Source organism: Streptomyces sp. SID13666, from assembly GCF_010548325.1.
Taxonomy (GTDB): Bacteria; Actinomycetota; Actinomycetes; order Streptomycetales; family Streptomycetaceae; genus Actinacidiphila; species Actinacidiphila fildesensis.
The window spans coordinates 55,146-112,816 of sequence record NZ_JAAGLX010000012.1 but is presented as its reverse complement, the minus strand read 5'-3'; the positions used below and the strand labels follow the sequence as shown (position 1 = coordinate 112,816).

The window sequence follows — 57,671 nt, the reverse complement described above, 5'->3', positions numbered from 1 at the left end:
CTGCTGCGGGACTACCGGCAGATCCGCGGTGAGTACGACGCCGTGGTCAGTGTGGAGATGGTCGAGGCGGTCGGCGAGGAGTTCTGGCCGGTGTACTTCCGTGCGCTGGAGCGGTTCCTGGCGCCCGGCGGACGGATCGCCCTGCAGGCCATCACCATGCCGCACGACCGGCTGCTGGCCTCCCGGCGCACCTTCACCTGGATCCAGAAGTACATCTTCCCCGGCGGCCTGCTGCCGTCGGTGACCGCCGTCGAGCAGGTCCTGGCCCGCCACACGGGGTTGCGGATCGCGGAGGACACCGGGTTCGGGCCGCACTACGCCCGGACGCTGGAGCTGTGGCGCGAGCGCTTCACCGAGCGGGCCGCGGAGGTGGCGGAGCTGGGGTTCGACGAGACCTTCCGCCGGATGTGGACCTTCTACCTGGCCTACTCCGAGGCCGGATTCCGATCCGGTTACCTGGATGTGCGCCAACTGCTGCTGGTGCGCGGCGCGGCGGGCACCCTGTGAACGATTTTCCGTGGGGCGACTTCGCCACCTGTCTCGCGGCCTCGGCCGGCGCGGCCCTGGCGGTGCTCCTCGCAGCCTTCGCCGCCGGCGCGGCGAAGGGCCTGCACCGGGTCGTGGACGTGGCCTGGGGAACGGCCTTCGCCGGGGTGGCGGCGGTGTCGTACGCACTGTCCGCGGGCCACGGCGACGAGGGCCGGCGGCTGTTGGTCCTGATCGCGACGGCGGCATGGGGACTGCGGCTGTCCGTGCACATCGGCCTGCGCGGCTGGGGCCACGGCGAGGATCCGCGCTACGACCGGCTGCTGTCGCGCGCGCCCGGCAGCCGGAACCTCTACGCGCTGCGCATGGTCTACCTGCTGCAGGCGGTCCTGGTGTGGGTGGTGTCGCTTCCCGTCCAGTTCGCCATGTACGTGCCCGGCGCGCTCAACGGGTTCGCGTCGGCCGGGGTGGCGCTGTGGCTGGTGGGGTTCTTCTTCGAGTCCGTCGGCGACTTCCAGCTCGCCCGCTTCAAGCGGGATCCGGCGCACCGCGGCGCGATCATGGACCGCGGGCTGTGGAGCTGGACCCGGCACCCGAACTACTTCGGTGACTTCTGCGTCTGGTGGGGGCTGTTCCTGCTCGCCTGCTCGACCCCGCTGGTGGTCGTCACGCTGGTGTCGCCGCTGGTCATGAGCTTTCTGCTGCTTCGCGGGAGCGGTAAGCCGATGCTGGAGCGGCATATGGAGCGCCGCCCGGGATTCGCCGAGTACACCGCTCGTACCAGCGGTTTCTTCCCCAGGCCGCCACGGCACCGGTCCTGACCGGCGACCGGTTCTCCGGCGCCGACGCGCTGTGACCGGGTCGACGCCCGGCGGTCCCCCGCGCCGCCGGGCGCCGATCCAGGCCCCCGTTCCCCGCATGGCCGCGTAGGCCCGGCGGGGGTGCGTTGAGTATATTGGCTGAGAGCCAGTCAACGCAGGAGTAAAGCATGTCTCCCCGAAGCGCATCGGTCAATGAAGAGATGCGGCGGCGTTCCCGGGAACGGCTCCTCCAGGCGACGGTGGAACTGATCGAGGAACGCGGCTACGAGGCCACCACCCTCGCCGACATCGCCGACCGGGCGGGCACCGCGCGTGGCCTGGTGTCGTACTACTTTCCGGGAAAACGCCAGCTCGTGCAGTCCGCGGTGCACCGCCTGATGCATCTGGAGCTGGCGGCGGCACTCGAACGGGAGCCGCGCACCGAGGACGGCCAGGAGCGGATGGCGCGGGCCATCGACGCGATTCTGGGCCTGACCCAGACGCACACGAAATTGATGCGCACGCATATGGCGTCGATCTTGCAGGCCGAGGGTTTCATCCAGTGTTCCGAGCAGCAGCGGCTCGCCGCACTGCTGCAGGACACGGTCGTGCGGTGGGGCGCGGAGGATCCCGGGACGGAGTACCCGATGATGCGCGCGCTCCTGATGGGCGCGGTGGTCGCGCTCCTGGTGCCCGGCGTCCCGATGCCGCTGCCGCGGCTGCGGGCCGAGCTGTTCACCAGGTACGGCCTGGACTGGGAACTGGGCGTTCCGCCGCCCGCCGACGCCGGACCCTTGGCCGCGGCGGACACCCGCCGCCCGGCGCGCTCACCACTGCCCTGAGGGTCCCCCCCTGCGCGGCGAGCTGCGCGCCACTCCCGCAACGCACGGGGATGGCGCATGCTGGGCTTACGACCTGGCGCGCGATGGAGGGCGGATCAGCGAGCGGCGTCATGCGGCTCCGGATCCAAGGCGGAGGAGGGAGACGACGCGGAGCGTCGTCGACCGACGACAACGCCTGGGGGCCCCTCCCAGCGGTAGCTGGGGGAGGGGCCGTATGACGCCGGGAGCCCGCTCTCCATCGCGCGCCAGGTCGTCCACGGCGGAAGGAGCCAGCTCGTGCTTCGTGTCGCAGTAGTCGGTTCAGGTCCCAGCGGCGTGTACGTGGCCGAGGCGCTGACCCGTCAGACCACCGTGCCGGACGTGGCGGTGGATGTCCTCGACCGGCTGCCGTGCCCGTACGGCCTGGTGCGCTACGGAGTGGCGCCGGACCACGAGAAGATCAAGTCCCTGCAGGGCAATCTGCGGCAGGTGCTGGAGGACCCGCGGGTGCGTTTCCTCGGCAATGTCGAGGTGGGGCCGGCGCTCGGCCCCGAGCAGCTCGGCGAGCTCTACCACGCGGTGGTCTACTGCTTCGGCGCCGCCGCCGACCGGCGGCTGGGCGTACCGGGCGAGGATCTGCCCGGCAGTTACTCCGCCACCCGGTTCGTCTCCTGGTACAGCGCCCACCCGGACGAACCGCCGGAGGAGTTCGCGCTGCTGGCCCGGTCGGCGGTGGTGATCGGGGTCGGCAATGTCGCGGTCGACGTGGCCCGGGTACTGGCGCGCGGTGCGGACGAGTTGCGGCACACCGACATCCCGCAGTCGGCGCTCACCGCGCTGGACGCCAGCCAGGTCACCGATGTGCACATGGTGGGGCGGCGTGGTCCTTCACAGGCGAAGTTCACCACCAAGGAGCTGCGCGAGCTGGGCGGCCTGTCCGGCGCCGATGTCATCGTGCACGCCCACGAGTTGGCGCTCGATCCCGGGTACGCCGACCCTTCCGCGCTGCCCGCCGTGGCCCGTCGCAATGTCGAGGTGCTGCGCGAATGGACCACGCGGGTCCCGGAGGGCCGGCCGCGCCGGATCCATCTGCGGTTCTTCCTGCGTCCGGCCGGACTCCTCGGTGACGGGCGGGTGTCGGGCGTCCGTTTCGAGCGGACGCTGCCCGACGGGCTGGGCGGAGTGCGCGGGACGGGGCAGTCGGAGGAGATCGAAGCGCAGCTCGTGCTGCGCTCGGTGGGATATCAGGGCGTGCCGCTGCCCGGTCTGCCGTTCGACGAACGGCACGCGGTGGTGCCGAACGACGGCGGCCGGGTGCTGCGGGACGGCGTGCCCTCGCCCGGGGAGTACGTCGCCGGCTGGATCAAGCGCGGGCCGACCGGGGTGATCGGCACCAACCGGCCCTGTGCCAAGCAGACGGTGGCGGCGCTGCTCGAGGACGTACCGCGGTTGCTGGCCAGGTCGCTCCCCCGCGATCCGCTGGAGGCGCTGCGGTCGGGCGGCGGCGATCCGGTGGCGTGGCCGGGCTGGCTGTCGATCGAGGCCGCGGAGATGGCGCTGGGCCGGTCGCTCGACCGGGGCACCGTCAAGATCCAGGACTGGGCGGGGCTGCTGGCCGCCGCGCGACTGGCCGCCTGACCCGAACCGGGAGGCGGCCTCAACGGGCGGCGGTCGCTCCTGGGTGGATCCGTTCGCACTGTCCCTCGGCCGCCGCCAGCACCGAGTCCAGGAGGTTGGGGAACAGCGCGTCCAGATCCTCGCGGCGCAGGCCGCTCATCTTGGACGTGCCCCGGTAGTTCTGCTCGATGACCCCGGCCTCGCGCAGCACCCGGAAGTGGTGCGTGGTGGTGGACTTGCTGACCGGCAGTTCGACATCGGAGCAGGCCAGCTCGGTCTCGGCGGCGGCCAGGGTGCGCACCACATGCAGCCGCATGGGGTCGGACAGCGCATGGAGCACGCCTTCGAGGCGGATGGCCGTGCGCTCCGGGTGCGCCAGCGCACGGGCGGCGGGGGCGGTCTGCGGTGTCATGCGTCCATAGTACGAGTTCTCTCGTAGTTTGACATCCGCCGTATTACGATGGCTATCGTAGAAGGCGTCCGGTGAGTCGATCCGGTGAGCCCTATGACGAGGAGAGCGCCATGAGCGCACTGTTCGAGCCCTACACCCTGCGGTCCCTGACGATCCCCAACCGCGTCTGGATGGCACCGATGTGCCAGTACAGCGCGGCGGTCGACGGTCCGGAGCAGGGCGTACCGCAGGACTGGCACTTCGCGCACCTCGCCGCCCGGGCGACCGGTGGCACGGGCCTGATCCTCACCGAGGCGACGGCGGTGAGCCCGGAGGGCCGCATCAGCCCGGCCGACCTCGGGCTGTGGAACGACCGGCAGCAGGCGGCGTTCGGCCGGATCACCAGCTTCCTCAAGGAGCGGGGCACCGTTCCGGGCATCCAGCTCGCCCACGCCGGACGCAAGGCGTCGACGGACCGGCCCTGGCGCGGCGGCGGCCCGGTGGGCGCGGAGAACCACGGCTGGCAGCCCGCGGGCCCGAGCCCGGCGCCGTTCGCCGACGGCCACCCCGTACCGCGGGAGCTGACCGTCGAACAGATCCGGGAGATCACCGAGCGGTTCGCGGACTCGGCCCGGCGGGCGCTCGCGGCCGGCTTCCAGGTCGTCGAGGTGCACGGCGCGCACGGCTACCTGATCCACGAGTTCCTCTCCCCGCACAGCAACCACCGCACCGACGAGTACGGCGGCAGCTTCGAGAACCGGATCCGCCTCGCGCTGGAGGTCGTCGACGCGGTGCGCGCGGTGTGGCCCGCGGAGCTGCCGGTGTTCTTCCGGGTGTCCGCGACCGACTGGCTGACGGAGAACGGCACCGGCGAGGGCTGGACCGCGGACGAGACCGTCCGGCTGGCGAAGGAACTGCGCGCCCACGGCGTCGACCTGCTCGACGTCTCGACCGGCGGCAACGTCCCCAAGGTCCGGATCCCGACCGGCCCCGGCTACCAGGTGTCCTTCGCCGAGCGGGTCAGGACGGAGACCGATCTGCCGGTGGCGGCGGTCGGCATGATCACCGATGTCCGGCAGGCCGAGGAGATCATCGCCTCCGGCCGCGCCGACGCCGTCCTGCTCGGCCGCGAACTGCTGCGTGACCCCCACTGGGCGCTGCGCGCGGCGCGCGAACTGGGCGCGGAATCCCGCGTTCCCGACCAGTACGGATGGGCCATCTGAGACCCGCCCTCCGTCCCCGGTCCGGCCGGTCCGGGGGCGGAGGACAGCGCTACGGGACGATCGAGTCCACGTATCCGCCGTCGACCCGGACCGCGCCGCCGGCGCTGCTCGCGGCCTCCCGGGGCTTCGCGAAGGAGGCGGCCGGCACCGGTGTCACCGTCAACTCCGTGATCGCCGGCCCCACCCACACCAGGGCCCCCAGGAACGCTCCACCATGCCGGGCAGACAGCCGCGGGTCATCCGGACCGCGGTCAGCACGTTGACCTCGAAGTAGCGCCGCCACTCGGCGGCGGTCGAACGGGGCGGAGGACGCGGCACCGACCTGCGGGAACTCCGTGCGGCGAGCCATTGTCAGTGGCGGGGTGGAGACTCTGTGATGTCGGACACATTCCATCCTGGAGGCGACGTGCCATGAACGACGTATTGCTCGCAGTGGGCACCCAGAAGGGTCTCTTCCTCGGCCGCAGGAACAGCGCCGGGGAGTGGGACTTCGGCGGCCCGCACTTCCCGATGCAGGCGGTGTACTCCATCGGGATCGACACGCGCCGCGATACGCCCAGACTGCTGGTGGGGGCGGACAGCTCGCACTGGGGGCCGTCGGTGTTCCGCTCCGACGACCTGGGGGCGAACTGGCACGAACCCGCCCGGCCCGCCGTGAAGTTCCCCGAGGACACCGGCACCTCGCTGGAGCGCGTGTGGCAGCTGCATCCGGCCGGACCCGCCGCCCCGGACGTGGTGTACGCGGGCACCCAGCCGGGCGCGCTGTTCCGGTCGGAGGACGGCGGTGAGAGCTTCGCGTTCGTCCGCAGCCTGTGGGAGCACCCGCAACGGGCGGAGTGGAACGCCGGGTTCGGCGGCCAGGCCGTGCACACCGTGGTGACCGACCCCCGCAACGCCGACGCGGTGACCGTCGCGGTGTCCACCGGCGGGGTCTACCGCTCGCTGGACGGCGGGGCGAGCTGGACACCGTCCAACACCGGGGTGCAGTGCACCTTCCAGCCCGAGCGGTTCCCGGAGTTCGGCCAGTGCGTGCACAAGATCGCGCAGGACGCCGAGGACCCGGACCGGCTGTATCTGCAGAACCACGGCGGGGTCTACCGCAGTGACGACGCGGGGGCGAAATGGTCGGAGATCGGCGCCGGCCTGCCCGCCGACTTCGGCTTCACCATCGCCACCCATCCGCGCCGCGGCGGTGTCGCCTATGTCTTCCCGATCACCGCGGACGCCCACCGGCTGCCGCCGGACCTGCGCTGCCGGGTCTTCAGGACCGAGGACGCCGGGGGGACCTGGGCGCCGCTCTCCCAGGGACTGCCGCAGGAGCCGCACTACGGCGCCGTCCTGCGGGACGCGCTGTGCCTGGACGACGAGGATCCGGCCGGGGTGTACTTCGGCAACCGCAACGGCGAGGTGTACGCGAGCGCGGACGAGGGCGACAGCTGGCAGCTCGCCGTCTCCCATCTCCCCGACGTGCTGTGTGTGCGTGCGGCCGTCATCGACTGAGCCACTAGAGTGACGGATCGTGACAGCGCGACCGTTGAACGAAATCGTCGAGGCCGGCTGGGCGAAGGCCCTGGAGCCGGTCGCCGGGCAGATCGGCGCGATGGGAGATTTCCTGCGCGCCGAGATCGCCCAGGGCCGCACCTACCTTCCGTCCGGGCCGAATGTGCTGCGCGCGTTCCAGCAGCCGTTCGACGAGGTGCGGGTGCTGATCGTGGGTCAGGACCCGTACCCCACGCCCGGCCACGCGGTGGGGCTGAGCTTCTCGGTGGCCCCGGAGGTGCGCCCGCTGCCCGGCAGCCTGGAGAACATCTACCGGGAGCTCGGCACCGACCTCGGCGTTCCCCGGCCGGCCACCGGGGACCTGACGCCGTGGACGCGGCAGGGCGTGCTGCTGCTCAACAGGGCGCTCACCACGGCGCCCCGCAAGCCCGCGGCCCACCGGGGCAAGGGCTGGGAAGAGGTCACCGAACAGGCGATCCGGGCGCTGGTGGCGCGCGGCACCCCGCTGGTGTCGATCCTCTGGGGGCGCGACGCCCGCAATCTGCGTCCGCTGCTCGGCGACCTGCCGGCGCTCGAAGCGGCGCACCCGTCACCCATGTCCGCGGACCGCGGCTTCTTCGGCTCCCGGCCGTTCAGCCGGGCCAACGCCCTGTTGACAGGACTCGGGGCCAATCCCGTGGACTGGCGCCTGCCCTGACGGAGCCGGACTGTACGCTGCCCGGGTGACGACGCATTCGAATACTCCTGCGGGCTGGTACGCGGACCCGCAAGGCACCCCTGACCTGCTCCGCTACTGGGACGGATCCCAGTGGACCGAGCACACGAACACCGGCCGGCCGGGCCAGGTGCCCCAGCAGCAGACGAGCAACGCCTGGGAGCTGAACGTCGACGGCGGCCACGACCCGTCGAAGGTGCAGCGCCAGGTGCAGCACCAGGCAGGTGTCGCGCCGGCCGGCGGTGGCGGCGGCACGCTGTTCAACGAGCCGATCCTGGTGGTGAACCAGAAGGCCAAGCTGATCGAGCTGAACAACGAGTACAGCGTGTTCGACCAGCAGGGCCGCTCGCTCGGTTCGGTGAGCCAGGTCGGCCAGAGCACGGCCCGCAAGGTGCTGCGCTTCGTCTCCAGCGTCGACCAGTTCCTCTCGGTCAAGCTGGAGGTGCGGGACGCCCACGGACAGCCGCAGCTGCTGCTCACCCGCCCGGCGAAGTTCATCAAGTCCAAGGTGATCGTGCAGCGCCCGGACGGCCAGACCCTCGGCGAGATCGTCCAGCAGAACGCCATCGGCAAGATCAACTTCTCGTTCGAGGTCAACGGCCAGAAGATCGGCGCCATCAAGGCCGAGAACTGGCGCGCCTGGAACTTCGCGATCGTCGACCACACCGACACCGAGGTCGCCCGCATCACCAAGACGTGGGAGGGCCTGGCCAAGACCATGTTCACCACGGCGGACAACTACGTGCTGCAGATCCACCGGCAGCTCTCCGAGCCGCTGCTGAGCATGGTGGTCGCCTCCGCACTCACGGTGGACACCGCGCTCAAGCAGGACTCCCGCGGGCTCGGCTGACCCGATGGCCGGTTCCGGCGGCTGGGTCCTCGGTGTGGACTCCGGCGGCTCCGGGGTGCGGGTGTCCCTTGCCCGTGCCGACGGCACCGCCAGGTCCGCGACCGTCTCCTCCAAGCGGCCCGCCGTGGTCGCCGACCGGGGGATCGACGCCGACAGCCTGCTCGACGAAGTGCTCCCCGCCGCGCGGGAACTGATGCGGGCGGCGGGCGCGGAGACGCTGATCGCGGCCGCGGTCGGCGCCGCCGGCATGGCCACCCTCGGCGACGATCTGCGCGCCGTGCTGCCCGGGGCGCTGCGCGAGGCCTTCGGCGTGCGCGCGCTCGCCCTCGCCGCGGCCGCGGTGACCGCGTACGCGGGCGCCCTCGGCATGCGCCCCGGCGTCGTGGTCGCGGCGGGCACCGGCATGATCGCCCTCGGCACCGGACTCGACGACTCCGGCTGGCGCCGTGCCGACGGCTGGGGCCATCTGCTCGGCGACGCCGGCGGCGGCGCCTGGATCGGCCGCGCGGGGCTGGACGCCGCGCTGCGCGCCCACGACGGGCGGGCGGGCGGCTCCGCCGCGCTCCTGGAGCGTGCGGAAGCCCTCTTCGGCCCGGTCGACGGCCTGCCGGGGCAGTTGTACCCGCGGCCCGACCGGCCGGCCGTACTCGCCTCGTTCGCCCCGGCGGTGGGCCGCTGCGCGGCCGCCGATCCGGTGGCGGCGGACATCCTGCGGCAGGCAGCCCGGCACATCCTGGAGACGGCCGCCGCCGTACGTCCGATCACCGCCACCGCCAACGGCTCGTGCCGCACGGCGCTGACCGGCGGTCTGTTCAAGATGGGCGAGCCGCTGCTCGGCCCGCTGCGTGAGCTGGCGCCCGAGGTGTTCCCCGCGGCGGAGTTCGTGCCCGCCGACGGAGATCCGCTGCTCGGCGCCCTGCGCATCGCGGGCGCGCTCGCCTCGGGCACGCTGTCGCTGCCGGAGGACCCCGCCCTGCTGCACGTCCCGATGCACGTGCATCCGCACAGCCAAATGTGACCGAACGTGAAGGAAATTCGGACGGAACGGGACAGGTCCCCCCTAGGACGTACCCACCCGAACACCCGCGCACCACGAGGCATTAGCATGCGACGCCATGAGCACTGCCACTGGCCCCGCACCCGGCCTCCCCGTTCGAATGCCGCGTCCCCGCCAGCCGGGACGCCACCGCCGACCGGAGCCCCTGGCCGCGCCCGAGGGCGCGCCGGTGCTGGTTCTCGCTGTTCCCGGCACCCCGACCCCCGCCGTTCGCAGTCTGGCGGAAGAGGTCATGAGCATCGCCCGTTCCGAGCTGTCGGGCCTGGACCCGCGGATCGGCTACCTCGAAGGGGACGACGCCGAGTTCCCCGCGCTGGAGGCCGTGCTCACGCAGGCCGCCTCCGAGCGCCCTGACGGCTCCCCCGCCGCCGTCGTGGTCCCGCTGCTGGCCGGGCCCGACGCGTCGGTGGTCCGCCGGATCCGCCAGGCGGTGACCGACAGCCGCTGCGGCGCCGAGGTGACCGACGTACTCGGCCCGCACCCGCTGCTCGCCGAGGCGCTGCACGTGCGCCTCTCCGAGGCCGGTCTGGCCCGCGCGGACCGCGCCCGGCTGTTCACCGTCGCGACGGCCGCCGACGGCATCATCCTGGCCACCGTGGGCGGCGAGGAGGCCGTACAGGCGGCCGGTGTCACCGGTCTGCTGCTCGCGGCCCGGCTCGCGGTTCCGGTGCTGGCCGCCGCGCTGGACGTGGACGGGTCGATCGCCCGCGCCGCCGAGCAGCTGCGGTCCTCCGGTTCCACCAACCTCGCCCTCGCACCGTGCCTGATCGGTCCCGAGGTCGCCGCCCAGCTGCTGCACTCCGCCGCCGAGGAGGCGGGCTGCTCCGGCGCCGACGCGCTCGGCCCCTACCCGGCGGTGGGCAAGCTCGTGGTCGCCCAGTACACGACCGCGCTCGGTATCGCCCCGCAGGGCGCCCCGGTGCACTGACGTTCCACCAAGAGTGCGGGCGGCGCGTTCAGCGCCGCCCGCACTGCTGTGTCCGCTGTCCCTGTGCCGGGTTCAGCGCGGCGCCACACCACGCCGTTCAGCGCAGCAGCACGCCGTTTCAAGCGGCACCACGCCGTTCAGCGCAGCAGCACGCAGGAGGCGGCCGGCACGTCGACCGAGCCGGCCTGCTTGGGGATGCCGGTCTCCTGGTCGATGTCGAACCAGGTCACGTCGCCGGACCGCTCGTTGGACGCGTACAGCCGGCGGCCGGACGGGTCGGCGGTGAGGTGGCGCGGCCAGTCCCCGCCGCAGGGCACGGTCTCCAGCAGCTCCATCCGGTCCCCCGACTCGTCGAGGGAGAGCACCGCGATGCTGTTGTGGCCGCGGTTGGCCGCCCAGGCGAACCGGCCGTCGGGCGAGACGACCAGTTCCGACGGGTAGTTGGGGTTCTCCGGGCCCGCCGCGCCCTCGGGCAGTACCGACACCTCGGTCACCGGCCGCAGCGATCCGGCCGCCGCGTCCCACCGGCAGACGGTGACGACGGACCGCAGCTCGTTCATGACGTACGCCCGGTCACCGCGCGGGTGGAAGGTCATATGGCGCGGTCCGGCCCCGGAGCGCAGCCCGAGCTCCCGCTCGATCTCCAGCTCGCCGGTGGCCGTGTCGAGCTCGCACACCCGCACCGAGTCGGTGCCGAGGTCGACGCTGAGCAGCCAGCGACCCGAGGGGTCCGGCAGGACCATATGGGCGTGCGGGCCCCTCTGGCGCTTCTGGTGCGGCCCGTCGCCCTCGTGCTCCAGCACGCTGCGCACCGCGCCGAGCCCGCCGCCGGCCGCGTCGAGGGCCAGCACGCTGACGCTGCCCGACGAGTAGTTGGCGGTGACCAGGTGCCCCCCGTGCAGGCACAGGTGGGTGGGCGCGCTGCCGCGTACGGGCACGGTGCCGCCCAGCTGGCGCGGCGCGGCGGGATCCGCCAGCGAGAAGGCCGCGGCGCCGCCCTCGGACGTCTCGCTGACCGTGTACAGCACCTCACGGTCGGCGGAGAGCGCCAGGAAGGACGGGTCCGCCACCTCCGCCGCCGACCCCAGCACGGTGAGCGCACCGGTCCCGGGGTCGACGGCGGCCGTGGTGAGGCCGCGTCCGCCCGCCGACGTGAATGATCCGATGTATGCGTGCGCGGCCACCACTGCTCCTGTCGCTCCTGCTACGTGTGCTGCGGCGACATTAGTGCGCGGCGCGGCCGGCCGCACGGGCGGGGCTACACGGACACCGATCCCGGACACGTTCCCTGGCCCGTTCGGGGTTCCGTGCGGGGTGCGGCGGAGCGGTGCACATAGGCCGGGGTGCGGTCGCCCGTTTCGTAGTAGCGGTGGAACACCTCGGTGGCCGAGCCGGAGATCGGCGGCACGATCCACGACCAGTCGGCCGGCACGCTGCGCCCCTTGCGCTCCTCACGGTCGACGTGGGTGAGGAAGCGGCGGGACTCGGTGTGGTGGTCGGTCACGGTGGCGCCGGCCCGGTCGAAGGAGTGCAGGACGGCCCGGTTGAGTTCGACGAGCGCGCGGTCCTTCCACAGCGACCGGTCGCTGCTGGTGTCCAGGCCCAACCGCCGGGCGAACCGCGGCAGCAGGTCGTAGCGGTCGGTGTCGGCGAGGTTGCGGGCCCCGATCTCGGTGCCCATGTACCAGCCGTTGAACGGCGCGGCCGGATAGCGGATCCCGCCGATCTCCAGGCTCATGTCGGAGATCGCCGGGACGGCGTGCCAGCGCAGGCCCCATTCGGCGAGCCACTCCAGTTCCGGGTGGACGATCGGCACCTCGAACAGCGCGTCGGCCGGAAGGGTGAACCAGCGCGGCTGTTCGCCGCGTCCCTGGACGATCAGCGGCAGGACGTCGAACGCGGTGCCCGGTCCGCGCGGCCAGCCCAGCCGCTCGGCCGCTTCGGTGATGCCGGTGTTGCGCGGATCCCCCGTCACCCCGCCGTCCGCGCCCCGGTAGCCGGCGTACCTGATCAGCTGTTCGTTGTGGATCCGCGGTCCCGGCAGGCCGGGTGCGTCGGGGGCGAAGACGGTGATGACCGGCCGGATCCGTCCGCCGTTGGCCGCCGCGCGCAGATGGGCGGCCGACTCCTCGGCGATGCCGGCGGCGTCGGAGATCCGGCGGCGGTCGCGGATGTGCAGGGAGTTCCAGTACAGCCGCCCTATGCAGCGGTTGTTGTTGCGCCAGGCGACCCGGGCGCCGAAGACCAGTTCCTGTCTCGTGTGCCGGTAGGTGCCGGTCGCGTCGATCTCGGCCCGCACCCGCGTCAGACGGGCGGCGAGGGCGTCGGGGTCGGCCTCCTCACGGTGCAGCTGCCGCAGGAACTCCCTGGCCAGCGGCCAGACCTCGGCCTGCGCTTCCCGCTGCTCCGGTCCCACCGGGCGGGGCGCCGGACGCCCGACCGGCACTTCCGCCCCCACCGTCCGCTCCTGATGCGCCCTGACGTCGGTCCGTCGCAGAAAGTTCAGCACGCCGCGCACTCCCCAAGATGTTCGGCTCCCGGACCGCATCCCGCTGCGGCCCGCGGAATTCCGATGCGCAAGGTCCTACCCGTGGAGCGGCTGATCCATCCTGTTCGTGGCCGATGCACATGCCTCAGACATGGTCCGCGTGTCCACGTCGCAGCTCAGGCGGCCAAAGGGGCGCGCGGAGTCGCGCGCAGGGGTGCGACCAGTTCGGTGAGCGCCCCCTCCAGTGCGTGCAGGTGCGCCAGCGCGTGCTCCGCGTGCGGGTGTTCGGCGGCCTCCGCGACCACGGTGAGCTGCGCCGGGACGTGCGGCGCACCGGGCGCCACGAGCCGGTGCACGGCCTCCTCGACGCGGCGGCAGGCCGCGAGCAGCCGCTCGTCGTGCCCCGCGTCCGGGTCGGCCACAACGGCGGCGAGGCCGCGTACCCGGTCCGCGCACTCGTCGAGCAGGGCGAGCACCTGGCGCGCCCGCGCCCGGCGGGCCCGCAGCGGGCTGAACGGGTGGACGAGCGGGGCGACGGTGGTCCTGACCCTGCCGAGTACGAGGTCGAGCTCCTTCGCGCGCTGCGCGAGGTCCTCGCCGGGGCCGCCGGCCAGGTGGTGCGCGGCTTGGGTGGTGAAGTCGCGCACGCCGTGCAGCGCGCGCTGGATCCAGGCGTCGGTGGCGGAGTGCGTGCTGATCGGCAGGACCACGACCACGGCCAGTGCCGCGCCGAGCGCCCCGACGGCGGTCTCCTCCAGCCGCAGCCACAGCAGACCCGGGTGGAGGATGCCCAGCAGCCCGTAGAGCGAGCCCGCCATGACGGTCACGAAGAACATCATCCAGCTGTACGACACGGGCGCGGTGTAGAAGATCCCGAAGACGCAGATCCCGACCAGCAGGGCGGTCGGCGCCCCCGCGCCGTGCAGCGGCAGGGCCAGCGCGAGACCGGCGGCGATGCCCGTCACGGTGCCCAGCACCCGGCGGAAGCCGCGGACCAGCGTCTCGCCGCGGTGGGCGGTGTTGACGAAGATCCACCACGCGGTGCCGACCGCCCAGTACCAGCGGTCCTCGGAGAGCGCCTGGCCGAGCGCGAGGGCGCAGCCGGACGCGGCGGCGGCCTGGAAGGCCTGGCGGGTGGTGATCCTGCGCAGTCCGCGCGCCTGCGGCAGCGCGACGACGGGCGGCGGGGTGGCCCGGCGCTCGTAGCACCAGAGGCCGAAGCGGACGAGCGCGGCGGAGCCGAGGCCCAGGCCGACGGCGCCGCACAGTTCGGGGAGCGCGGCCGGGACGGCGTGCAGGAACTGGGAGATGAAGAACATCATGAACGCGAACACGCCGAGCGCGTGGCCGCGCGGCCCCCAGCGGCGGGCGTAGACGCCGGCGAAGACCACGGCCAGGAAGACCGCGTCACGGGCGTACGGGACCGTGTGCAGGCACGCGGCGACCGCGAGGACCGGGAGCCCGACGACGGGCATCAGGGCGGTGGTGACCGCCTGCTGGCCGACCCGGGCGTCCCCGACGACGAAGAGCGCCAGCAGCGCGGCGAGCCCGCCGCCCGCCACGGCGGGCATCGGCAGCCCCGCCAGCAGGGCGGAGGTGACCGCCAGCGCGATGCCCAGGACCGCGCGGGACGCGGTGCGCAGCCGCGCGAGTCCCGGATCCGGAGCGATGAACATCCTCTTCACGTCGGTGGTCCCCGCCCCTTGTTCAGCTTGTTCGGCATCGTTCGATCTGCGGACATGGCAAAGGCGTTGCGGAGGACCGCAACGCCATCGTCACGCCAAGGAAAGCATCACCAGGGGCAATGGCTCAAACGAGCCAGCCGAAGGTGAGCCATTGGTACAGTGATGAGTCCCAATGATCGACCAGAAGGAGACCAGTGGCCCATGGCCGTCGACGCGCTGGACGCCCGCATCCTGCGGCTGATGCTGGAACAGCCGCGCACCAGCGTGCGTGAGTACGCCCGCGTCCTGGGCGTGGCCCGCGGCACGCTCCAGGCCCGGATCGACCGGCTGGAGCGCGACGGCGTGATCACCGGCTTCGGCCCGCGGCTGTCGCCCGCCGCGCTCGGCCACCCGGTGCTCGCCTTCGTGCACATCGAGGTGACCCAGGGGCACCTGGACGATGTCGGTGACGCGCTGGCCGCGGTGCCCGAGATCATCGAGGCGGTCTCGGTCACCGGCGGCGGCGATCTGCTGACCCGCGTCGTCGCCCGCGACAACGCGCATCTCGAGGACGTCGTCCAGCGGCTGATCAGCACCCCGGGCGTGGTCCGCACCCGGACCGAGGTGGCGCTGCGCGAGCGCGTGCCGCACCGGGTGCTGCCGCTGGTCGAGGCGGTGGGGCGGAGCGCCGAGGGGCCGGGGCGGAGCGGAGCGGACCGGGCACCGTGATCGCCCGGTCGGCATGCTGGGGACCATGACCCTCCCCGCGGTGATCTTCGACCTGGACGGCACGCTGGTGGACAGCGAGCCCAACTACGGAGGCGGGCCGCCGGCTGCTGGCCGCGCACGGGGTCACGGACTTCGGCTGGGAGCAGCACGCGCGCTACATCGGCATCGGCACGAAGGAGACGCTGGAGGCGCTGAGCGCCGAGTACGGTCTGTCGGCGCCGGTGGAGGAGCTGCTGGACGGCAAGAACCGGCTCTATCTGCGCCTGGCGGCCACCGCGACCGCGGTCTTCCCGCGGATGCGCGAGTTCGTGGAGCTGCTGCACGCGGCCGGGCATCCGATGGCGGTGGCCTCCGGATCCTCCCGCGCGGCCAGCGAGCCGAGGTCCAGACGTCGCCGTCCCTGACGAAGATCGGGTCGGGGTCGACGGTCACCTCCGGATACCGCTCGGCCAGTTCGGCGCGGCTGTTCCGCGTGACGGCGCGCCGGCCGTCCAGCAGCCCGGCCGCGGCGAGCAGGAAGGCACCGCTGCAGACGGAGGCGACCCGGTCGGAACGCCGGGCGGCCGCGGCGAACCACCCGGCGAACTCCGCGTCCCGGGCCGCCCGCCGGAAACCGGGGCCGCCGACGGCGACCAGGGTGCCGATCGGCCCCTCGCACTCGTCGAACGTCAGCGTCGGGGTGACGGCGAGCCCGCCGCTGGACCCGACCGGCCCGGGGCGGCCGCGACGGCGTCGATCCGGTAGCCGGGCCCGGCCTGGCTGTGCCGTCCGGCCTGCGAGAACACCTCGTGCGGCCCGGTCAGACCGAGGATCTGGAAGTCCGGGGCGACGAAGACGATGCGGTGGTCGGTCACCGGTTCATCGTCACCGCCCCGGATGTGGCGGCAAGGACAGGGTTATGACGATTCCCGTCACCCCGAGCCGCGGGGCTGCGCCGGACGAGCCGGACGGCGGGAGACGGCCGGACTACGCGCCGCTCGCGTCCAGCATGTCCTCACGCTCGACGATCTTCACGCGTTCGCGGCCCTGCGGCTCGCCCAGCGCCCGCTCCGCGGCGTCCAGCCGGTGCCAGCCCTCCCACGTGGTGAAGCGCACGCTCCGCTCGCCGAGGAACGCCTCCACGTCCTCCGGGGCGGGCGAGGCGGGGGTGTGCAGCCGGCCGTTCGCGAAGTCGTCCAGCAGGCTGGCGACCGTCTCGTTGGCGTCGCCCTTGGTGTGGCCGATCAGCCCCACGGGGCCGCGCCGGATCCAGCCGGTGACGTAGGTCGACCGCAGGTGCTCGCCGGTCTCCTCGATCACCCGGCCGCCCTGGTCGGGGACCGTGCCCGACGCGACGTCCCAGGGCAGCTTGGGCAGCTCGTCGGACAGGTACCCCACCGCGCGGTAGACCGCGCTGACGTCCCAGTCCTTGAAGGTGCCGGTGCCCTTGACGTTGCCGGTGCCGTCCAGGGCGGTGCGCTCGGTGCGCAGCCCGACGACCTGGCCGTCCTCGCCGAGGATCTCGGCGGGCGACTCGAAGAAGTGCAGGAACAGCTTGTGCGGGCGGTCACCGACGTCGCGGATGGCCCAGTTCTCCAGGGTCTTGGCGACCATGTCGGCCTGCTTGTTGCCACGCCGGGTCGCGATCGAGCCGTCGTCGTAGTCGATGTCCTCGGGGTCGACGATGACCTCGATGTTCGGGGAGTGGTCCAGCTCCCGCAGCTCCATCGGACTGAACTTCGCCTGCGCCGGGCCCCGGCGGCCGAAGACATGGACCTCCAGGGCCTTGTTGGCCCGGAGACCCTCATGGACGTTCGGCGGGATCTCGGTCGGCAGCAGTTCGTCCGCCGTCTTGGCCAGGATGCGCGCCACGTCGAGCGCGACGTTGCCGACCCCGAGGACCGCGACCTTCTCCGCCGTGAGCGGCCAGGTCCGCGGCACGTCCGGGTGCCCGTCGTACCAGGAGACGAAGTCCGCCGCGCCGTACGAACCGTCGAGGTCGCTGCCGGCTATGTCGAGCGCCCGGTCGGCCGTCGCCCCGGTGGAGAAGATCACCGCGTCGTAGAAGGTGCGCAGATCGTCCAGGCTGATGTCACCCGGGTAGTCCACGTTGCCGAAGAGCCGCACCTGCGGCTTGTCGAGCACCTGGTGCAGGGCCGTGACGATGCCCTTGATCCGCGGGTGGTCGGGGGCGACGCCGTAGCGGATCAGGCCGAACGGGGCCGGCATCCGCTCGAAGAGGTCGATGGACACACCGGGCTCGACGGCCGCCGGGGATTTCAGCAGCGCGTCGGCGGCATAGATCCCGGCGGGGCCGGCTCCGACAATTGCTACCCGCACAGGGCGAAGCATGATCAGGTTCCCTTCGAGCGGTAACAGGCGGACTCGCCGGGAAGCCTAAACTAAGGCAAACCTAAGTTAGTAGCCGGGTCAGACCTATGACCTCATAAGGCAGCCTTATGGGATCCCATAGACAGGGCTTGTGTCAGCAGGTGGAGCCGCCGGGCCGCCGCCGGCCCGCAGATGCGCGCAACGTGAGCGCTCCCGCTCAGCCCAGGAACGACAGCCGCACCTGGCGCCGCGGATTGTCGCGGTTGGTGTCCGCCAACCTCCCTTCGGACAACCACCAAGTCATCCGAGTGCGGGAGCTCCGAGCAGCCGCCGTACTCGGCCCTGAACCGGGCGTGCGCGCCGAACCCCGCGCATCACGGCCTTGTCGCTACTCCCCGGCATCGGAGTGATCCTCGGCCTGCGCCAACTGCGGCCGATGGGCGGGGTCAGCGCGATGTGACGCCGCTGAGGCGGTCGCAGGTTGGCCGGTACGGAAGGGACGGAAGGTATGCCGCCCATTCATCCTGGTTCAGGCCGCGTTCGACCACGGTGCAGACGCGGGTCATGGCCGCGCCGGGATCAAGGGTCCACCGGATGATCCTGCCGTCCTGGCCGCCGGAGACGAGGGCGCCGTCGGCGGTGAAGGCCAGGCCGCGGACCGTGCCGGTGTGGCCGGTGAGGGTGACGATGCGGCGGCCGGTGGCAACCTCCCATGTCACTACCGTGTGGTCATCGCCGGCCGAGGCCAGGGTGCGGCCGTCCCGGCTGAAGGCGAGGACCTGGATGGGTGCGCTGTGCCCGCTCAGCACCGCGATCTGACGGTGGGTCACGGCGTCCCACAGTTTGATCGTACGGCTGTCGCCGGCGGTGGCGAGGGTCGTGCCGTCCGGGCTGACCGCCAGGTCCTGCACCACGCCTTGGCGGGTGTCGAACCGGTCTGCCTGGACGCCGGTCGCGAGGTCGATGACGTTGACGAATCCCCCGACGCTGGTGGTCAGCAGGCGACGCCCATCGGGGCTGAACGCCAATGCCGTGGCCAGGCGCGCGCTCTTGGGCGGCACCGGAAGCGGCAACGCCGGGTGACTCATGTCCCACAGATAGGGACCGAGCGTGGCCGCGGCGAGGTAGCGGCCGCCAGGGCCGAAGGCCACATCGGTCGAGGCGCCGACCGCGGGGATCTGGACGGGCCGGCCGACGGGCTGGCGGGTGGTGGTGTCCCAGATCGTCAGGGTGCGATTGCGGGACACCGCGGCGAGCAGGTGACCGTCCGGGCTGAAGGCGACCGCCTGCACGCCGTTGGGCTGATCTCCCAACACGCCGACCGGTTTCCCGGCGCTGTCCCACAGTCGCACGGATCCGTCGCTGCCCGCCGAGGCGATCGTGCGTCCGTCCGGGCTGACCTCGACATCGTTGACCTGTGCGTCGAACCCGCCGAACGGCTTGTTGCGGAGGTCGTGCAGCACGATGCCGCCGTCCCAGCCGGCGGAGGCGAGGATCGACCCGTCGCGGCTCAGGGCCACCGCCATCGTCTCGACTCGGCCCCGGTCCCGGAAGGCCTGCGGGGGCTCGACACCCCGCAGGTCCCGCAGGGTGACGGTGCCGCTCTCGTCCGCCACCGCGATCTTGTCGTTGACGGGAGCGGAGATCACCCATCCGAACGAACCGTGCAGGGCAAGGGAGGTGGCCGGAGCCGAAAGGTCGCCATCGAGCCAGAGATACACCCCTCGATCGTCCGCCCCGGCCGCCAAGCGGTGCCCTGAGGGCTCGAACGCCACCGAGTCGACATGATCGGCGCCGCGCAGGGTGGTGCCCGCTGCGGTGGCCGTGTTCCAGACGATGGGACTTTCCTGCGCGGCCGCCGATACGAGGTACTGACGGTCGGAACTGAACGCCAGGGACAGCACGGTGTGCTGGTGGCTCCGCAGTGTTGCGGACGGCGCACCGGATGGGTGAGTGAGGTCGTACAGGGCGATGCCGCCGGTGTCGGTGCCGGCGGCGATCGTCGCGCCGTCGGAGCTGAAGGCCATGGCCGCGGCGGGGTGGTCGATGGCCAGCCGGCGCACCTGGCGGTGGGTGTGGGTGTCCCAGACGGTGACGGATCCGGACGTCCCGGCGATCGCCAGGGAGGCGAGCCGGTTCCCGTCCCCGCTGAAGGCCACGGCCATCACGCGTCCGGCGTGCCCGTCGAGCGTGGCGATCAGGGCGCCCCGCACCGGGTCCCACAGGCCGACCGTCCCGTCGACGGCCGCGGAGGCCAGCACCGAGTGATCCGGGCTGAACGCCAGCGCGTAGACGGCCGGACCACCGGCGTTGAGGACGACCGGTCTGGGTGCCGCGGCGGCGCTGAGCAGGCCGCCGCCGGTTTCGGTGTCCGGGTGCAAGCGGTATGCCTCCACCGCCAGCCGGCCGGCCAGCGCCGGATCGGTGGCGAGCAGATTCCTGGCCCGCAGCGAGAGCTGATCGGCGAACGTGACCTGCTGCTGACGGCGGGCGTCCGTGCGCTGGCTCATGGCGACGAAACCGCTGACCATGGCCAGGGTCATGAGCAGGGCCATGCCCATGACGAGACGCTTGAGCAGGCGGGTGCGGCGCCGGGCGCTGGCGTGTTCCGCGTGTTCCGCGGCGTTGCCCGCCGCGAGGAAGGCGTCCTCCAACTCGTTCAGGTTCCCGGGATGCTCCTGGACCCAGGCGCGGGCGGCCGCCAGTCGGCCGCCGCGGTACAACGCCCCGGCATCACGGTCCGACGACTGCCAGCCGTGGGCGGCCTCGGTGAGCCCGCGGTGGACGAGCAGGCTCGCCCGGTCGTCGGTGAGCCAGCGGTGCAGCCGGGGCCAGGCCCGGATCAGCGCCTCGTGGGCCACCTCCACCGTGCCGTCCCCCAGCACGACCAGCCGGGCCCCGGCCAGCCGGTCCAGTACCTCGGCGACCACCGGCGCATCCGCGACGCCGTCGAGTTCGGTGCGGACGATGGGCCGCCGGGTGTCCTCGGTGCCGTCCCCCAGCGCGGTGAGCCGCAGGAAGATCTTGCGGGCGATCTGCTGCTGCTCCGGGCTGAGCCCGTCGTGAACCCGCTCGGCGGTCTGGGCGATCGCTCCGCGCACACCACCGCTGGCGTGATACCCCGCCAGGGTGAGGGAGTTCACTGATCGCCGCCGCCACGTCTCCAGCAGGGCATGCGAGACGAGCGGCAACGCGCCCGGCTCCCCGGCGGCGTCGGCGAGCACCGTCGCCAGCAGTTCCGGTTCGACCCGTAGCCCGGCATGAGCGGCAGGCCCGACGATGATCTCCCGCAGGTCGGTGGCCGATACCGGGCCGACCAGCAGCTGCGCCTGGTCTCCCAGTGCCTCGGCCAGGCCGGGATGCTGGGTGAGGTGCGCCAGGAAGTCCGCGCGCACGCCGAGCACCACCGTGGTGCGGCGTCCGGGGCCGTGGGCCGCGTCCAGCAGCGCCTCGATGAACCGTGCGCGTTCGCCCTCGCCGGTGCACAGCGTGAACACCTCTTCGAACTGGTCGACCACCAGCAGCGCCCGGCACTCCTCCGGATCGGTGGCCATGGCGCCGCGGATCGCGAGGTCCAAAGCGGCCGGATCCTGCGACAGATCCTCGTACATCCGGTGCACATCGGCGCCGGACAACTTCGCGAGCTGGTCGGACAATTCCTCGATCGGATGGGCGGTCGGCGTCATCAGCAGGATCCGCCAGCGCCCTGCCGCCTCCGGATGCGCGGCGATCGAACCGAGCAGCCCGGCCCGCAACAGCGAGGACTTCCCGCTGCCGGACGCCCCGAACAGCGCGACGAACGACAACTGCTCGACCCGGCCCACCAAACGCTCGACCAGCTGCGAGCGGCCGAAGAACCGTGCCGCCTCCTCTGCCTGAAATGCCGTCAGCCCCTGATAGGGGCAGGCCTCCCGCTCACCCGCGCCCGCCTCGTCGTCGTGTCCGGACTCCTTGGTACCGGCCGCCGCACGAGCCTTCGCAGCCGCCGACCATCGCGCCCGCCACTCGTCACGGTCACCACCGCACGCTTCGGCGTAGGCCAACACCACCTCCAGCGAAGCGAGCCGCTCGCCCCTGGCGGCATCCGCCAGCGTGCTCGCCGAGAAGTGGACCCGCTTGGCCAACAGGCGATATCCCGGGTTCCCGGCCCCCTGCCGCAGCTGCCGCAGCTGCCAGGCCAGCGCTTGAACCTCGCCGGCCTCCGGATCCACCGGTTTCTCCAGACGACCCACCACAACCCCCCAACGGCCGTGAACGCGCACCGCGACACGACCACTTCAACGAGCCCCAACGAACCCCCTGGACATGCTAGAGCCCCCGGATCATGACGGCCTTCCCCCGCCAGAACGCGCCTGCTTTGTCCGGCGTTGTTTGTCCGACGCCCCCGCACCTGTCGCACAAACCCCAGGCGAGCGAGGTTGTGGCACATACGACAAGGGCGAAGCACGAAGGCCCAGCCCGGTCCGCCACACGTCACACGTCACACGTCACACGTCACACGGGAGTGAACATGCTTCGACGCAACAAGCAAGGCCGCGCACGAGGTCGCGCCACCATGATGGGCCTGGTGCTGTTCAGCGCGCTGGCCGCCGTCCTCGCACCGGCCTCACCCGCCCTGGCCGACCCACCAGGCGGAGGCCTTCCCGGCACCGTCTTCATCGGTCGTTCCTGGTACCCGCAGGAGAACGGCAACTTCTGCGCCCCCGCCTCGGTCCAGATGGCGTTGCAGTCCCGGCTCGGCTACACGCCGCACAGCCAGACGACGTACGCCAATCACATGGGGACCGACGGCGACGGCACGGACAGCGCCCAGGAGGTGGCAACCGAACTCAACAATTCCGGAAACACCCGGTGGTACGAGTTCAAGACCATCGACTGGAACCCGACGCAGGCACAGCGGAACCTCTTCAAGTACGACGTGATGTTCGACATCGACCGGGGCTACCCCATGGTGGTGAACCTGTGGATCCCGGCCGGCTACACCGGGGCGCCGCCGAACTATCCCAACCAGAACCGGACGATCTTCCACTACGTGACGGTCGTCGGGTACGCCAACAACGGAGACACGGTCTACGTCTACGACCCGGCCGCGGAAGGCGCCGGTGGGTCCAGCTGGGGCAACGTACCCCGGCAGTGGACCATGTCGACCTACGACCTGGAGACCCTCATCGGCGGTAAGGGCTACGCCGCCTGACGGTGCACCACCGGAAGCAGCGCCGGTGCGCCCAGCACGCGACCTTCCGTTCGGCGTGTCGGGCGTCACTGAGCCGCTTCCCCTCACATCGGTCTCCAGGAGAGGAACGCCCATGAAACTGACGCGTCTTGCCGCATGCGGCGCCACCATGCTGGCCCTCGTGGCGGCGTGTGTCGGGACAGCCGCCCCGGCCGGTGCAACGTCGGGCAGTTGCACCGCCCGCTACGAGCCGAAGACGTATCCGTCGGGATACGTGGTCGACACCGTCTACTACTGCGACAGCTGGCAGAAAGCCCCGGTCTACGGCCGGACCCTCATCACGCAGCACAGCTGGATGTATGCCGGTAGCAATTGGTACACCTGCCAGCGCCAGGACATCGGGCATCAGAACCCGGTCACCTACAACGCCGACGGATCGGCGAACCGGAACGACTGGTGGCTGTTCACCCTCGCCGACGAAAGCGTCGACGACGGCCCCGGCTACTGGGGTTATCTGCCGGCGACCTACCTCGTCCAGGGCGGCAACTGGCAGCGGGTACCCGGCGTGCCGGACTGCTGAGCGGCGGCCGGCGACCTCTTGAACCGCCCACCCCATCGCACCCGTCACCCTGTGGTGCGCAATTTCACGAAGGGATGCCATGAAACGCTTCTTGCGGCTTCTGCTGGCCCTGGTGATGCTGACAGCGGGTCTGCTCGCCGGCGCGGCGCCGGCCTCGGCGGCATCGTGTTCGCAGCGCTCGGAGAGCCATACCGACCCCAACACCGGGCAGTCGTGGAGCAGTGTGTCGTACTGCGGGAACGACAGCGGCGCACCTCTGTACGCCGGCGCCAACAACAGCACACTCGTCGGCTGGATGGACAGCACCAACAGCTGGTTCTCGTGCTACCGGCACGGGCAGCAGCACGCCGGCGGCAACGACGTCTGGTACTATACCCAGGGCGACCGGAGCGCGTCCGGGTGGCAGGGCCGCCAGGCCTGGGGCTTCATGCCGGCGGTCAACCTGTGGACCAGTACGGACCCATCTCCCGGGGTGCCCGCGTGCGCTCCTGACATGTGGCAGTCCAACGAGTCGCAGACCGACTACGCGGGACAGTACTGGCCCGCGGACTGGTACTCGCACAGCCGCGCCGGCGCCGCCCTGTACGCCGGGCCCGATGCGAGCACGACGGTCGGCTACATGGACTCCACGACCAGTTGGTTCGTCTGCTACGCCCACGGCGCGCAGCACGCCGGCGGCAACGACGTCTGGTACTACACCCAGGGCGACCGGGTCGTCGGGGGGCAGGGATCGCGCCGGGCCTGGGGCTATATGCCCGCGGTCGACGTCTCGACCCGCCAGGACCCCTACGACAGCATCCCGGCGTGCTCCGGCGGATCCACACCCCCCGGCGGGACGATCCCCGTCGGAGACACCACGACGACCACTCCCCCGAAACCTGCCACCGACCGGAGCTTCTACGTCCAGAGCATGGACAACGCCATGGCGGACGGCTTCGGCTGCACCCAGGCCAACCTTGACGTCGCCAACAGCGTCAACTACGTCAAAAGCAGCTACGTCATCTTCGCGTTCGGCGGTCAGACCTCCAATGGCTCCGGCACGCAGCTTCCCGGTCTGAGCACCATCGTCAGCAACAGCGCCATCGAGAGCTACGTCGAGGCGTACGCGACCGGCTACCACCGGTGCGTGCGGCCGGTGTTCCCGGACCACGGGACCCACTACCCGTTCGTGAACATCGGGATCGGCACCAACAACGACATCACGGTGACCGCGGCCACCGGCCGGGCCTGGGCCGGAGTGGTCAACGACGTGGACAACTGGCTCCGGGCGCGGTCCGGAGATATCGGCAGCACGGCGCAGGTCGACGGCGCCAATGACATGGAACCAGGGTTCAGCGGTTCTATCGCCGCCACCCGGGCCTGGGTCCAGGCCTTCCACGACAGCACGTACCGCCTGCTGACGAACTTCGGATCCGCCGACGGATGTCCGGTCTCGATGTCGACCGACACCAGGGTGAACCATGCCTGCAACAACGGCTGGAGCATGGAGGACATCTACTGGATCAGCCAGGGTGTCGGCCGGGCGAGCGCGGAGCCGGAGATCTACAACAGCGACCAGCCGAAGCAGTGGGCGCTGATATCCCGCTACGGCGCGACAGCACACGCCAGCGGCTGCCCCTACGTCAGCGGCTGCGGCATCCCGTACATCGGCGTCTGGGACCACCACGCGACCGGCGACGGAACCAACACCGCGACCACGGCCTGGAATCTGATGTGGCAATACCTGGGCCAGGATTCGCGCACGGCCATGGTTCCGGCGTTCTCGATGGAAATCTGCTACACGTCCCAGGCCACCGGAGCCAGAAGCCCATCCTGCCAATGGTCATAACGCACGGACAATCCAACTGAAAGGACACCAGACATGAACATACGTCAGACACTCACGAAGACATTCACTGTCGGCGCAGTCGCCGCCATCTCGATGATCGGTCTCACCGGCACGGCCACGGCAGCCGGCTCGGACCACCTCGATCGGGGCCAGACCCTCAACGCGGGGGAATCCATCGAGCGGTACACCAGCACCGGCCACGTCTGGCTGGTCATGCAGAGCGACGGCAACCTCGTCGAGTACGGCGGCCACTTCGGTGCCTGCTGGGCGACCCACACCGAGAACTCGGGTGGCGCCTACGCGTCCTACCAGAACGACGGAAACTTCGTCGTCTACACCAGCAGCGGCCGTGCCGTCTGGGCCAGCAACACCGTCGGCTCCGTCCGGGCAACGGGCTCGACCGTCGACATGAACGACGCCGGCCAGTTGTACATCGGTACCCGGAGGTTCAACGACGGCTGCAGGTGATCCCACCCGGGAGCCCCTAGCCGTGGTGGTCGGTTCTTGACGGCCTGGCCCACACCGCATTCCACGCTGCGTGCATCGGCTGTCCGCCCAATGACCTGGGACAGCTGTATGCCCGGGTCAGCTTCTCCGACGGAAGGGGAAGTCCAGGTCGGTGCGGACCAGGTACGTCGTCGCGCCGATCCGTCCCTGTGGTGAGCGGCCAGGCCGTCCCGCGTCAGTTGTCCTATCACTCAACACCGACCAGGAGGTATGGGGCATGGCTGCTCCGAGCGGCCGGACGGACGAAGAAACCGATTCCCCTTCGAAGTCCCGATTCGTTGTCTTCTTCGGCGGGCAGGTCTTCTCCCTCCTTGGCGATGGGCTGGCCTTCCTCGCCTTTCCTCTTGTCGTACTGGGACTCACCCGTAGTGCCTTCGCCGCGGCGCTCGCGGCCGCGCCCCGCACGATCGGCTACCTGATGGTCGGTCTCATCGCCGGAGCGATCGTCGATCGCTTCAACCCGCGCGTCATCATGATCATGATGGACGCGATCCGGTTCTCGGTCTTCCTGACCCTGGCGCTGCTCGCCCGCGCGGGAGATCTGCAGGTGTGGGTGGTGCTGGTGCTGGCGTTCCTGGCTTCGGGGGCCGGCGTCTTCTTCGACACCGCGCTCACCGTCGCGGTGCGCGACCTCGCTCAGGGCGAACGGTTGGTGCGGGCCAACTCCTGGCTTGAGGCAACCAACCAGGCTTCACTCGCGGTGGGACCGGGCCTCTTCGGTGTGCTGACCGCTGCCGTCGGTCTGCACACCGCACTGTTCGGCAACGCCGCCACGTATCTGCTGTCGCTGGTGACGATCTACGCGGTCAGCGGCCGGAGTGCGCTGCGGGGAGCCGCGCGGCCGCGAACGCTCGGCAGTGCTCTCAAGAGCCTGCGGCGGGATGTGGCCGAAGGCCTGCGGTACCTGCGGAACTCGCGGCTGATCCTTCTCTTAACGTGCAGTCAGGCATCCGCCAACCTGTTCATCGCGGTGGAGACGCTCATCCCCTTCTACGCGTGCAACATCCTCGGACTCGGCGCCCCGGAGGTAGGCGTCGTGGTCGGCTGCGGCGGTGTGGGCGGGATAGCGGGTGCCGTCCTGGCATCCCGGCTGGCCACACCCGCACGGCAACTCTGGCTCGTCTTCCTGAGTACCGTCAGCCTCGGGATGGCCCTCGGCGCCATCGGTCTGACCGCCTCAGTCGTTCCTCTGGCCGCGCTCAACCTCGTCGTGTGCGCCTGTGCGGTCCTCGCGGTCGTCGTCATCCGGACCATCCGACAGCAGACGGTGCCGCGCGAGTTGCTCGGGCGGGTCACCGCCACCGCCCGCATGACGGCGCTGGCGGCGAGCCCCGTGGGCGCCATGCTCGCGGGACTTCTCACCGGCCTTCACCACGGCGACCCGCGACCGGTTTTCATCGGATCCGGCCTGCTCGCGGTCACCACGGCGGTGGTCGTGTGGTTCGCCGGCCTGCGCGGACACGCCCGCGCCGATCGGCAGGATTCGGGGGCTCCCGTCGACCGACATGTGAGGGAGAGGGCGGAGGCAAGATGACGAACGCCGCCGCACTACCGACGACTCCTGATCTGGATCCAGCGTGCGGCAGAGGCCTGATGGACAGTCAAAAGCCATGCGCACCGACTTGATCACCGGGTCAGCCTGGAGAAATCGGGCCGGCAACCGGCCTGCCCGTGCCGTTCGCGAGCCGGCGGTGGAGTGTCGAGTCCGTATTGCCCGCCATACCTGTATGTCATACCTGGAGAGAAGCCGTGAAGCATCTGTTGGTTCTCAGCGCGGGCAACGAGATGTACCGCAGGTACATCCTGGAGTCCATGTCCGACGCGGGAGTCCGGGTCGATCTCATCGAATCCCCCCCGCAGCGGAACTGGGCCGTACCTCTGGTGGACTCGGTGCACGAGGTGGACCTGGGGAACCGCGAGCAGGTACGAGCCCTGGCGAAGGAGTTGCACGCCGCAGATCCGTTCGACGGCGTACTCACCTACGACGAGACACGAGTCGAGGTGGCGTCGGAGGTGGCCGCGGATCTCGGTCTGCCTGGTCTGTCGCCGCAGACCGCGGCCATGTGCCGGGACAAGCGTCTGATGCGCGAAGCGTTCCGGGCCGTCGGCGTGCCGTCGGCCCGGAGCATCCTCGCCCTGACCGCCGAAGAGGCGGTGGAGGCCGCCGCGCTCATCGGCTATCCCGTCGTCGTCAAGCCGCGGAATCTGGGCGGCAGTCGCGGCGTGGTCCGGGTCGAGGACGAGCAGCAGTTGCGGTCCCGGTTCGAGTTGGCGGCGAGCGCGCGGGACGCCCGGGTCACTGCCCTTCCCGGTGTGCTCGTCGAGGAGTACCTCGACGGCCCGGAGATCAGTGTGGAGGCGGTGTCGCAGGACGGTCGCGTCCAGATCTGCGGTCTGACCGAGAAGGAGGTGGGGTTCGCCCCATACTTCGAGGAACTCGGCCACACGTGCCGCAGGCCCTCGGCGCATCCGGACTACAGCGCTGTTGAGCGAGTGGTCGTCGAGGCGCACCGGGCACTGGGGATCACCTTCGGAGCGACGCACTCCGAGCTCAGGCTCACCTCATCGGGGCCACGAATGATCGAGGTCGCCGCGCGCCTGGCCGGGGACAAGATCCCGTTCGTGACCAGTCTGGCGACCGGCGTCAACCTGGTGGCCCTCACCGTCGCCTCGCTGACCGGCGAGCCCGTCGAGGTCACCCCGACACACGACCGCGTGGCCGGCATCCGCATGGTCTACCCGCGGCATGACGGCACGGTCCGTGCTCTGGGTCACGCCGCGGACGCCGAGCGGCTCTGGTGCGAACTCGGCTGGCACGTGACGGTCGGACAGGAAGTGGCCCTGCCGCCCCGAGCATTCATGCTGCGTCTGGGGCACGTGGTGGCGCTCGACTCATCGCCGGAGGCGCTTCGCGGGCGCCTGGACGCATGCGTCGACGCCTTGGAGATCGAGATCGAATCACCCGTGGGGCTCCCCGGTCTGTAGCCCGACCCACCGTCCGTAGCAATCGAGAAGGGAGAGCAAGGACCTACGATGACCATCGGGTTGATCGATTCCGGGCTCGGCCTGCTGCCCACCGCGGGTTGGATCAGGCACATGGACCCCGAGCGCGAGGTCATTCTGCTCCTTGACCCCGACGGCGCGCCCTGGGGCCCGCGCTCAGCGGCGTTCATCGCGAACCGGGTCCTCCGGGCTGCCGAGCACGCCGTCAGGTTGGGCGCCCAGGCGCTCGTACTGTCGTGCAACACCGCCAGCGTCACCGCGCTGGAAGTACTGCGCGCCGAATTCGAGCCCGCTGTCCCGGTCATCGGCACTGTTCCTGCGGTGAAGCCGGCGGCGGTCACCGGCGCGCCGTTCGCGGTCTGGGCGACCGAGGCCACCACGGCGAGTCCGTACCAGGAGCGGTTGATCAGTGAGTTCGCTCCCGACCAGACCGTCGCGCGCGTGGCATGCCCAGCTCTGGCCGAGGCCATCGACCGGGGCGGGACGGCTGCGATCGACGCCGCGATCGCCTATGCCGTGGCCCGGACGCCCGGTTACTGCACCTCCGTCGTCCTGGGCTGCACCCACTACCCCCTAGTGGCCGACCGGATTCGCGCGCGTCTGCCCACCCACACGACGCTGTACGACACCGCGGAAGCCGTGGCGAGACAGACGCTGCGACGGCTGGCGGCCCTGAACAGCTCCTCCAACTGCCGTAGTGAGGTGAAGGTGCTGCTCAGTGGCCGCGAGGGAGTTCTGCCGGCCGCCGCCCGGACCTATCCGTTGGGGGCCGCCTTGGCCGATGGGGCGCCAGTCTCCCGCGAGCTCCTGGTGACGTCCGGCGTGGCTACCGCGCGGCCGTTCCTCGACGGCACGGACCAGGCTTCTCGTCACCTCACGCCACCCGGTTCCCGGCTGTCGCCCGTAAGCCCCGGGGTGGAAGGCGGGCGGCCGCCACCGGACCAGCGCGTCATCGCCAGTCATCAGCATTGACTTGCCGACGGAGGGCCGGACAGTCGAAACGGTTCGATTCATTCGCCCTGCACAAAAAGCCTCGATTGGCTGGGCCGGCCCGGCAGCCTTCGACAGTTCATTACACCCCCTCTTATGTCTTCTTCGGACTGGCTCCCGCGAACTCATGCCCATGGGGCTCGCGATGGGGCTCTGACCTACCCGGGAGCGAGTATGGCCATGGCGTCCACATATTCACCACATCCGCGACTGCTTCTCTTCGATGTGACCACGGGGCCTCGACCCAAGTTCTACCTTCCGCGGCTCTGTGAAATCTACGACCTGCACATCATGTGGATCCCCAGCGGAGACGCAGTCAAAGATCAGGCCAGGGCAGCGCAGTTCGAGGAATGGTGCGGCCATACGACCATGCGCGGCCAGGAAACCGCGACCGAGGAACTCACTGCCTTTGCCCGGAACTGGCGCCCCGAGGGCATCCTGGGCTTCGGTGAGATGACCATGATGCCCGTCCACGCGGCGGCCTCCCATCTTGGCCTACCAGCCAACGCTCCGTGGTCCATCGAAGCTCTGCGGAACAAGCACGAACAGCGTCGGCTCCTTGCCAAGGCGAACATCCCGACGCCCCGCTTCGCCTCGGTCCGTAGCCTGGCCGAATTCCGCCACGCCACCGCCCACGTCGGCACCTCGGCCATTCTCAAGCCCGTGGCAGGCGCGGGCAGTATGGCGACGTACCGGCTGGACGAGGCGACCGACCTCGCCGAGTTGTGGGCGGAAGCCTGTGCCAACTACGCCACGGATCCTCGAGGCAGTGCGGCCCAGGATTTCATCCTGGAAGAGTTCATGATCAGTTCCAGCCCCTACCCCGACCCGCGGTACGGTGCCTACGCGAGCGTCGAGTCAGTCGTGCAGAGAGGCGAAATCCAGCACCTCGCGGTCACGGACAAACTGCCACTGTCGCCGAACTTCCGTGAGAACGGCGGAATACTTCCGTCCGTGCTGGCCGAGGAACACATCGCCGCGCTCCTGGACTGCGCGTCCACGGCGATCGAGGCGATAGGAATCGTCAACTCCGGCGTGCACACCGAAATCATGTTCACCGCGGGCGGCCCTCGGGTGATCGAGGTGAACAGCCGAATCGGCGGCGGTGTGACGGAAATGCTGCACTACAGCTGCGGGTACGACTCGGTGCTGGCACGCGCGGCGATCGCCACGGGGCGTCCGCTGCCGGAATTCACGCCCCCCGTGCTCAGTACCGGTTACTACACCATGCAGGCGCCGGCCTTCGACGCGGTGTTGTCCGATGGTCCGACCGTCGACGAACTACTTGCCATCCCCGAGATCGTGGACGCAGAAGTGCCCTATGCGATCGGCGAACGCCCCGCGTGGCACCAGGGAACTCCCGGTGGAACCGTCGCTCGAGTGGTCGCGGCAGCCGACTCGCCGGGTCCGCTGCTCGATCTGTACGACGTACTCAAGCCAGGAGGTCTGTTCCGGTACACCCCTGCCGAGCGCCCAGCACCCTGAAATTCCATGAATCCAGCTGCGCTCCGCGATGTAATCAAAGAACCAGGTGCGGTCCGATTGTTCACCGGAGATTTGATCTCCGTCTGCGCCTTCCCTGCGGTCGAACGAATTTCCCGTTCTCTTTCTGAAATCGGCTGCGTACGCACTTATGTGCCCGCGGCCGGTCATATTGAGCTGAATCGTCTCTGATGAGAGGTATGAAATGGCAACGAGCGTCCTGCGACTTGAGCTGACCGCTGACGAAGCGGTCGAGACACGGAAACTCCTGGACGAGATCTCGGAAGATCCCCGGATGACCGACCAGTACTACTTCCTGGAGCGGTCCCACGTCCTGTCCCATGAACTGCCCCGGCGCGTCCGGGAAACCTTCTACCGCTTCAAGCGTCGCGAGGAGGGAGGCGTGCTTCACGTGGCGGGCAGCCCCGTACTCCGGGACGGGGCTGGAGCCACGCCCACCAGCTATGTGGAAACCGAGCCCGGCTTCGCCATCAACGACGCCCAGGTGCTGCACGGCCTCTACGGCGCGCTGCTGGGCGAGCCGATCGGATTCACCTCCCAGCGGGCCGGGAGCATTTACAACACCATCGCTCCGATGCCGCATCTCGCCGAGATCTCGAACTCCAGCTCAGGCTCGAGGTTCGACTTCGGGTTCCACGTCGAGGATGCCTTCCACCCGGCGCGTCCCGATTTCCTCGGACTTGTCTGCATGCGCAACGACGAGCAGGCCGGGACCACGGTCTCCTGCGTCGACGGGATCGACAACCTGAAGCCCGAGGAGCGGGACGCCCTCTTCGCGCCCCGGTTCAACATTGGGCACAACCCGATCCACGAAACATCGGGCACCGTCGAGGAGAACTGGCAGCCAATCCTCTTCGGCCGCCGCGAACGTCCCTACGTGCGCGTCAACTTCGCCGCCCTCGACCTCGCGGACTACTCCGGTGTCGAACGCGGCGCACTGCAGCGGCTCAAGGAGTACCTCGAAGAGAACAAGGCCACCCTCGTGCTGCAGGCCGGCGAGTTCGTCTACGTCGACAACTTCCGGTGCGTGCACGCACGAGACGCATACGAGCCGCTTCCCGCGGGCAGGTCGCGTTGGCTCTCCCGGGTTGTCTTCACCAGCGACCTGCGGAAATCGGCCGGCCTTCGCAGCGAAACGATGAGTCGCAGCATTTACGCCTGACCACCGGCTCGCCAATGCCCAGTCCGGTCGATCTTGTCCGACGTCGCGCTCCCGGCGAGATCGATAGGACAGGGCCTTGGCGGGCGAACCCGGTGACGAAGCGCGGTGGTGTGCCGGGGGAGATACCGGCCAAGAGTGCCGTGGTGGGCGGCCCTTCGTAGCCAACCACCACGGCAGCCCGAGGCCCGGGACATGGAGGCGCCGGATGGTTCGATCCGCAGGTACGAGACCATCAGCACGCTGATGTATGCGCGAGACCACCCAGCAGTTCACCGAACGGACGGAGGAGCGGCGGCGGTCAACGACCACCGCCGAGGAGCGCGGAGCCGTAGACGACCTGAGTGACTGGCGTGCCCGTGATTCGGGACGACAAGGTCGGAAGCTCAGCTCACCCGACGGATCCTTGTGTCATCCAAGGAACGACAGCCGCACCTGGCGCCGCGGGTTGTCGCGGTTGGTGTCCACCAGGACGACGGACTGCCAGGTTCCCAGTTCCAGGCGGCCGGCGATCACCGGCAGGGTGGCGTGTGGCGGGACCAGGGCCGGGAGGACGTGGTCGCGGCCGTGGCCGGGGCTGCCGTGGCGGTGGCGCCAGCGGTCGTCGGCGGGGAGCAGGTCGTGGAGTGCGGACAGCAGGTCGTCGTCGCTGCCGGCTCCGGTCTCCATGACGGCGATGCCCGCGGTGGCGTGCGGGACGAAGACGTTGAGCAGCCCGTCGCGGCCGTGTGCGGCCTGGTCGAGGAACTCGGTGCAGGCTGCGGTGAGATCGTGGACGGTCTCGGCGGAGCCGGTCGGGATGTCGAGGGTGCGGGTGGTGAACGCGTCGGCCATGTCTCCATGGTCGCCCAAAGCCGCCGGATCCGCGTTTGAGATTCCCGTCCGGGTGGCGAGACGACGTTGACCGGGTACGGGACGGCTCGCTAGGTTCTCCCGCATGTTGCGTCCTGTTCTGCTCACCACGCGCGGTCACATCGACCTGCTGCGGGTGGCCTCCGCCGCGTGTCGTCGCGGCTGCTGACGCCTTCTCACTCGTTCGTCCTTCTTCTCGCCTCGCTCTTTAGCGCGCTCCCGGGCTGATCCCGCACGAATCCGTACGGATTCGTACGGATTCGTACTGATCCGACCCGTCGGGAGCCTGCGCGCCGAGGCGTGTCTCCGTCTGCCGCCCCGCCGTGGAGTCGCCGTGACCATCAGCAAACCACCGCCGGACATATCCGTAATTCCCGACCAGCGCGACGCCCTTGAGCTGGAACCGATCATCTCGGCGGCCTCCCGGCGCCGCCACGTACCCCGCTGGCTGCGCCGCACCGCGGGACCCCTGCTCCTGCTGGCCCTGTGGCAGGTGCTGAGCAGCACCGGGGTCCTGGAGCCCGACATCCTCGCCTCCCCCGGCACCATCGCGCGGGCCGGGAAGGAGCTGATCGCGGACGGGACGCTGCCGTCGGCGATGCTGGTCTCGCTCCAACGCGTCGCCCTCGGCCTCGTGTTCGGCGTTCTGGCGGGCACCGCGCTCGCTCTGGTCTCCGGGCTCTCCCGGCTCGGCGAGGACCTGGTCGACGCGAGCGTGCAGATGCTGCGGACCGTGCCCTGGGTCGGTCTGATCCCGCTGTTCATCATCTGGCTCGGCATCGGCGAGGCGCCCAAGATCGCGCTGATCTCGCTGGGCGTCGCCTTCCACCTCTATCTGAACGTCTACGCGGGCATCCGCGGCGTGGACGAGCAGCTCATCGAGGCCGGCACCTCGCTCGGCCTGTCCCGCTGGGGCCTGGTGCGCCATGTCGTCCTGCCGGGCGCGCTGCCCGGCGCGATGACCGGGCTGCGCTACTCGCTGGCGACCGCGTGGCTGGCGCTGGTGTTCAGCGAGCAGATCAACGCCGACGACGGCATCGGCTTCGTCATGAACCAGGCCCGCGAGTTCTTCAGGACCGACGTGATCGTCGTCTGCCTCGTCGTCTACGCCTTCCTCGGCCTGACCGCCGACATCGTCGTCCGCACTCTCGAAAGGCTGCTGCTGCAATGGCGACCGACCTTCACCGGCAAGTGACCCGGCCCGCAGGCCAGAAGACCGACCGGAAGCCGGACCGTCCGGGAACGGGAACGGGGACAGGAACAGGAACAGGAACAGGAACGGGGGCCGGAACGGCGGTCCGGGTCGAGGGGCTGACCCGCGCCTTCGACGGGCGCGCCGTGATCGACCGGCTCGATCTCGACATCCGGCCGGGCGAGTTCACCGCCCTGCTCGGGCGCAGCGGCTGCGGCAAGAGCACGCTGCTGCGGGTGCTGGCCGGTCTTGACCGCGAGGTCGAGGGTTCGGTGCTGGTGCCGCGCCGGCGTGCGGTCGCCTTCCAGTCGCCGCGCCTGATGCCGTGGAAGCGGGTGTGGCGCAACGTGCTGCTCGGGCTGCCCGGCCACCCCGACCGCGCGGTCGCGGAGCAGGCGCTGGAGGAGGTCGGGCTCGGCCACCGGTCCGGCGCCTGGCCCAAGACGCTCTCGGGCGGCGAGGCCCAGCGCGCCTCGCTGGCCCGCGCCCTGGTGCGGGAGCCGGATCTGCTGCTGCTCGACGAGCCGTTCGGCGCTTTGGACGCGCTGACCCGGATCACCGCCCAGCGGCTGGTCGCCGAACTGTGGCAACGGCGCGGGTGCGCGGTGCTGCTCGTCACCCATGACGTGGACGAGGCCCTGCTGCTCGCCGACCGCGCCCTGGTGATGGAGAACGGCGTGATCGCCCACGACAACCCCGTCGCACTGCCGCGCCCCCGCGATCCGGGTGACCCCCGGTTCGCCGAACTGCGGTCCCGTCTGCTCGATCAGCTCGGCGTGGACAACCACCCGGCCGCGCAAGCGGCCTGACGACCTCTCGAACTTCCATCTCTCGACCTCTCGCTCTCGTTCCGAACGGAAGAAACGACCTCCCATGAAACGCTTCGCCCCCGCCCTTCTGCTCCCGCTCGCCCTTCTGCTGACCGCCTGCGGCGGGTCGTCCGCGGCCGACGACTCCTCGGGCTCGTCGAACACCTCGGGTGGCCTGGGAAGCGTCACGCTCAACGTCGGTGACCAGAAAGGCGGTTCCGAGACGATCCTGCGGGCCGCCGGGGAACTGGAGAAGGTCCCGTACAAGATCAAATGGTCGACCTTCACCTCCGGGCCACCCCTGCTCGAAGCGGTCAACGCGCGGGCCGTGGACATCGGCGGGGTCGGCAACACCCCGCCGGTCTTCGCGGCGGGCGCCCACTCGAAGGTCACGGTGGTCGGCGCCTCGCACGGCTCGTCCGCCGGTGAGGTCATCGCGGTGCCCAAGGACTCGGATCTGACGTCGGTGGCCGACCTCAAGGGCAAGTCGGTGGCGGTCGCGCAGGGCAGTTCCGCCCACTTCCAGCTGGTGGCCTCACTCGCGAAGGCGGGCCTGAAGCTCACCGACGTCAAGGTCAGCTATCTGCAGCCGGCCGACGCCCTGGCGGCGTTCAGCCGGGGCCGGGTGGACGCCTGGGCCATCTGGGACCCCTACACCTCGCAGATCCTGCGCAACACCGGCGCCCGGGTGCTGACCACCGGGGACGGCGTCGTCAACGGGCTGTCCTTCCAGGTCGCCGCGCCCGCGGCACTGGCGGACAAGAACAAGTCCCAGGCGATCGGTGACTACCTCGGCCGGCTGCGCCGGGCCCAGGACTGGGCGTTCAAGCACCCCGAGGAGTGGGCGAAGGTCTGGTCGAAGGAGACCGGGCTGCCCTACGCCGTCGCGCTGGACGCGGTGAAGCGCAGCAGTGGAACCCGGGTGGCGGTCGCCGTGGACGACGCCGCGATCGCCTCCGAGCAGAAGATCGCCGACACCTTCGCCGATCTCCGGCTGATCCCGAACCACTTCACGTTCAAGGACTTCGTCGACCAGCGCTTCAACACCGGTCTGCCGGCGTCGAACACACCGGCTCGCACCTTTGGAAAGGCCTCCTCCTGATGTCCGTGCACCTGCACTGGTTCCTTCCCACGGGCGGCGACGGCCGGACTCTGGTCGACCGCCACGCCTACACCGACGGCGGCATCAAGCGCTCGCGGATCACTCCGATCAGCGGGGTCCGCGCGCCCGACATCGACTACCTGGCGCAGATCGCCCGCGCCGCCGACCAGTTGGGCTTCGAGGCCGTCCTGACGCCGACCGGCACCTGGTGCGAGGACGCCTGGCTGACGACGGTGGCGCTCTCGCAGCACACCGACCGGCTGAAGTTCCTGGTGGCGTTCCGGCCCGGCGTCATCTCGCCGGTGCTGGCGGCGCAGATGGCCGCCACGTACCAGCGGATCACCCGCGGCCGGCTGATGCTGAACGTCGTGACCGGCGGTGACTCCACCGAGCAGAAGCGCTTCGGCGACCATCTGGACCACGACAACCGCTACGCCAGGACCGACGAGTTCCTGACGGTGGTGCGCGGCGCCTGGGAGGGCAAGCCGTTCGACTTCCACGGCGCGCACTACCAGGTGGAGGGCGGCCTGGTGGCGCTGCCGCCCGAGCCGCGCCCGCCGGTCTTCTTCGGCGGCTCGTCGCCGGCCGCGGGGCCGGTCGCGGCCCGGAACGCGGATGCCTATCTGACCTGGGGGGAGCCGCCCGAGCAGGTCAAGCAGAAGATCGACTGGATCCGCGGGCTCGCGGAGGCGGAGGGCCGCACGGTCAGGTTCGGCATCCGGCTGCACGTCATCTCGCGCGACTCGTCGAAGGACGCCTGGGCGACCGCGAACCGGCTGCTGGACGACCTCGACGACGACACCGTCGCCGCCGCCCAGCAGGCCCTCGGCAAGAGCGAGTCGGTCGGCCAGCAGCGGATGCTGGCCCTGCACGGCGGCTCCCGCGACAAGCTGGAGATCTCCCCCAACCTGTGGGCCGGGGTGGGGCTGGTGCGCGGCGGCGCGGGAACGGCGCTGGTGGGCAACCACGCCGAGGTCGCGGACCGGATCGAGGAGTACCACGCCCTGGGCGTCGACCACTTCGTGCTCTCCGGCTACCCGCACCTGGAGGAGGCGTACTGGTTCGGCGAGGGCGTGACGCCCGAGCTGGCGGCACGCGGACTGCTCGACACCGTCCCCGGCTCCCCGCTGGCCGGGGTCCCGGCCACGAACGGCCGTCCGGCGTCCGCGCCGGGCGGTGCGCCGCTGCTGCTCGCCGGGGGGCGTTGAGCGGCGGAGTTCACGGCTGCCCGTCCGCCGGGAGATCGTTCCCGGCGGACGGGCAGCCGCTTCCCGATTGGTCTGGACCATTTGCCCGCTGTCGGGATACCCTCCCACTGCCGCCGCGCGCCAAAGGGGGACAGCCGACGTGAACACCTTGCACCGTATCGCCGCGCTGGTCGACGCCTGCCTGCTCCCCGCCTGCCGCAGCGAACGGCTGCCGGACTGGATACGGCTCGGGCTCGACCGGGGGATGCCGGGAGTGGTCGCCTACGCGAGCTCTCCCGACGCCTCCCGCCGGATCACCGACGCGCTGCACGAGCGGCTCCCGGACGGCCTCACCGGCCGCCCGGGCGGAGCACCGAGCCCTCGCGCCAACGATTCCGGAACCGGCGGCAGCGGCAGTTCCGCGGCCGCCGAACTGGTGGGCCTGGGAGCCAACTTCCATCTCGGCGTCCGGCCGGCGCTGCGCGCCGACGAGACCCGCGTCTTCGTGACCGATCTGCAGGCGCACGGGGTCGCCGCGGCCCTCGGCCCCTTCACCGGCGAGGGCCCGCTGCGACCGTTCGCCGAAGGCGCCGCCGCCGGGGTGCGGGCGATCACCGCCGGACGGACACCCGTTCCGGGCGGCGACGGCCTCCCGGCGACCCTCAGCGGCCAGGCCGTGACGGGCGTGCTGCGCGGCGACCTCGGGTACGGCGGGGTGGTGGTCAGCGACACCCTCGACGCCCCGTCGATCGTCAACGGCTGGGGCGTGCCGGGCGCGGCCGTGCTGGCCTGGATCGCCGGCGTCGACCTCGTACAGCTCGGCCCGGCGTGCGGTGCGGGGGTGCGCGAGGCGATCCACACCGCCGCCGCCCGCGCGGTGGCCGACGGGGACCTCGCACCCGCCCGGCTGGAGGAGGCCGCCGAGCGGGTGGCCAGGCTGCGGCGCTGGGCGTCGGAGCCGCGGATGCCGGCACCGACGGCCGCGGAACAGGCCGCGGCCTCCTCCTCGACCTCTGTTTCGGCGCACGCTTCGGCCACTCGCCACTGACCCTTCGCGGGAAGCTTTCCGCGCCGCCCACGGTTGGTAGAACCGTGAACGACTTGAGCGGAGTGCACGAGGTCGACGTCGCCGTCATCGGAGCAGGACAGGCGGGCCTGTCGAGCGCGTACTTCCTCAGCCGCGCCGGATTCCGTCCCGACGAGGGCTTCGCCGTCCTGGACCACTCCCCCGGCCCCGGCGGCGCGTGGCAGTTCCGCTGGCCCTCGCTCACCTACGCCAAGGCCCACGGCGTCCACGACCTGCCGGGCCTTCCGCTGGAGGGCGCCGACCCGGCCCGGCCCTCCGCCGAGGTGGTCTCCGAGTACTTCGACCGTTACGAGCACACCTTCGACCTGCGCGTCCACCGCCCGGTGAACGTATCGGCGGTCCGCGAGGCGGGCGGCGGGCGGCTGCTCGTCGAGACGGACGCCGGAGCGTGGTCCGCCCACGCGCTGATCAACGCCTCCGGCACCTGGGACCGCCCCTTCATCCCGCACTACCCCGGCCAGGAGACCTTCCTCGGCCGCCAGCTGCACACCGCCGGCTACCGGGGCGCGGCGGAGTTCGCCGGCCGCCGGGTGATCGTCGTCGGCGGCGGGACCTCCGCCGTGCAGCTGCTGATGGAACTCGCCGAGGTCGCCGACACGACCTGGGTCACCCGGCGTCCGCCGCTCTTCCGCGAGCAGCCGTTCGACGAGGACTGGGGCCGCGCCGCGATCGCCCTCGTCGAGGAGCGGGTCAGGGCCGGGCTGCCGCCGCAGAGCGTGGTCAGCGTCACCGGCCTGGCGGCCACCGAGGCGGTTCGCGCCGCGCAGGCGCGCGGGATCCTCGACCCGCTGCCGGCCTTCGACCGGGTCACCGAACACGGCGTCGCCTGGAACGACGGCCGCGAGCTGACGGCCGACGTCATCCTCTGGGCCACCGGCTTCCGCGCGGCCCTCGACCACCTCTCCCCGCTGCGGCTGCGTGAGCCCGGCGGCGGCATCCGGCTGGACGGCACCACCCGGGTCGCGAAGGACCCCCGCATCCACCTCATCGGCTACGGGCCCTCCGCCAGCACCATCGGCGCCAACCGGGCCGGGCGCACCGCGGTCCGCGAGATCCGCGAACTCCTCGCCGGCGGAGCCCGCGGAGCCCGTGAACCGGAGGAGCCCACCCCCGTACGGTCCCCCGCCCTCGCGCACTGACCGCCCGGCCGCGGGGAGCGCTAACCTTCCGCCCATGGTCAACTCGCGCTCGCGGCGGGAGCTCCCCGCCTTCCCCGGCGCCCTCGATACGGCTGCCCCCTGGGCGCTACGAGGCCACTGGAGCACGGCACGCCAGAAAACATCCGATGTCTGCTTCCCACTGCTCCCGCGCTACGGCAGTATGAGCCCATGCGCGTAGCCCTCTTCGTGACCTGTGTGAACGACATGCTCTACCCGGACACCGGGCGGGCCACCGTGGCGCTGCTCGAACGGCTGGGCGTGGACGTCGACTTTCCCCCGGCGCAGACCTGCTGCGGGCAGCCCCAGTTCAACACCGGCTACCGGCACGAGACCGAGCCGCTGGTGCACCGGTACGCGGCCGCCTTCGAGGGCTACGACTACATCGTGACCCCGTCGGGTTCCTGTGTGGCCATGGTGCGCGAGAACTATCCGCGGATCGGGGCGAAGGCCGCCGCCGAGGGGCGCGGCGACAGCCTCGCGGAAGCGGCGGCGTCCGTGGTGCCCAGGACGTACGAACTCACGGAGTTCCTGGTGGACGTGTTGAAGGTGACCGACGTCGGGGCGTACTTCCCGCACGCGGTCACCTACCACCCCACCTGCCACGGGCTGCGGGTCCTGGGGCTCGGGCGGCGCCCGCTCGCCTTGCTGGAGAAGGTCGGAGGTCTGCAGCTGCGGGAGCTGGAGGGCGCCGAGGAGTGCTGCGGCTTCGGCGGCACCTTCGCCGTCAAGAACGCGGCGGTGTCCGGCGCGATGGGCGCCGACAAGACCCGGCACATCGCCGGCACCGGGGCGGCGGCCGTCTGCACCGTCGACAACTCCTGTCTGATGCACATCGGCGGCACGCTGGCCCGGGAGGGCTCGCCGGTCCGGCCGGTGCACATCGCCGAGATCCTCGCCGCGACGGAGGAGCACCCCTACCCGATGGAAGAGGTCCGATGAGCGGCACGTATCTGGGGATGCCGGCCTTCCCGGAGGCCGCCGCGAAGTCGACCCAGGACACCCAGCTGCGCGGCAATCTGCGGCATGCGACGCACACCATCCGCGCCAAACGCGCCGTGGCGGTGGCCGAGCTGGACGACTGGCCGCAGCTGCGGGCCGCCGGCGCCGCCGTCAAGGACCGCACGCTGCGCCATCTCGACCACTATCTGGAGCAGTTGGAGACGGCGGTCACGGCCGCGGGCGGCGTGGTCCACTGGGCGGCCGACGCCGCGGAGGCCAACCGGATCGTGACCGACCTCGTCCGCGCCACCGGCGAGACCGAGGTCGTCAAGGTCAAGTCGATGGCCACCCAGGAGATCGGGCTCAACGAGGCCCTCGCCGAGGCCGGCATCCACGCCTACGAGACGGACCTCGCCGAACTGATCGTGCAGCTCGGCGACGATCTCCCGTCGCACATCCTGGTCCCCGCGATCCACAAGAACCGGTCCGAGATCCGCGACATCTTCACCGAGCGGATGGGCGACTGGGGCCGGGCGGCGCCCGCCGGGCTGTCGGACGAGCCCGCCGACCTCGCCGACGCGGCCCGGCTGCACCTGCGGGAGAAGTTCCTACGGGCCAAGGTCGCCATCTCCGGCGCGAACTTCATGGTGGCCGAGACCGGCACCCTCGTCGTCCTGGAGTCCGAGGGGAACGGCCGGATGTGCCTGACCCTGCCCGAGACCCTCATCTCGGTCGTCGGCATCGAGAAGACCATCCCCACCTGGCAGGACCTGGAGATCTACCTCCAGACGCTGCCCCGCTCCTCGACCGCCGAGCGGATGAACCCGTACACCTCGACCTGGACCGGCACCACGGAGGGCGACGGACCGCAGACGTTCCACCTGGTGCTGCTCGACAACGGCCGCACCGACACCCTCGCCGACACCGTCGGCCGCCAGGCGCTGCGCTGCATCCGCTGCTCCGCCTGTCTGAACGTCTGCCCGGTCTACGAGCGGGCCGGCGGCCATGCGTACGGCTCCGCCTACCCCGGACCCATCGGCGCCATCCTCACCCCGCAACTGCGCGGTACGGCCTCGGCGCTGGACGCCTCACTGCCGTACGCGTCGACGCTGTGCGGCGCCTGCTACGAGGTCTGCCCGGTCGCGATCGACATCCCCGAAGTCCTGGTCCACCTGCGGGAACGGGTGGTCGAGGGCGGAGCGGTGACGCTGCGCGGCACCCGGGCCGTCATCAAGCCGGCCAAGGGGCACGCCGCCGAGCGGGCCGCGATGCGCGCCGCCCGCTGGACGCTCGACCATCCGGCCGCACTCCGCGCCGGCCAGCGGCTGGCCGCCCGCACCCGGCGGCTGCACCCCGCCCGGCTGCCGGGCCCGGGGCGGGCCTGGTCCGCCACCCGCGAACTGCCGGCCGTACCCGCCGAATCGTTCCGTGACTGGTGGCAGCGCACCCGGGGAGAAGGAAAGAACACATGAGCCACCCCAACCCTGTGAGCCGGCCGGGCGGTGCGAGCAGCCGGGAGCGGGTCCTCGGACGGATCCGCCGCGCGCTGGCCGATGTGCCGCGCGACGAACTCCCCGGCAGCGTCCCGCTGGACCGCGACTATCTGCGGGTGCACGGGACCCGGACCCCGGAGCAGACCGCCGACCTGCTGGCCGTCCATCTCGCGGACTACCGCGCACTGGTCCACCGGTGCCCGGCCGACGGGCTGGCGGAGCTGATCGCCACGCTGCTCGCCGAGCGCGGCGCCCGCTCCGCCGTCGTCCCCGACGGCCTGCCCGACAGCTGGCTCTCCGCCCTCACCGGGGTGGAACTCGTCGCGGACACCCTCGCCCTGACGGCGCGGGAACTCGACGCGGTGGACAGCGTGGTGACCGGTTGCGCCGTGGCCGTCGCGGAGACCGGCACCATCGTGCTGGACGGCTCCGCGGGCCAGGGCAGGCGCCGCATCACGCTCGTGCGCGACCATCACATCTGTGTGGTCCTGGCCCCCGGCCAGATCGTCGACTCGATCCCCGAAGCGATGGAACGCCTCGACCCCGCCCGCCCGCTGACCTGGATCTCCGGCCCCTCGGCCACCAGCGACATCGAGCTCGACCGGGTGGAGGGCGTGCACGGTCCGCGCACGCTGGAAGTGATCCTGGTGGGCGAACCGGCGCGGTGAGCGGCTGATCCGAGGGTCTACGCGGACTTGGCGAACTCGGCGGTGGAGAGCCGCTCGTCACGGCGGACCAGCGCCGCGTAGCGGCCGTCGCGTGCCAGCAGCTCGTCGTGGGTGCCGCGTTCGGCGATCCGGCCCGCGTCGAGGACCACGATCTCGTCGGCGTCGCGGACGGTGGAGAGCCGGTGGGCGATGGTGATGGTGGTGCGGCCGGCCGACAGTGCGTCGATGGCTTCCTGGACGGCCTGTTCCGTGCGGGTGTCGAGCGCGCTGGTGGCTTCGTCGAGGATGAGGACCGGCGGGTCGCGCAGGATGGTGCGCGCGATGGCCAGCCGCTGCTTCTCGCCGCCGGAGAAGCGGTATCCGCGTTCGCCGACGAGGGTGTCGTAGCCGTCGGGGAGACCGGCGATGTGGTCGTGGATCTGGGCGGCCTTCGCGGCGGCGACGATGTCCTCGTCGGTCGCGTCGGGCTTGGCGAAGCGCAGGTTCTCGGCGACCGAGGCGTGGAAGAGGTAGGTCTCCTGGGCGACGACGCCGACCGATTCGGCGAGCGTGTCGAAGGCGAGGTCGCGGACGTCGACGCCGTCGATCGTCACCCGGCCGCCCGTCACGTCGTAGAGCCGGGGCACCAGATAGCTGAGCGTGCTCTTGCCGGAACCCGTGGATCCGACGATGGCCAGGCTGCCGCCGGCCGGTACGGCGAGGTCGATGCCGTGCAGCGTGCGGGGGGCGCCGGAGGGGTCGTACGAGAAGTCGACGTTCTCGAAGCGCACGTCGCCGCGGGCGCGGTCCATGCGGACCGGGTCGGCGCGCTCGGTGATGTCGACGGGCAGGTCGAGGTATTCGAAGATGCGCTGGAAGAGCGCCAGGGAGGTCTGCACCTGGACACCGGTCGACAGCAGGCTCACGGTCGGGCGGAACAGTCCCTGCTGGAGCGAGACGAAGGCGACGAGGGTACCGATGGAGATGGCGGGCCCGCCGTTGCTCATGGTCAGGCCGGCGGCCCAGTACAGCAGCGCGGGCATGGCGGCCATGACGATGCCGATGGTGGACATCCGCCACCGCCCGGCCATGTTGGAGCGCACTTCGAGGTCGACCAGTTGCTCGGACTCGTCGGAGAAGGAGCGGGTCAGCGAGTCGGAGCGGCCCATGGTGCGGCCGAGCAGGATGCCGCTGACGGACAGCGACTCGGTGACGATGGCCGACATCGAGGCCATCTGCTTCTGCCGCTGGGTGGTGATCTTCTTGCGCTCACGGCCGACCCGACGGCTGATCCACACGAAGACCGGGAGCAGCAGCAGCGAGACGATCGTCAGCCGCCAGTCCAGGGCGAGCATCGCGACCACGGAGGCGATGACGGCGGTGAGGTTGGAGACCAGCGAGGTCGCGGTGGACGTCACGGTCGCCTGCATGCCGCCGATGTCGTTGGCGATACGGGACTGCACCTCGCCGGTGCGGGTCCTGGTGAAGAAGGCGAGCGACATGCGCTGCAGCTGCTCGTAGACCGAGGTGCGCAGATCGTGCATGACGCGCTGGCCGACGGTGGTCGAGATCAGGGTCTGCAGCACGCCGAAGACGCTGGTGACGACGGCGGTGGCGATCATGCCGAGGGCGAGCAGGCTGAGCAGCCCGGTGCGGCCCTGCGGGATCGCGGTGTCCAGGATCGCCTTCAGCAGGAAGGGCGAGGCGACCGAGACGAGGGAGGAGAGGGCGACCAGCACGCCCACGAAGGCGAGCTTGCCGCGGTAGGGACGGAAGAGCCGCACGATGCGGCGTACGTCAGTGGGTGTGTCGGGGTCCTTGGGCGGTGGCGTCCACCGTGTTTTGTCGGGGTGCAAAGGGCTCCTCGGGAGGTTGCTGGAGGTCGGTGCCGGTTCGGTCCGGCGGTGTCGGAACAGTGCCCGCACAGACCGCCGGGCCGGGCCGACTTTAGGAGTGTAAGTCATTGTTACCTATGTTCACAATGACTTACATCCTGATATCCTTGGGCCATGGATCCCCGCACCACCACCGCGCCCGAACCCGCCGCTGAGTCCGCGGCGGAGTCCGCCGCCGCCGAGACCACCGGCCGCCTCGCCGACCAGCTGCTCAATCTGACCAAGCGCCTCCACCGGGCCCAGCGCCGGCACCTGGAGCCGCTCGGCATCACCCCGGCCCAGTCCCGGCTGCTGCGGACCGTCGCGCACAGCGAGGCCCCGCCGCGGATGGCGGACCTGGCCCGGCGGCTGGATGTCGTTCCGCGTGCGGTGACCACCCTGGTGGACGCGCTGGAGACGCACGACCTGGTGCGCAGGATCCCCGACCCCGCCAGCCGCCGGGTGATCCGTATCGAGCTGACCGAGGCCGGCGGCGCGACGCTGCACCGGCTGCGGCTGGCCCGCCGGGCCGCCGCCGAGGATCTCCTCGCTCCGCTGGACACCCCCCAGCGCGAGGCGCTGACCGCGCTGCTCGCCACCCTGGACGCGGCGGCGCCCCCTCGGCCGCGCTGCTGAAGCGCGCCCGAGGGGGCGTCGTGGTGGAACTCACCCGGCGGCGTTCCCTCCGCCGGGAGGAACCGCGAACCGCCGGCGACCGCTAGCGCTGGGACGGCATGCGGTGGCCGGCGCCGTTCTCGGAAGGCACCTGCTGGACCACTGCGGTGCAGGCGCTGCACCGGCGGGCGGCCTGGGGTATCGGGGTCAGGCACTCCGGGCACTCACCCATCGGCGCCGCGGCGGCCTTCGGGAAGAACCGCTCCTGCATCCGGTTCATCGGCAGGATGACCAGGAAGTAGATCACCGAGGCGACGATCACGAAGCTGATCGTCGCGTCGATGAAGGCGCCGTACGGGAACGTCACTCCCGAGACGGTGAACGCCTTGCGGGAGTAGTCGCCGGAAGCTCCCGACATGAGCCCGACGATCGGGGTCAGGAACGCCTTGACGAAGCCGCTGACCAGTGCGGTGAAGGCCGCACCCACCACGATGCCGACCGCGAGTTCGACGACGTTGCCGCGCAGCAGGAACGTACGAAAGCCCTTCATAACTCAGGAATCCCCTCTGTGATCACGAAACTGGAATGTGCCAGTCTCCCCTGATCCTGACCGCCTGCCCACCATCACCCGCGCCAGTTGTCGCTGAGTGAGACCTTTCCGCTCGCGGGCACCTTGGCGGTCCGGTTGGCACCGGTCTCCCAGGTCGCGTTCCCGGCGGCGTCCTTGCGTAGGTACTTGTACTCGAACGACGTGCCCGCGCCCAGCGCGACGTCGAGCTTCCACACCGGGTAGGCGGCCGACGAGAGCAGCAGGGCCTTGCCGGTGTCCCAGTTGCCGAGGGTGGCGTTGTTGCCCGTGACGTAGATGTTCTGGCCCGGCGTGGTCGTGGCGTTGACCGCGAAGGAGGCGCCGGAGGCCGGGTCGGTGGTCCCGCCGCCGCCCGTGCCGCCGCTGGCGCAGGTCGCCCCCGTGTAGAGCGCCACCGCGTCGTTGGCGCCGATGGTGGCCGTGAACCGGCCGTCGGAGCCGACGGTGTAGCTGGTCCCGGAGTGCTGGACGTCGCAGTAGCTGCCCGCCGGCAGCGACGTGGTGTACGTCCGGGTGAGCGTGCCGCTCTCGTGGTTGATCGCGACGAAGCCCTTGCTGCCGCGGCCGAACGCGATGGCGTTGTTGCCGTTGGACCACCAGTTGGTCACCGCGGTGCCGGAGACGGCGTTGCGGAAGCCGACCATGCCGGCGATCTGCGGCCAGGCGTGCTGGCACTTCCATCCGTCGGCGTAGCAGGCGTTGACCGTGCCGCCGTTGGGCGGGCCCGCGTCGTTGTCCGAGAACTCGTAGCCGGAGTAGACGTTCGGCGAGCCGTAGGGCCAGGCCAGCAGGTAGACGTTGGCGAGGGTGTACGTGGCGCCCGCCTTGTAGTTGAGGGTCGAGCCGTTGCGCTCGGTGTCCCAGTTGTCGGTGAAGGTCCTCGCGTTGACGCTGGGCAGATAGCCCCAGGAGGCACCCCAGTTGCTCAGGGACGACAGCTTCTCGCTCGTGAAGATCCGCTTGAGGTCGGTGGCGGCGCGGAACTCGTCCACGTCCCCGGTGCCGGTGTACTCGCCCGGCTGTACCGCTTCACCGGCCCCGTAGATGACCTCCTGCGCCCAGTAGACGCCCGGGTTGCTGAGCTTGGACTTGATGGCGGCGAGGTCGCCCGCCGCAATGTGCTTGGCCGCGTCGATCCGGAAGCCGTCGGCGCCCAGTGCGATCAGGTTGTTGAGATAGCCGGCGATCGTGGAGCGGACGTAGTCGCTGCCGGTGTCCAGGTCCGCGAGCCCGACGAGCTCGCAGTTCTGGACGTTGTTCCGGTCGGCGTAGTTGGTGATGTTGCTGCGGCAGGTGTGGAAGTCCTGGTCCTGGTAGTAGCCGGGGTAGTTGTACTTCGAGTAGTTCGTGCCGCCGGTCCCGGTGCCGGGGCCGGCCGCCATGTGGTTGATCACCGCGTCGGCGATGACCTTGACGCCCGCGGTGTGGCAGGTGGCCACCATGTGCTGGAACGCGGTGCTGTCACCGAGCCGTCCGGCGATCCTGTAGCTGACCGGCTGGTACGAGGTCCACCACTGGGCGCCCTGGATCTGCTCCTGGGCCGGGGAGACCTCCACGAAGCCGTAGCCGGCCGGGCCGAGGGTGTCGGTGCACGCCTTGGCGACGGAGTCGAAGCGCCACTCGAAGAGGGTGGCGGTGACGTCCTTGCTGCCCGGCGGGGTCGCCTGCGCCGGCTGCTGGGCGGCGACGGTGAGGCCGGTCGCGGCGAGCAGTGCGGCGAGCGCGCCGTGCAGGGCCCGGGATCGGCGGGAGGAGCGGAAGGTCCGGGATGGCGTGGATGGCGTGGATGGCGTGGGTGTTCGGGGTACCCGGGATGTGCGGGATCGCATGAGCGGCTCCTCCGGAGTGCGGGCACAGCTGTGCCCTCGAAGGCAGCCCGCGCCAAGCCGCCGGGTGGGGGTGCGGAACCCCGCGTCCCACGGGGTTCCGCCGAGGAGCTTCCCGCCGTGGCTGTGAGCACGTCAAGAGACCGGTGGAAACATTTTCAACTACTTGCGGAAACCTCTTCCAAACGCCTGCACGCGCCGGTTCAGCGGATCGTGCGGTCCTCCGTCAGCGCGCCCTGCGCGGTCGCGATCCGGCGGTCGTAGCAACCGCCGGGAGCGTCCGAGCCGAGTATCCGGTAGTGCTCGGACGAGGTGCCGGTGGCGTGCCGCTGCTCGCGCGGCACATTGAGGGTGAAGGACGCGTCGCCCTGGTAGACGTCGTCCAACAGTGACCTGCCGACGGTCCGGCCCCCGCGTGTCACCACGGTGTCGGCGCGGTCGCCGAGCAGCATCACCGTACGCAGCCGGTCGGCCGCGCCGACCGACGTACGGCCGTCCATCGTGTACGCACGGCGTACCGCGGTGCTGGTGGCCGGGCCGTGGCCGGCCGTGGTCACCGTCGCGTCGTCGGTCCACCGGGCGGTCAGCGCGTCGGTGCTCTCGTCGGCGTTCCACCGGTGGGTGGAGGTGGCGGACAGCGCGCGGCGGACGGTGGTGGCGACGCGGCCGTGCGACGTGTCGACATAGCCGGAGACCGTCAGGCTGTGGCTGCCGGTCGCGTCGAGGGCCCGTTCGTCACCGGGCCGGTAGGAGGTGGAGGTGTCCGGGGTGCTCTCCTGGTGCGCGGTCAGCGCGCCCGGCACATGAGCGCGGTGCTCGTCCTGCCAGACCAGCACGTTCGTCGGCACGCTCCAGCCGCTCTGACCCGCGGGCACGCCCAGCACCGAGACCTCGACGCGGTGTGCCTTCCCGTCGTTGAGCAGGCCGGCGTACGGCGTCAGGTCGTACTCGACGGGTTTGACGTCGAAGGCGCGCGGGCCCGGGATCACGTACCAGAGGAAGGGATTGGACCAGCCGCCGGTCCACACGGTCGGGAACGGCGCGGCTATCCCCGCCAGTTGGCCGTCCACCCGCAGCTGCACCTCCCGGTAGGGACCACCGGCCTGGCAGGAGTACGGCACATCGGCGGGCACCGCCAGGTACCAGAACTCCTCGCAGCCGCCGCCGGATCCGGTGGCGTACACCTCGGCGACGATGCGCTCGCTGTTGCGCGGCGTGGTGAGGTCGCCGACGAGCGCCGTGCCCTCACTGTGCGAACCGGCCAGAGTCAGCACCTGGTCCGGCGCGGCTCCCGCCGGGTCCCCGCCGCCCGCTCCGCGTGCCGGGTAGAACGTCAGCGAGACCTTGACGTCGATCACGCCGGTGTACGTGTCGTTGACGACGTTGCCGATGAGCATCTCGACCGGCTGCGGGCCGCGCAGCGCGGCCGCGTACCGCGTGACGTCCTTCTCGACCTTCCAGGCGATGCCCTCGGGCGACGGTTCGGGGGTCGAGGTGTCCAGCACCTCCACGCCGCCGATCCGCAGATAGCCCAGCCGGTCGTACTGCCGCCCGGCGACCTGGCCGTCCAGCCGCAGCACGACCTTGCTCCAGCGGTCACCGCAGCCGCGCGGCGGGGTGTAGGTGCTCGTGTACGGCGTGAAGTCCCTGAACTGCGCCGCCACGATCTGGGTGGTGCAGGACGGGCCGCCGGGGGTCGCGATGGGCGGGGCGGCCGTCAGGGGGTCGTGCCAGTCGGTGCCGAACTCTGCCGGGGGCGCGGTGGTGGCCGCGGCCGCCGGGCCCGCGAAAAGCGCGAACCCCACTGCCGCGGCGAGCGCCGCGAGTATCCGTCTTCCCACGCGGTGGTGCCTCCTCGTCATGCGATGACCACGAAGTACAGCGCACAGCTTGGCCCGGTCGCGCGCCGCGCGACAGACCGCCTCGCCCGCGGGACGGCCCCGCCGGCGACCTTGGCCGATACCGGACTATTCCGGGCGTGGCGGCCGTAAATCGGTTGACCCGGTACGTGCGGTGACGCGAACCTTGCAGGTCTTCGCACCCCCATCCAGAACATCTCGGGACGTCATGTCGCTTCGCCAACTCCCCTTCCAGGACCCCGGTGTCCCCGACGTCAGATCGGGATTCCGTTTCCTGCTCTGGCTGGAGAAACGCCAGCTGCGCGGGCAGCTCACAGCCGCCGCATGGGGCACTCTGCTGATGGCGTCCATCGCACTGTTCCCGGCAGCCGTCGGCCTGGCCGTGCAGGCGGTCGTCGACCATTCCGGCCGGCGGCTGGCGCTGTCCGGTGGGCTGATGCTGGCGCTCGGCGGACTCAGCGCGCTCGGCGACACCATGCTGCACCGCACCGCGGTGACCAACTGGATCACCGCCGCCGCCCGCGTCCAGCAGCTGCTGAGCCGCAAGACCGTCGAACTGGGCTCGGTGCTCACCCGGCAGGTCGCGGCCGGCGAGATCGTCACCGTCGGCGCGGGCGACGTCGAGAAGATCGGCTGGTTCGTGGAGGCGTTCGCCCGCTTCACCTCCGCCTTCCTCGCCACCATCGGCATCGCGGTGGCCCTCGCCTTCTACCAGCCGGAACTCGGCCTCATGGTGGCCGCCGCCATCCCCGTCCTGGCCCTCGCCGTGCTGCCGCTGCTGCCGGCGGCGACCAAGCGCGCCGACGTCCAGCGGGAGAAGGCCGGCAAGGCCACCGAGCTGGCCTCCGACACCGTCGCGGGTCTTCGGGTGCTGCGCGGTATCGGTGGCGAGGAGCTGTTCCTCGACCGGTACCGCAAGGCCTCGCAGGAGGTCCGTACGGCCGCCGTGCACAGTGCCCGGATGTGGGCGCTGATCAGCGCCGTACAGGTGGTCCTGCCAGGACTGCTGCTGGTGGGGGTGGCCTGGTACGGGGCGGTCCTCGCGCTGGACGGCCGGATCTCGGTCGGCGAGCTGGTGACCGTGTACGGGACCGTCGCCTTCCTGATGTTCCCGCTGCGGCACTTCGAGGAGATCGCGATGGCGTGGTCCTTCTCCCGGCCGTCGGCGAAGCGCGCGGCGCGGGTGCTGGCGCTGGTGCGGGGCGTGGAGCCGGATGCATCTCCGTCACTTCCTTCAGCTCCTTCGCCTGATGTGTCTCCTTCCGGTGATCTGTACGACCCGGAGACTGGTCTGCTCGCTCCGGCCGGGCGGCTGACGGCGGTCGTGTGCGGGGACCCGGACGCCGCCGGGCGGCTGGCCGACCGGCTCGGCGGGCACAGCCCGGACCGGGTGGCCGGCCAGTCCTCGGTCCTGCTGGGCGGCACGGCGCTCGACGAGCTGCCGCTGGCGGCGGCGCGCGTCGCCGTACTGGTGCAGGACAAGGACCCGGTGCTGCTCTCCGGCACCCTGCACGAGCTGCTCGACGTACCGTCCTCCGGCAACGTTTCCGCCACCGACGCCCTGACGGCCGCCCAGTGCGGAGACGTGCTGCAGGCGCTCGCCCAGGCCTCGGTGGACGACTCCGGTGATCCGATGCGGACCCGGATCACCGAGCGCGGACGCTCCCTGTCGGGCGGCCAGCGCCAGCGGCTGGCCCTGGCGAGATCGCTGGTCGCGGACCCGGAGGCGCTGGTTCTGGACGAGCCGACGTCGGCTGTCGACTCGCACACCGAGGCCCGTATCGCGCGCGGCCTCAAGGGGATCAGGGCGGACCGCACCACGGTGGTGTTCACGTCGAGCCCGCTGCTGCTCGACCGCTGCGACCTGGTGGTCTTCATCGCCGACGGTGCGGTGGCGGCCACCGGAACCCACCACGAGCTGCTGCGCGCCGACCAGCAGTACCGCGCCGTGGTCACCCGCGAGACCGAGGAGCCGGCCGGTGTGACCGCCGCTGTGAACGGCGGCGTCACGGCCGCTGTCACCGCTGAAGGCCCGTCCGTGGTCCCGTCCGGGGCCGCGGAGAACACCAGGATCGAGGAATCCGCATGATCGGCGTGAAGCCGCCGGAGCACGATCCGGACGCGCCGCAGCAGACGACGACGCTGCCGGTCGGTTCGCCGGCCACCGTACGCACCTACGTGACCGAGCTGGCCCGCCGCCACCGCGGCGCCTTCACCCTGCTGGTCGCCGTCAACACGGTCGCCGTGGTCGCCTCCATGGTCGGGCCCTATCTGCTGGGACAGCTGGTCGAGGACCTGTCGGCCGGGCGCCGGGAGCTGCATCTGGAGCTCACGGTCGGGCTCTTCCTCGCCGCGCTCGCCGTCCAGGCCGGATTCGTCCGGCTGGTGCGGCTGCGCGGTGCGATTCTCGGTGAGCGGATGCTGGCCGACCTGCGCGAGGACTTCCTCGTCCGGTCCGTCGGGCTGCCGCCCGGCGTCCTGGAGCGGGCCGGTACCGGCGATCTGCTCTCCCGGATCACCACCGATATCGACCGGCTGTCGAACGCCATGCGCGAGGCCGTGCCGCAGCTGGCCATCGCCGTCGTGTGGGCCGCGCTGCTGCTCGGCGCGCTCGCCGTCACCTCTCCCCCGCTGGCGCTGTCGGTGCTGGTCGCCCTGCCGCTGCTGCTGGTCGGCTGCCGCTGGTACTTCCGGCGCGCACCCGCCGGCTACCGCTCCGAGGCCGCCGGGTACGCGGCCGTCGCCGCCTCGCTCGCCGAATCGGTCGACGCCGGCCGGACCATCGAGGCGCACGGGCTGGGCGCCCGCCGGGTCACGGACTCCGACGAGCGGATCAGGACCTGGGTCGGCTGGGAGCGCTACACGATGTGGCTGCGCAGCGTGCTCTTCCCGGTGATCAACCTGACGCACACCCTGATCCTGGCGTCGGTGCTGATGATCGGCGGGACCTTCGCGCTGCACGGCTGGGTGTCGGTCGGCGAACTGACCACCGGGGCGCTCTACGCCCAGATGCTCGTCGACCCCGTCAACCTGATCCTGCGCTGGTACGACGAGCTGCAGGTCGCCCAGGTATCGCTGGCCCGGCTGGTCGGGGTCCGCGAGGTCGAGGAGCACGAGTCGGACGAGCACGTCGTCCCGGACGGCCGCGACATGCACGCCGACGAGGTGCGCTTCGGCTACCGGGAGGGCAGCGACGTGCTGCACGGGGTGTCGCTGCGGCTGCGGCCGGGCACCCGGCTGGCGCTGGTCGGGCCTTCGGGCGCGGGCAAGTCCACCCTCGGGCGGCTGCTCGCCGGAATCTACGCGCCGCGGACCGGCGAGGTGACGCTCGGCGGGGCCGAGCTGGCCCGGATGCCGGCCGAGCGGGTACGGCGGCATGTGGCGCTGGTCAACCAGGAGCACCACGTCTTCGTCGGCTCGCTGCGGGACAATCTGCGGCTGGCCCGGTCCGGGGCGGACGATCCCGAGCTGTGGGACGCGCTGGTCTCGGTGGACGCCGACGGCTGGGCGCGGGCGCTGGACGACGGTCTGGAGACCGAGGTCGGCTCCGGCGGCTCCACCCTCACCCCGGCACAGGCCCAGCAGGTGGCCCTGGCCCGGCTGGTGCTCGCCGATCCGCACACCCTCGTGCTGGACGAGGCGACCTCGCTGCTGGACCCGCGGGCCGCCCGGCATCTGGAGCGTTCGCTGGCGCGGGTGCTGGAGGGCCGCACCGTGATCGCCATCGCGCACCGGCTGCACACCGCGCACGACGCGGATGTCATCGCGGTCGTCGAGGAGGGCCGGATCAGCGAGCTGGGCAGCCATGACCAGCTGGTCGAGGCGGACGGGGCGTACGCGGCCCTGTGGCGCTCCTGGCACGGCTAGGAGCGGCCCGCCGCTTCCCGTTCCCGGGTTCCGTGCCCGCCGCCTGCTCGGCGGCGGGCACGGAACCGGGGGCGTCAGCCGAGGAAGCCCAGAGCGCCCAGTGCCCCGACCCCGCCGAGCAGGAAGAACGCCGGGGTGAGCACCTTGATCTCGACCCAGCTGCCGGCCCGGAACCGCATGAACTTCGGCGGCCCCATCGGGTACCAGCGCTTGCGGCCTATCGGGATGGGCCACAGGATCGGGCAGCCGGACACGGTCAGGGCGTCGCCGATGCAGTGCACGAGCGAGCCCAGCACGATCGGGATGCCGATCCACAGATAGTGCTGGCCGGGCTCGGTGAAGAGCCAGTCCTTGCCGTTGCCCGGGTCGTCCAGGACATCGGCCAGGACCCAGGCGCCGGTCGCCCCGAGAAGCCAGACCAGCACATCGCTGGAGGCACGGGCCTGGCGCCACAGCAGACCCTCGACGGCCAGCACCATATGGACGAAGAGGATGCCGAGCACCGCCCAGCGCCCGCCGAAGAGCGCAGCCGCCGAGCAGGCGCCGCCGATCAGGGCGGCCCACAGCCAGGTGTGCGTCAGGGTGCGGTGGCCGCCGGTACGGCGCGGGTCGCCCTTCATACGGGTGGCCTTGTAGGTGGCGTACGACAGCTTGTCGATGATCTCGCACAGCGCTTTGGAGATGGGCCCGAAAGCGCGCGATATGGTCGCCGCCTTGTGGTCCAGGTCCGGAGCGAGAGCGGCGCCGGCGCAGATCAGGGCGCCGACGACAAGCGTCGGCCACGGCATGGGGTGGTCGAGCGCGGCCGCGCCCGCCCCCACCCCCAGCCATGCCGCCGCTCCGGAAAGTGAATGTGCCGGTCCCATCATGTGTGGTGCCCCGCCCCTTTCGGCCCGCCCGCAGGCGGAGTTGACGCCCAGTCGACGGCACACCATACCGTTGGCGATCTTCCGTATTACCGCCGGTTCCGCCGCGGGGCCCGAAGCCAGGCAAGATGGTGGGGTGACCCTCATTGATCAGCTGCCTCCCGAGGCCGACCCCGATGCCCTGTACGAAGCCTTCTCGACCTGGGCGGAGAGCCAGGGCATCACCCTCTACCCCGCTCAGGAGGAGGCGCTGATCGAGGTCGTCTCCGGGGCGAACGTGATCCTTTCGACCCCGACCGGCTCCGGGAAGAGCCTGGTCGCGGCGGGGGCGCACTTCGCCGCGCTGGCGAAGGACCAGGTCACCTTCTACACCGCTCCGATCAAGGCGCTGGTGTCGGAGAAGTTCTTCGACCTCTGCAAGCTCTTCGGCACCGAGAACGTCGGCATGCTGACCGGCGACGCCTCGGTGAACGCGGACGCACCGGTCATCTGCTGCACGGCCGAGGTGCTCGCCTCGATAGCGCTGCGCGACGGCCGGAACGCCGATGTCGGCCAGGTCGTCATGGACGAGTTCCACTTCTACGCGGAACCGGACCGCGGCTGGGCCTGGCAGATCCCGCTGCTGGAGCTTCCGCAGGCCCAGTTCGTCCTGATGTCCGCGACCCTCGGCGACATGTCCCGCTTCGAGGAGGACCTCACCCGCCGCACGGGACGCCCGACGACCGTCGTGCGTTCCGCGACCCGGCCGGTGCCGCTCTCCTACGAGTACGTGACGACACCACTGACGGAGACGCTGACGGAGCTGCTGGAGACCCGGCAGTCGCCCGTCTACATCGTGCACTTCACCCAGGCGGCGGCCGTCGAGCGGGCGCAGGCACTGATGAGCATCAACATGTGCACACGCGCCGAGAAGGACGCCATCGCCGACCTGATCGGCAATTTCCGCTTCACCACCACCTTCGGCCGCAATCTCTCCCGGTTCGTCCGGCACGGCATCGGCGTGCACCACGCGGGCATGCTGCCGAAGTACCGGCGGCTGGTGGAGAAGCTCGCGCAGGCGGGCCTGCTGAAGGTCATCTGCGGTACTGACACCCTCGGTGTCGGCGTCAACGTGCCGATCAGGACCGTGCTCTTCACCGCCCTGACGAAGTACGACGGCACACGGGTCCGCACCCTGCGGGCCCGGGAGTTCCACCAGATCGCCGGGCGGGCCGGCCGTGCCGGGTTCGACACCGCGGGCTTCGTCGTCGCGCAGGCGCCCGAGCACGTCATCGAGAACAAGAAGGCCGTCGCCAAGGCCGGGGACGACCCGAAGAAGCTCCGCAAGGTGGTCCGCAAGAAGGCTCCCGAGGGCTTCGTCAACTGGTCCGACGCGACCTTCGAGAAGCTGATCGCCTCCGACCCCGAGCCGCTCACCTCCCGCTTCCGGGTCACCCACACCATGCTGCTGTCGGTGATCGCCCGGCCGGGCAACGCCTTCGAGGCGATGCGGCACCTGCTGGAGGACAACCACGAGTCGCGGCGCAACCAGCTGCGGCACATCCGGCGGGCCATCGCCATCTACCGTTCCCTCGAGGCGGGCGGCGTCGTGGAGCGGCTGGCCGAACCGGACGCGGAGGGCCGCATCGTCCGGCTCACCGTCGACCTCCAGTCGGACTTCGCGCTGAACCAGCCACTGTCGACGTTCGCGCTGGCCTCCTTCGAGCTGCTCGACAAGGAGTCGCCGTCGTACGCCCTGGACATGGTCTCCGTCGTCGAGTCCACGCTCGACGACCCCCGCCAGATCCTGGCCGCGCAGCAGAACAAGGCGCGCGGTGAGGCGATCGGGCTGATGAAGGCCGACGGGGTCGAGTACGAGGAGCGGATGGAGCGGCTGCAGGAGGTCACGTACCCCAAGCCGCTGGAGGAACTGCTCTCCCACGCCTACGGCATCTACCGGCAGAGCCACCCGTGGGTGGGCGACCACCCGCTGTCCCCCAAGTCGATCGTGCGCGACATGTACGAGCGCGCCATGACGTTCTCCGAGTTCACCTCGCACTACGAACTGGCCCGCACCGAGGGGATCGTGCTGCGCTACCTGGCGGGCGCGTACAAGGCCCTGGAACACACCGTCCCGGACGATCTGAAGTCCGAGGACCTCCAGGACCTGACCGCGTGGCTCGGCGAGCTGGTGCGCCAGGTCGACTCCAGCCTGCTGGACGAGTGGGAGCAGCTCGCCAACCCCGAGGTCGAGACGGCCGAGCAGGCCGCCGAACGCGCCGACCAGGTCAAGCCGGTCACCGCCAACGCCCGAGCCTTCCGGGTGCTGGTGCGCAACGCCATGTTCCGCCGGGTCGAGCTGGCGGCGCTGGAGAAGTACAACGTGCTGGCCGAGCTGGACGCCGAGTCGGGCTGGGACGCCGACGCGTGGGCGGAGGCGATGGACGCGTACTGGGACGAGTACGACGACCTGGGCACCGGCCCCGACGCCCGCGGCCCGAAGCTGCTGCAGATCGAGGAGCAGCCGGAGCACGCGCTCTGGCGGGTCCGCCAGACGTTCGCGGACCCCAACGGCGACCATGGCTGGGGTATCTCCGCCGAGGTCGATCTGGCAGCTTCCGACGAGGAGGGCCGGGCGATCATCCGTGTGACGACCGTCGGCGAGCTGTGACCGGGCACGACACGAGGGAGTTCCGATGACCAACCCCGCCGAGCGGCTGGTGGATCTGCTCGACCTGGAGCGGATCGAGGAGAACATCTTCCGCGGCCGCAGCCCCGAGGAGCGGCTGCAGCGGGTGTTCGGCGGGCAGGTCGCGGGGCAGGCACTGGTCGCGGCCGGCCGCACCACGGACGGCGAGCGGCCGGTGCACTCGCTGCACGCGTACTTCCTGCGGCCCGGCCGGCCGGGTGTGCCGATCGTGTACCAGGTCGAACGGGTGCGTGACGGCCGGTCGTTCACCACCCGGCGGGTGGTGGCGATCCAGCAGGGTCGCACGATCTTCAATCTGACCGCCTCCTTCCATCAGCCGGAACCGGGCTTCGAGCACCAGATCCCGATGCCCGATGTGCCCGAGCCCGAGAGTCTCCCGAAGCTGGGCGACGAGCTGCGCGAGCATCTGGGGGTACTGCCCGAGTCGCTGGAGCGGATGGCCCGCCGCCAGCCGTTCGACATCCGCTACGTCGAGCGGTTGCGCTGGACGCCCGAGGAGATCGAGGGCGCCGAACCGCGCAGCGCGGTGTGGATGCGCGCGGTGGGACCGCTGGGCGACGATCCTCTGGTGCACACGTGCGCGCTCACGTACGCGAGCGACATGATGCTGCTCGACGCGGTGCGGGTACCGGTCGAACCGCTGTGGGGCCCCCGCGGCTTCGACATGGCCTCCCTCGACCACGCGATGTGGTTCCA

The 57,671-nt window shown here is 71.0% G+C and carries 48 protein-coding genes and 4 pseudogenes (2 of these 52 cut by a window edge); 37 read left to right on the top strand and 15 right to left on the bottom strand.

The window, feature by feature from the left end:
• From G3I60_RS18120 to G3I60_RS18105, 4 genes are all read left to right on the top strand, one after another.
• Positions 1-507, top strand: partial view of a cyclopropane-fatty-acyl-phospholipid synthase family protein gene (locus G3I60_RS18120; protein ID WP_239069968.1) — the 3' portion only. Its footprint begins 768 nt before the window's first position; only the last 507 of its 1,275 coding nucleotides appear in the window; its start codon lies beyond the left edge, outside the window; it ends in the stop codon at positions 505-507.
• Positions 504-1,307 (top strand): DUF1295 domain-containing protein, encoded by an 804-nt coding sequence (locus G3I60_RS18115; RefSeq protein WP_138353892.1) that lies wholly within the window; start codon positions 504-506, stop codon positions 1,305-1,307. Before G3I60_RS18120 ends, G3I60_RS18115 begins: the two co-directional genes overlap by 4 nt.
• A 167-nt stretch (positions 1,308-1,474) precedes the next feature.
• On the top strand, positions 1,475-2,128 hold the full coding sequence (locus tag G3I60_RS18110) for a TetR/AcrR family transcriptional regulator (RefSeq protein ID WP_164294256.1): 654 nt from the start codon (positions 1,475-1,477) through the stop codon (positions 2,126-2,128).
• A 276-nt stretch (positions 2,129-2,404) separates the two neighbouring features.
• Positions 2,405-3,745, top strand: a complete 1,341-nt coding sequence (locus G3I60_RS18105; protein ID WP_164294257.1) for an FAD-dependent oxidoreductase — start codon at positions 2,405-2,407, stop codon at positions 3,743-3,745.
• A gap of 19 nt (positions 3,746-3,764) precedes the next feature.
• Here G3I60_RS18105 and G3I60_RS18100 read toward each other — a convergent pair whose 3' ends face one another.
• Positions 3,765-4,136 (bottom strand): helix-turn-helix transcriptional regulator, encoded by a 372-nt coding sequence (locus G3I60_RS18100; RefSeq protein ID WP_164607491.1) that lies wholly within the window; start codon positions 4,134-4,136, stop codon positions 3,765-3,767.
• A gap of 110 nt (positions 4,137-4,246) precedes the next feature.
• Here G3I60_RS18100 and G3I60_RS18095 point away from each other — a divergent pair, with 110 nt between their 5' ends.
• Both G3I60_RS18095 and G3I60_RS18090 read left to right on the top strand, forming a co-directional pair.
• Positions 4,247-5,338: an NADH:flavin oxidoreductase/NADH oxidase gene (locus G3I60_RS18095; protein ID WP_138353896.1), complete on the top strand. Its 1,092-nt coding sequence runs from the start codon at positions 4,247-4,249 to the stop codon at positions 5,336-5,338.
• A gap of 101 nt (positions 5,339-5,439) precedes the next feature.
• Positions 5,440-5,529, top strand: a pseudogene (locus G3I60_RS18090) (oxidoreductase); the annotation flags it as partial.
• A gap of 4 nt (positions 5,530-5,533) precedes the next feature.
• On the opposite strand, the pseudogene G3I60_RS45515 reads toward G3I60_RS18090, so the two are convergent.
• A pseudogene (locus G3I60_RS45515) lies at positions 5,534-5,626 on the bottom strand (oxidoreductase); the annotation flags it as partial.
• Between the two features lie 123 nt (positions 5,627-5,749).
• On the opposite strand from G3I60_RS45515, the gene G3I60_RS18080 reads away from it, so the two are divergent.
• The 5 genes from G3I60_RS18080 (at position 5,750) to G3I60_RS18060 (ending at position 10,388) form a co-directional block, all read left to right on the top strand.
• Positions 5,750-6,838 (top strand): sialidase family protein, encoded by a 1,089-nt coding sequence (locus tag G3I60_RS18080; protein WP_164607489.1) that lies wholly within the window; start codon positions 5,750-5,752, stop codon positions 6,836-6,838.
• Between the two features lie 19 nt (positions 6,839-6,857).
• On the top strand, positions 6,858-7,535 hold the full coding sequence (locus G3I60_RS18075) for a uracil-DNA glycosylase (protein ID WP_138353898.1): 678 nt from the start codon (positions 6,858-6,860) through the stop codon (positions 7,533-7,535).
• A gap of 25 nt (positions 7,536-7,560) precedes the next feature.
• Positions 7,561-8,403 (top strand): phospholipid scramblase-related protein, encoded by an 843-nt coding sequence (locus tag G3I60_RS18070; protein ID WP_138353899.1) that lies wholly within the window; start codon positions 7,561-7,563, stop codon positions 8,401-8,403.
• 4 nt (positions 8,404-8,407) lie between these two features.
• A complete protein-coding gene (locus G3I60_RS18065; RefSeq protein WP_164607487.1) occupies positions 8,408-9,421 on the top strand; it encodes an N-acetylglucosamine kinase in 1,014 nt (337 codons plus the stop codon).
• Between the two features lie 97 nt (positions 9,422-9,518).
• Positions 9,519-10,388 carry a sirohydrochlorin chelatase gene (locus G3I60_RS18060; protein ID WP_138353901.1) on the top strand — a complete coding sequence of 290 codons (870 nt, stop codon included), beginning with the start codon at positions 9,519-9,521 and terminating at the stop codon, positions 10,386-10,388.
• Positions 10,389-10,525: 137 nt separating this feature from the next.
• On the opposite strand, the gene G3I60_RS18055 is transcribed toward G3I60_RS18060, so the two are convergent.
• The 3 genes from G3I60_RS18055 to G3I60_RS18045 all read right to left on the bottom strand — a co-directional run bounded on the left by G3I60_RS18055 (position 10,526) and on the right by G3I60_RS18045 (position 14,552).
• The gene (locus G3I60_RS18055; RefSeq protein WP_138353902.1) at positions 10,526-11,572 is read right to left on the bottom strand and encodes a lactonase family protein; all 1,047 of its coding nucleotides are present in this window, start codon (positions 11,570-11,572) and stop codon (positions 10,526-10,528) included.
• 74 nt (positions 11,573-11,646) lie between these two features.
• Entirely contained in the window at positions 11,647-12,804 is a 1,158-nt protein-coding gene (locus G3I60_RS18050; protein ID WP_343241956.1) for a nitric oxide synthase oxygenase, read from the bottom strand.
• Positions 12,805-13,052: 248 nt separating this feature from the next.
• Positions 13,053-14,552, bottom strand: a complete 1,500-nt coding sequence (locus G3I60_RS18045) for an FUSC family protein (RefSeq protein ID WP_138353930.1) — start codon at positions 14,550-14,552, stop codon at positions 13,053-13,055.
• 210 nt (positions 14,553-14,762) lie between these two features.
• Between G3I60_RS18045 and G3I60_RS18040 the strand changes: the two genes are divergently transcribed.
• Both G3I60_RS18040 and G3I60_RS45505 read left to right on the top strand, forming a co-directional pair.
• Positions 14,763-15,269 carry an Lrp/AsnC family transcriptional regulator gene (locus G3I60_RS18040; protein ID WP_138353904.1) on the top strand — a complete coding sequence of 169 codons (507 nt, stop codon included), beginning with the start codon at positions 14,763-14,765 and terminating at the stop codon, positions 15,267-15,269.
• A gap of 25 nt (positions 15,270-15,294) precedes the next feature.
• Positions 15,295-15,640 (top strand): annotated as a pseudogene (locus G3I60_RS45505) (HAD family hydrolase); the annotation flags it as partial.
• Positions 15,641-15,695: 55 nt separating this feature from the next.
• Here G3I60_RS45505 and G3I60_RS45500 read toward each other — a convergent pair.
• The 4 genes and pseudogenes from G3I60_RS45500 to G3I60_RS46810 all read right to left on the bottom strand — a co-directional run.
• Positions 15,696-15,941 (bottom strand): annotated as a pseudogene (locus G3I60_RS45500) (DJ-1/PfpI family protein); the annotation flags it as partial.
• Positions 15,938-16,123 (bottom strand): hypothetical protein, encoded by a 186-nt coding sequence (locus G3I60_RS45495; RefSeq protein WP_164294263.1) that lies wholly within the window; start codon positions 16,121-16,123, stop codon positions 15,938-15,940. The gene G3I60_RS45495 and the pseudogene G3I60_RS45500, both read right to left, overlap by 4 nt.
• 112 nt (positions 16,124-16,235) lie before the next feature.
• Entirely contained in the window at positions 16,236-17,600 is a 1,365-nt protein-coding gene (locus G3I60_RS18025) for an FAD-dependent oxidoreductase (protein WP_138353905.1), read from the bottom strand.
• Between the two features lie 425 nt (positions 17,601-18,025).
• Positions 18,026-21,790 (bottom strand): helix-turn-helix domain-containing protein, encoded by a 3,765-nt coding sequence (locus tag G3I60_RS46810; RefSeq protein WP_164294264.1) that lies wholly within the window; start codon positions 21,788-21,790, stop codon positions 18,026-18,028.
• A 299-nt stretch (positions 21,791-22,089) separates the two neighbouring features.
• Here G3I60_RS46810 and G3I60_RS18015 point away from each other — a divergent pair, with 299 nt between their 5' ends.
• From G3I60_RS18015 to G3I60_RS17975, 9 genes are all read left to right on the top strand, one after another.
• On the top strand, positions 22,090-22,773 hold the full coding sequence (locus G3I60_RS18015) for a C39 family peptidase (RefSeq protein WP_164294265.1): 684 nt from the start codon (positions 22,090-22,092) through the stop codon (positions 22,771-22,773).
• Positions 22,774-22,885: 112 nt separating this feature from the next.
• The gene (locus G3I60_RS18010) at positions 22,886-23,332 is read left to right on the top strand and encodes a hypothetical protein (RefSeq protein WP_164607484.1); all 447 of its coding nucleotides are present in this window, start codon (positions 22,886-22,888) and stop codon (positions 23,330-23,332) included.
• 79 nt (positions 23,333-23,411) lie between these two features.
• On the top strand, positions 23,412-25,160 hold the full coding sequence (locus tag G3I60_RS18005) for a hypothetical protein (protein WP_164607482.1): 1,749 nt from the start codon (positions 23,412-23,414) through the stop codon (positions 25,158-25,160).
• Positions 25,161-25,193: 33 nt separating this feature from the next.
• Complete coding sequence (locus G3I60_RS18000) at positions 25,194-25,628, top strand: hypothetical protein (RefSeq protein WP_138353914.1); 435 nt, start codon at positions 25,194-25,196, stop codon at positions 25,626-25,628.
• A gap of 256 nt (positions 25,629-25,884) precedes the next feature.
• Entirely contained in the window at positions 25,885-27,201 is a 1,317-nt protein-coding gene (locus tag G3I60_RS17995; RefSeq protein ID WP_164294268.1) for an MFS transporter, read from the top strand.
• 215 nt (positions 27,202-27,416) lie between these two features.
• Positions 27,417-28,652 carry an ATP-grasp domain-containing protein gene (locus G3I60_RS17990; RefSeq protein ID WP_138353916.1) on the top strand — a complete coding sequence of 412 codons (1,236 nt, stop codon included), beginning with the start codon at positions 27,417-27,419 and terminating at the stop codon, positions 28,650-28,652.
• Between the two features lie 48 nt (positions 28,653-28,700).
• Complete coding sequence (locus G3I60_RS17985; protein ID WP_164607480.1) at positions 28,701-29,642, top strand: aspartate/glutamate racemase family protein; 942 nt, start codon at positions 28,701-28,703, stop codon at positions 29,640-29,642.
• Between the two features lie 192 nt (positions 29,643-29,834).
• The gene (locus tag G3I60_RS17980; protein ID WP_164607478.1) at positions 29,835-31,145 is read left to right on the top strand and encodes an acetyl-CoA carboxylase biotin carboxylase subunit family protein; all 1,311 of its coding nucleotides are present in this window, start codon (positions 29,835-29,837) and stop codon (positions 31,143-31,145) included.
• Between the two features lie 202 nt (positions 31,146-31,347).
• Positions 31,348-32,325, top strand: a complete 978-nt coding sequence (locus G3I60_RS17975) for a TauD/TfdA family dioxygenase (RefSeq protein WP_164607476.1) — start codon at positions 31,348-31,350, stop codon at positions 32,323-32,325.
• A 408-nt stretch (positions 32,326-32,733) separates the two neighbouring features.
• On the opposite strand, the gene G3I60_RS17970 is transcribed toward G3I60_RS17975, so the two are convergent.
• Entirely contained in the window at positions 32,734-33,156 is a 423-nt protein-coding gene (locus tag G3I60_RS17970) for a secondary thiamine-phosphate synthase enzyme YjbQ (RefSeq protein WP_164607474.1), read from the bottom strand.
• A 103-nt stretch (positions 33,157-33,259) separates the two neighbouring features.
• Here G3I60_RS17970 and G3I60_RS47070 point away from each other — a divergent pair, with 103 nt between their 5' ends.
• The 10 genes from G3I60_RS47070 (at position 33,260) to G3I60_RS17925 (ending at position 42,811) form a co-directional block, all read left to right on the top strand.
• On the top strand, positions 33,260-33,343 hold the full coding sequence (locus G3I60_RS47070; RefSeq protein ID WP_361793467.1) for a putative leader peptide: 84 nt from the start codon (positions 33,260-33,262) through the stop codon (positions 33,341-33,343).
• A 171-nt stretch (positions 33,344-33,514) separates the two neighbouring features.
• Positions 33,515-34,369: an ABC transporter permease gene (locus G3I60_RS17965; protein ID WP_343241955.1), complete on the top strand. Its 855-nt coding sequence runs from the start codon at positions 33,515-33,517 to the stop codon at positions 34,367-34,369.
• Positions 34,342-35,175 carry an ABC transporter ATP-binding protein gene (locus tag G3I60_RS17960; protein WP_164607472.1) on the top strand — a complete coding sequence of 278 codons (834 nt, stop codon included), beginning with the start codon at positions 34,342-34,344 and terminating at the stop codon, positions 35,173-35,175. The genes G3I60_RS17965 and G3I60_RS17960 overlap by 28 nt, the downstream gene beginning before the upstream one ends.
• Positions 35,176-35,239: 64 nt before the next feature.
• Entirely contained in the window at positions 35,240-36,277 is a 1,038-nt protein-coding gene (locus G3I60_RS17955) for an ABC transporter substrate-binding protein (RefSeq protein ID WP_164294275.1), read from the top strand.
• The gene (locus G3I60_RS17950) at positions 36,277-37,485 is read left to right on the top strand and encodes an LLM class flavin-dependent oxidoreductase (RefSeq protein ID WP_164607470.1); all 1,209 of its coding nucleotides are present in this window, start codon (positions 36,277-36,279) and stop codon (positions 37,483-37,485) included. Before G3I60_RS17955 ends, G3I60_RS17950 begins: the two co-directional genes overlap by 1 nt.
• A gap of 139 nt (positions 37,486-37,624) precedes the next feature.
• Entirely contained in the window at positions 37,625-38,512 is an 888-nt protein-coding gene (locus G3I60_RS17945; protein ID WP_164607468.1) for a glycoside hydrolase family 3 N-terminal domain-containing protein, read from the top strand.
• A gap of 53 nt (positions 38,513-38,565) precedes the next feature.
• Positions 38,566-39,690 (top strand): NAD(P)-binding domain-containing protein, encoded by a 1,125-nt coding sequence (locus G3I60_RS17940; RefSeq protein ID WP_203673254.1) that lies wholly within the window; start codon positions 38,566-38,568, stop codon positions 39,688-39,690.
• Between the two features lie 189 nt (positions 39,691-39,879).
• On the top strand, positions 39,880-40,650 hold the full coding sequence (locus tag G3I60_RS17935; RefSeq protein ID WP_138353107.1) for a (Fe-S)-binding protein: 771 nt from the start codon (positions 39,880-39,882) through the stop codon (positions 40,648-40,650).
• Positions 40,647-42,122, top strand: a complete 1,476-nt coding sequence (locus G3I60_RS17930; RefSeq protein ID WP_164607466.1) for a lactate utilization protein B — start codon at positions 40,647-40,649, stop codon at positions 42,120-42,122. The genes G3I60_RS17935 and G3I60_RS17930 overlap by 4 nt, the downstream gene beginning before the upstream one ends.
• Positions 42,119-42,811: an LUD domain-containing protein gene (locus G3I60_RS17925; RefSeq protein WP_164607463.1), complete on the top strand. Its 693-nt coding sequence runs from the start codon at positions 42,119-42,121 to the stop codon at positions 42,809-42,811. The genes G3I60_RS17930 and G3I60_RS17925 overlap by 4 nt, the downstream gene beginning before the upstream one ends.
• A gap of 17 nt (positions 42,812-42,828) precedes the next feature.
• On the opposite strand, the gene G3I60_RS17920 is transcribed toward G3I60_RS17925, so the two are convergent.
• Positions 42,829-44,646: an ABC transporter ATP-binding protein gene (locus G3I60_RS17920; protein ID WP_164294280.1), complete on the bottom strand. Its 1,818-nt coding sequence runs from the start codon at positions 44,644-44,646 to the stop codon at positions 42,829-42,831.
• 153 nt (positions 44,647-44,799) lie between these two features.
• Between G3I60_RS17920 and G3I60_RS17915 the strand changes: the two genes are divergently transcribed.
• Positions 44,800-45,300: a MarR family winged helix-turn-helix transcriptional regulator gene (locus tag G3I60_RS17915; RefSeq protein ID WP_164294281.1), complete on the top strand. Its 501-nt coding sequence runs from the start codon at positions 44,800-44,802 to the stop codon at positions 45,298-45,300.
• Positions 45,301-45,382: 82 nt separating this feature from the next.
• On the opposite strand, the gene mscL is transcribed toward G3I60_RS17915, so the two are convergent.
• The 3 genes from mscL to G3I60_RS17900 all read right to left on the bottom strand — a co-directional run bounded on the left by mscL (position 45,383) and on the right by G3I60_RS17900 (position 49,499).
• Positions 45,383-45,829, bottom strand: a complete 447-nt coding sequence (gene mscL / locus G3I60_RS17910; RefSeq protein ID WP_164294282.1) for a large conductance mechanosensitive channel protein MscL — start codon at positions 45,827-45,829, stop codon at positions 45,383-45,385.
• A 74-nt stretch (positions 45,830-45,903) separates the two neighbouring features.
• Positions 45,904-47,697 (bottom strand): carbohydrate-binding module family 20 domain-containing protein, encoded by a 1,794-nt coding sequence (locus G3I60_RS17905; RefSeq protein WP_164607461.1) that lies wholly within the window; start codon positions 47,695-47,697, stop codon positions 45,904-45,906.
• Positions 47,698-47,897: 200 nt separating this feature from the next.
• The gene (locus G3I60_RS17900; RefSeq protein WP_343241954.1) at positions 47,898-49,499 is read right to left on the bottom strand and encodes a peptide-N4-asparagine amidase; all 1,602 of its coding nucleotides are present in this window, start codon (positions 49,497-49,499) and stop codon (positions 47,898-47,900) included.
• Between the two features lie 262 nt (positions 49,500-49,761).
• Here G3I60_RS17900 and G3I60_RS17895 point away from each other — a divergent pair, with 262 nt between their 5' ends.
• The gene (locus tag G3I60_RS17895) at positions 49,762-51,642 is read left to right on the top strand and encodes an ABC transporter ATP-binding protein (protein WP_164607457.1); all 1,881 of its coding nucleotides are present in this window, start codon (positions 49,762-49,764) and stop codon (positions 51,640-51,642) included.
• On the top strand, positions 51,639-53,420 hold the full coding sequence (locus G3I60_RS17890; protein WP_164607455.1) for an ABC transporter ATP-binding protein: 1,782 nt from the start codon (positions 51,639-51,641) through the stop codon (positions 53,418-53,420). Before G3I60_RS17895 ends, G3I60_RS17890 begins: the two co-directional genes overlap by 4 nt.
• A gap of 74 nt (positions 53,421-53,494) precedes the next feature.
• Here the strand turns inward: G3I60_RS17890 and G3I60_RS17885 are convergent, their stop codons facing one another.
• Entirely contained in the window at positions 53,495-54,289 is a 795-nt protein-coding gene (locus G3I60_RS17885; RefSeq protein WP_138353097.1) for a metal-dependent hydrolase, read from the bottom strand.
• Positions 54,290-54,422: 133 nt separating this feature from the next.
• Between G3I60_RS17885 and G3I60_RS17880 the strand changes: the two genes are divergently transcribed.
• Complete coding sequence (locus tag G3I60_RS17880) at positions 54,423-56,936, top strand: RNA helicase (protein ID WP_138353096.1); 2,514 nt, start codon at positions 54,423-54,425, stop codon at positions 56,934-56,936.
• Positions 56,937-56,961: 25 nt separating this feature from the next.
• Positions 56,962-57,671 carry the 5' portion of an acyl-CoA thioesterase II gene (locus tag G3I60_RS17875; RefSeq protein WP_138353095.1) on the top strand. Its footprint extends 157 nt past the window's final position, so only the first 710 of its 867 coding nucleotides appear in the window; its start codon is at positions 56,962-56,964; its stop codon lies off the right edge, out of view.

Excerpts from the sequence above, each read along its gene's own strand:
- G3I60_RS18110 (WP_164294256.1), top strand. The coding sequence starts at position 1,475 with ATGTCTCCCCGAAGCGCATCGGTCAATGAAGAGATGCGGCGGCGTTCC.
- G3I60_RS18100 (WP_164607491.1), bottom strand. The coding sequence starts at position 4,136 with ATGACACCGCAGACCGCCCCCGCCGCCCGTGCGCTGGCGCACCCGGAG.
- G3I60_RS18095 (WP_138353896.1), top strand. The coding sequence starts at position 4,247 with ATGAGCGCACTGTTCGAGCCCTACACCCTGCGGTCCCTGACGATCCCC.
- G3I60_RS18080 (WP_164607489.1), top strand. The coding sequence starts at position 5,750 with ATGAACGACGTATTGCTCGCAGTGGGCACCCAGAAGGGTCTCTTCCTC.
- G3I60_RS18065 (WP_164607487.1), top strand. The coding sequence starts at position 8,408 with ATGGCCGGTTCCGGCGGCTGGGTCCTCGGTGTGGACTCCGGCGGCTCC.
- G3I60_RS18060 (WP_138353901.1), top strand. The coding sequence starts at position 9,519 with ATGAGCACTGCCACTGGCCCCGCACCCGGCCTCCCCGTTCGAATGCCG.
- G3I60_RS18045 (WP_138353930.1), bottom strand. The coding sequence starts at position 14,552 with ATGTTCATCGCTCCGGATCCGGGACTCGCGCGGCTGCGCACCGCGTCC.
- G3I60_RS18040 (WP_138353904.1), top strand. The coding sequence starts at position 14,763 with ATGGCCGTCGACGCGCTGGACGCCCGCATCCTGCGGCTGATGCTGGAA.
- G3I60_RS18025 (WP_138353905.1), bottom strand. The coding sequence starts at position 17,600 with ATGCTTCGCCCTGTGCGGGTAGCAATTGTCGGAGCCGGCCCCGCCGGG.
- G3I60_RS18015 (WP_164294265.1), top strand. The coding sequence starts at position 22,090 with ATGCTTCGACGCAACAAGCAAGGCCGCGCACGAGGTCGCGCCACCATG.
- G3I60_RS18010 (WP_164607484.1), top strand. The coding sequence starts at position 22,886 with ATGAAACTGACGCGTCTTGCCGCATGCGGCGCCACCATGCTGGCCCTC.
- G3I60_RS18005 (WP_164607482.1), top strand. The coding sequence starts at position 23,412 with ATGAAACGCTTCTTGCGGCTTCTGCTGGCCCTGGTGATGCTGACAGCG.
- G3I60_RS18000 (WP_138353914.1), top strand. The coding sequence starts at position 25,194 with ATGAACATACGTCAGACACTCACGAAGACATTCACTGTCGGCGCAGTC.
- G3I60_RS17995 (WP_164294268.1), top strand. The coding sequence starts at position 25,885 with ATGGCTGCTCCGAGCGGCCGGACGGACGAAGAAACCGATTCCCCTTCG.
- G3I60_RS17985 (WP_164607480.1), top strand. The coding sequence starts at position 28,701 with ATGACCATCGGGTTGATCGATTCCGGGCTCGGCCTGCTGCCCACCGCG.
- G3I60_RS17980 (WP_164607478.1), top strand. The coding sequence starts at position 29,835 with ATGGCCATGGCGTCCACATATTCACCACATCCGCGACTGCTTCTCTTC.
- G3I60_RS17975 (WP_164607476.1), top strand. The coding sequence starts at position 31,348 with ATGGCAACGAGCGTCCTGCGACTTGAGCTGACCGCTGACGAAGCGGTC.
- G3I60_RS17970 (WP_164607474.1), bottom strand. The coding sequence starts at position 33,156 with ATGGCCGACGCGTTCACCACCCGCACCCTCGACATCCCGACCGGCTCC.
- G3I60_RS47070 (WP_361793467.1), top strand. The coding sequence starts at position 33,260 with ATGTTGCGTCCTGTTCTGCTCACCACGCGCGGTCACATCGACCTGCTG.
- G3I60_RS17960 (WP_164607472.1), top strand. The coding sequence starts at position 34,342 with ATGGCGACCGACCTTCACCGGCAAGTGACCCGGCCCGCAGGCCAGAAG.
- G3I60_RS17955 (WP_164294275.1), top strand. The coding sequence starts at position 35,240 with ATGAAACGCTTCGCCCCCGCCCTTCTGCTCCCGCTCGCCCTTCTGCTG.
- G3I60_RS17950 (WP_164607470.1), top strand. The coding sequence starts at position 36,277 with ATGTCCGTGCACCTGCACTGGTTCCTTCCCACGGGCGGCGACGGCCGG.
- G3I60_RS17935 (WP_138353107.1), top strand. The coding sequence starts at position 39,880 with ATGCGCGTAGCCCTCTTCGTGACCTGTGTGAACGACATGCTCTACCCG.
- G3I60_RS17930 (WP_164607466.1), top strand. The coding sequence starts at position 40,647 with ATGAGCGGCACGTATCTGGGGATGCCGGCCTTCCCGGAGGCCGCCGCG.
- G3I60_RS17925 (WP_164607463.1), top strand. The coding sequence starts at position 42,119 with ATGAGCCACCCCAACCCTGTGAGCCGGCCGGGCGGTGCGAGCAGCCGG.
- G3I60_RS17915 (WP_164294281.1), top strand. The coding sequence starts at position 44,800 with ATGGATCCCCGCACCACCACCGCGCCCGAACCCGCCGCTGAGTCCGCG.
- mscL (WP_164294282.1), bottom strand. The coding sequence starts at position 45,829 with ATGAAGGGCTTTCGTACGTTCCTGCTGCGCGGCAACGTCGTCGAACTC.
- G3I60_RS17905 (WP_164607461.1), bottom strand. The coding sequence starts at position 47,697 with ATGCGATCCCGCACATCCCGGGTACCCCGAACACCCACGCCATCCACG.
- G3I60_RS17895 (WP_164607457.1), top strand. The coding sequence starts at position 49,762 with ATGTCGCTTCGCCAACTCCCCTTCCAGGACCCCGGTGTCCCCGACGTC.
- G3I60_RS17890 (WP_164607455.1), top strand. The coding sequence starts at position 51,639 with ATGATCGGCGTGAAGCCGCCGGAGCACGATCCGGACGCGCCGCAGCAG.
- G3I60_RS17885 (WP_138353097.1), bottom strand. The coding sequence starts at position 54,289 with ATGATGGGACCGGCACATTCACTTTCCGGAGCGGCGGCATGGCTGGGG.